This is a genomic window from Streptomyces albiflavescens (assembly GCF_014645835.1).
Lineage (GTDB): Bacteria > Actinomycetota > Actinomycetes > Streptomycetales > Streptomycetaceae > Streptomyces > Streptomyces albiflavescens.
Window position 1 is genome coordinate 167620 of record NZ_BMMM01000014.1, and the last position, 57206, is coordinate 224825.

The window sequence follows — 57206 nt, forward strand, 5'->3', positions numbered from 1 at the left end:
CCACCCCACCCGCCCCTGGACGCCGTGTCCTCCTGCACATCCCACCCACCCCTGGACGCCGTGCCCGCCCTGCACACCCCACCCGCCCCTGGACGCCGGGACCGAGATGCTCAGACGCCGACCAGCCCTGCTGATCCGCCCCGAACTCGACGACCACGCACTGCACGCCACCCTGACCGCGCTCCGCCCGGCCCAGCACCTGCACGGTCTCGGCGCGGGCCGTATGCGCCCCGTCTGGGAGCCGGTTGCCGAACTGCTGCACTCCACCGGGCGGGACTGGGACCGCCGTGTGCACCGGATCTCCGTACTGGCGGGGAACCTTCCGGCCGTGGTCTCGGAGCGGTGGGTCGCCGACCGGCCCGGCGACGGGGACGCCCTGGTCCTGCGCGCGTGCGTTCAGTCGGGCCGCGCCCGGCCGGAAGAGCAGGCCGCTGCCCGGCGGGCCGAGCAGGCGTGTCTGCGCGCCGCCGCGGCCTGCCCGGAGGATCCGACTCCGTGGCTGACGCTGTTGGATCTGATGGACGCGTCCGCCGTCCCGGTCCGGGACGCCGTGCCCGTGTGGACCGAGGCCGTCGGCCGTGCCCCGGGCAACAGGGCCGCCTACCACCGGCTGCTGCGGTACCTGTCCCCGAACGGACACGGAACGGTGGCCGACATGCTCGACTTCGCCCAGCAGAGCGCCGCCCGCGCACCGCACGGGTCACCGCTCGCTCTGCTGCCCGTTGCGGCCCGCGTGGAACTCGTCGCGCATCGTCTGACGCAGACATCCTTGGCCGCGCTCGGCGCACACAGCCACTGGATCGAACCGGGGGCGGCCGAGGAGATCGACGCGGCCCTGACCCGCTGGTTCCACACCGCGGCCGCGCCGCACGCCGAAGCGGTCACCGACCTCAACATCCTCGCCTTCGCCCTGACCCGGGCCCGCCGCCCGGCGCAGGCCGTCCCGGTCTTCCGACGCCTCGGCCGGTATATGACCCCGCATCCCTGGAGCCTGCTGCCCGAGCCCGAGCGGACCTTCCTCTACTGGCGGGACCGCGGCGCCGACGACCGGTGACAGCGCCGGGGTGCTGCCGCCGTGTCGCGCCACCCGTGCCGATGCCCCCGCCGTCCCGGAGAAACGCGACCATGCCGCACGCCGCGTTCCGCCGAGCGGATCAGCTGTCCGGCAGGACACCCCGAAGCGCCTTGTCCAGCTCCTTGGCCAGTTCACTGTCGCTCGGCGGGTCGTCGGTGAAGAGCTTGCCGAGCTCGGTGGTGAAGGTCTGGGTGAAGGCGCCGTAGAGCGGGGTGCGCGGGCGTGACACGGCCCCCGTGAGGGCAGGAAGGAGGATGCCGCGGGCGTACTCGGGCCGTCCGTAGTCGTCGCGCGGCATCCGGTCGGTGCTCTCGCCGGGCGACGAGGGCGAGGGGGTGACGGTCGCGGCTCCGGAGGGCTTCGCGGACCGGCACGTCACGTCGTTGTCCTGGTACGCGGACTTCCGCGTGGCCGCGAACCCCGCGTCGAGCAGACAGCGTTCGCTCTCCGCGCCGGTCAGGAACTTGATCAAGTCGAGTGCCCCCGCCTGCTGTCCGGACGGCCGGGTGACCGCGAGGTTCTGCCCGCCGAGCACAGCGGTGCCGGGCAGCGGCGCCACGCCGAGCTGCGTGGTGCTCAGAGACTGGTGGAGGGTGCCGTACGCGTACGGCCAGTGGCGCAGGAACGCCGTCCGGCCGTTCGCGAAGTCGGTGAGCGACTCCGCCTCGTCGGAGTGGAGGGCGTCCTTGAGGAGGTACGGGCCCTGGGTACGGCTGCGCAGTTCCGCGAGGCCGTTCTCCAGATCCTGTACGGAGGCGGTGTAGCGGCCGTCGCCGTCGGTGAGGGTGACGCCGCCCTGGGCGGACGCGAACGCCTCGACACCGTTGACCGTGCGGCCCTCGTAGGCGCCGAACTGCGCGGTCCAGCCCTTCTCGTAGCCGCTCGGCCTGTCCTTGCCCGTGTTCTCGTCGAGCGTGCCGATCAGCTCCTTCAGCTCCGCCCAGTCGAGGCCCTTGCTCAGGTCGGTGTTCTGGACGCCCGCCTTGTCCAGGTAGTCGCGGCGGTAGTAGAGCAGCCCGACATCGCTGTTGAACGGTATGGCGTAGACCTTGCCGTCCCAGCGAGCCGTGCCTGCCACGGACTTGATGACGTCGCCGTCGACCATGGTCTCGGGCAGCGAGCGGATCAACCCCGCTTCGGCGAACTCCGGCACCCACGTGACGTCGAGGTTGACCACGTCGTACTGCGCGCTGTCGGACTGGAGCGCGCCGAGGAGCTGGCTGCGCTGTTCGTCCGCGGAGCCCGGGAGTTCCACCAGGCGGGCGTGGCGGTTCGTGTGCAGCCGGTCCTGCCGTGCGTTCCACGCGTCGATGAGCTGCTGGCGGATGCCGCCCTTGCCGGTCACGTCCCGCCCGCTGGCGACGACGATGTCCCCGGAGCTGCCGGGAGCGGTCGTGGCTTCGGACTGCGGGGAGGTGCCGCCGCCGGTGCAGGCGGCGCAGGCCGTGAGCAGGGCGGCGAGCACCCACCGCAACCCCGGTGTCCGCGATCGCATCACTCGTCTCCCGTTCCGGTGCGCGCCACCTCGTCGCGCAGGCCCGCGACAAGGTCGCTCTTGGTGTCCAGGCAGCGGCCGCCGCTCGCCTCGGAGACGCGCGCGTCCGGCTTGCCCCGGTCGCAGCCGCCGCTGTCGAGGGCAGCCATGACCACCGGAACACCCTTGTCCTCGGCCTTCGTGAGGAGATCACCCAGTTTTCCGCCGGTGAGGTGGTTGTTGTCCTCGTCGTCGGTGACATACACGATCAGCTGGGGACGCTCGTCGTCCTTGCCCCGCCCGGCCAGGTAGTCCAGGGCCGCCTTCAGCGCGCCGTACGGATCGGCTTCGGCGTCGTGGACCGCCGTCTTCCGGTCGATGGTCGCCTCGGCGTCCGCCCGCCGGTGGCGGCCGAAGGGCAACAGCACGCTGGACGGGCTGCCGCCGCGTGAGGCCACGGCCCAGATGCCGTACTCGTCCCGATCGCCGAGGCCGCCCAGCGACTGCTTCAGGATGCCGGGGGCGCCGCCCGCACCCTCCCACAGGTCGCCCATCGAGCCGGAGCTGTCGAGGAGGAAGAGGACCCGGCCCGGGCCGTTGGCATTCCGGTAGCGCTGCAGAGCCGTCGTCATCGCGTCGGCATCGGCGGGGGAGGGCAGTCGGCCGGGGTGGGCGAGGGTCCCGGCCTCCGTGTCAGGGGTGGTGAGGAAGTCGTGGACGCCGGAAACGGTGCGGAAGCCGTCGTCGCCGAAGACGTCCAGTCCGCCGCCGGGCTTCTCGGCGTTCCCGTCTCCGTGGGTGAGCCAGACACGGAAGCGCCCGACGGCCTCGTCCCGAGCCGACTTGTCGCGTTCGGCGTCCTCCCAGCGGACACGGACGAAGGTGGGGTCCAGGGCCGGTACGTCCGTGGGGTACTCGGCCATGCGCCGGCTGCGCGTCGTCCGGTCGCAGCCGACGCCGCTGACCATCAGGAACTCGGGTACGAGCGCGGCGGTGCGGTCGTCGACCGCCCGGTCGTCCGGCAGTGTGCACAGCAGGTCTGAGCCCGTCGGCGAGGGCGGTCCCGACTGCGCCACGCTTCCCTCCGCCGTGCTCACGTCCCCCGCGCCGGGGCCGTACAGGCCGACGGTCGCCAGCAACGCCGAATCCGTGTACTCGGGGTCGGTGCGCCGCACGTCGGCGTTCTTCTGCTGCTGGGTGAGTTTTTTCCTGAGCTCGGCGAGCGAACTCCCGGTCCGGCCGCCCACCGAGGCCTCGGCGATGTTCTGCGGCACGGACAGCACCATCGGGGAGTACGCGAACGGGCCGTCCGGCTCCAGCGTCAGGTACGTGCGCGGCGGCTCGACCGGCCGCGCCCGGTCCACGCTCGCGGATGTCGCCGGGATCCAGATGTCCGGCTGCGGGCCGATGTCGCGCTGCGGGTCGAGGTCGTCGCTGACGGGTCGCTGCCAGGGGTCGGACTGGCCGCGGAAACCCGTCACGGCGTCCGCCGCGCCCGTGCTGTACACCGTGATTCCGCTGCGTCGGCAGCCGTTGGACGTGGTGTTCGCTGCGGACGTCAGATAGACGTCTGCGGCTTTACGGACGGTGGACTCGATGTCCGGGTCGGTGAGCAGGCGCAGTTCGAGGGGCGGGCCGCAGGAGGACTGGTCGGGACCGGTGCCGGCGAAGGCCAGGTAGCTGCCGATGCCCGCGGCCACCAGGACGGATGCGGCCACCGCCGTGTGGCGGGGCCTGTGCCGCAGCCACAGCAGCCCCCGGCCGGCCGCGGGCAGCACGGCGCGGGCCCAAGAGCGCAACCGGGTGAACAGGCGCCGCCACCACGGCAGTTCACCGGCACGTTCGGCAGCCTTCGCCGGCTGCCCCGGGGTACGCCGTGACGGCGACGACGGTTGCTCCGGCCCCGCTGAGCCGGACAGCTGTTCCGAGTCACCGCGGGACTCCGCTGTCCCCTTCGAGTTCGAGGCCTCCTGCGGCGATTTCACGGACGGCAGCTGATGCACGGGAGGCTGCGGAACGCAGGGGGCTGCTGCCGGCGGCTCAGGCTGTGTCGCGGCGGACGGGCGCGAGAGGAGGATGTCCGTATCGCCCCAACGCTGCGGCTCCCACGGTTCGTTGCGGAGGGTCTTGTGGTGGGCGGACATGTGCGCGCCGAGCGCCTCCGACAGGTCCTGGAACCCCACGTCGGCGCCCCGCTTGTCGATGCCGCCTTCCAGGAGCCGCACCAGCCGCGCCGTGAACGGGGTGGCGCTCTCCTCGTCCCCCGCATCGATCCGGTTGTTGGCCTGCACGCTCATCAGCACCGAGAAGCGCCGCCGATCGGCGAGCGCCTCGCACACCTGGGCGGCGTTGCCCGCGTTGCAGCAGTCGAGGACGACGACCACATGCCGGGCCCGGCTCGTGGCGAGCACGGTCAGCACGCTGGAGAAGGGGTCGGCTCCCGGGAACACGGCGCGGCTGCCCGGCACGACGCGCGCGTTGCGCATCTGCAGCCAGAGCTCGTCGCCCGCGCTGGGCACGGCCCCGTGACCGGCGAAGTAGAAGAGGAGCAGCCCCTCGGCCTCGTCGGCGGCTGTGCGCAGCGACTCGCTGAACGCGTCCAGGTACGGCGACCCGGAGACGACCACCTCTCCCTTCCGGAAGACACCGCCGCGCAACAACGCCTCTTCCAACAGGGAGATGTTGTGCGCCACGGCGGCGAGGTCGCCGGGGACGCCGTGCGGGTCGTTCGGCCGCGTGGAGTCGTACGTGGACACGCCGATCAGCAGTGCCCGGTTCACCTCTCCACGCGGGTCGAAGCGGAGCACCGGCCTACCTCTCGTCGAGGTTCACCGGGTCAACGTCGTAATCGGGCGGATCGCCGCTCTCCACGGAACGGCGGTTTTCGTACCAGGCCTTGACGCCCCTCCCGACTTGCTTGAACACGGTGTCGAACGCGGTCTGGGCAGCCGCCCCGGAGAGCAGCATGAGGATTTCGATCGCGGCGCCCATGGGCGTGCCGTGCTCGTCCGTCCCCTGCTTGTCGGTCCCGGCGCTCTCCTGGATCCGCAGATCGCCGTTTCTGACCAGCTCTTCCAGCGGTTTCTCCCGCTCCAGCCATTTCTTCAGAGCGCCGATGTCGCTCTGGCTCGCGGTCCCGTCCAGCCGGACTCGGATCGCTCGGGTCGCCACATCCTCCCCCTCAGTCATAACTCATCATCATGGCACGGCTGTTGGCGACGGGGGAGAGTCGCGGGATCTGTCACGATGAGCCGGCTCGGGCATCGGTCGGCCGGGGACTGTTGCGCGTCGGCAGAGCCTGCGTGCTGCGCGCCGTGCGGGACGGTCGTTCTGGCGCTGCACCCGGGCTTCTCTGCACCGACTGCAGCCATCTGTCAAGTCCCGAGTTCTCGTGTTACGCGATGCAGGGGCATGACGCGATTCGATCTGCCGGGCTCAATGGAACGTGGGTCATGCAGAGCAGACGGCCCGCCCGCACCGTCCAGAAGAAGCCCTGGCAGTGCCCCATGGCGAACATGACCCCAATGCCACAACGTCGCGCTCGACAGGGCCGACGACATCGAATTCACACTTTTCTCAAGGGAAGTGATTTCAGTGACTCACCGTTCTCTGGCGCAGCGCCTTCTGATGCTTGCCGCCCCGACCGCACTGGCTGCAGGGGGTGTGCTGCTGCCCACCAGCGCGCTCGCCGCCCCGATGACGCCGCACTTCGGCACCGTAACCACGCAGGTGGGCGGAGTCAGCGGCCACCATCACCATGGCACCGCCACCCCCGGGGTGAAGTGGGTCGAGACCACCGATGCCCCGAGCGGCATCACATTCAAACTGCCCGGAAAGCCCAAGATGCAGGAGATCCCCCAAAAAGAAGCCGGCGATTACCCTGCGCGCGTTTACGCCGTGCCGACCTCTGACGGTTTTATGTACTTCCTTGTCATCGATGTACGGGGAGCCGGGCCGGCTGAGCTCAAGGACGCTGTTGAGGGCACCCGTCAGGGGATGGCCGACGATTGGGGCGGTGCCGCCGTCACCAGTCAGAAGCACAATACGGTCGATGGCCGCCCCGCCCTCGACGCGCGTTTCTCCTCCACGAAGGGGGACCACATGGTCGCCACCAGTCTCGCCGTCGCCGATGACGACCACATCGTTCAGGCCGTGACCGTCGGTCCTGAGGCGAAAGAGAAGTCCGTGACCGAGGCACAGGAGCAGGCCGCCGCAGGCCTCCGCATCCCCTGACTCCGTCCCGAAACAGTCCTCCGGCGCCGTGGGTTCACATTCCACACCCACAGCGTGTGGTGCGAAGGGCCGGACGAAAGGCGGTGCCTCCCCGGCTGGGGGGCACCGCCTTGACACCGGTCGGCGGTCCGTCGCGGACGGTCGGCATCCGTTCCCCCGGCGTCCACCCCCCTCGCAGCGCGTAGCGGTGTTCTGTGCCCGGCGCACTTCGATCCGTCAGGGCGGGCCCGGTGGAGTTGTCATCACGAAGGTGGGCAGATGCGTTGCTCCCCGCGTAGTTGGTCGTTGATTGCGGCATGAAAGCGTGGGACGGCGACGAAGCCCCCGTGGTGTTCGCCCGGTTGACGGGCGCGTACTGGCTGGGAGTCGAGGACAGCGACAGCCGATGGTGTCGTGAGCTCGTTGAGTGCGACTGTGTTCATGCGGAGGCCGGCTCCGAGCGGCGGAGCGATCGCCGTGTGCTGTGGGGCGGGAGTCGGCTGGTGTGGGCGGAACGGCTCCGGGCGGTCATAGTTCCGCTGGCGGCGATCACGGTGATGGCGGCCCTGGCGATGACTGTGATCTGACCGAACACGGCGGGGCCGCCGCCCCGAGGTCCCGCTGACACAGCCGGCTGAAGGCGTACCAGCGGATGGGGCCGGTCCTGAAGCCGGACGATTACCTGGACATGCTGGTCGGCTTCGTCCCTGCGGTGGAACTGCCAGAGGGCGCCAAGCCGTTGTGGGCGACGGGCTGGACCGCGAGTGGCAGCGACCGGAGGCACGCCGCCCGGTCGAGGACGGCTACGACCACGACCTTGCCCTGACCGCCGTTGGCCTCGGCCAAGCGGCCCGAAAGCGAGCTTGCGCTGTTCCTGGTCCGGAGCTTCTTCGTACCGCTCTCGGTCCTCCTTTGCGCCGGTGGCTCAGGGCAGGGGCAGGCGCATGATCGTCAGATCGAGCCATCGGCCGAACTTGGTGCCGACCTCCGGCACCGTGCCGACGTGGTCGAACCCGAACCGTTCGTGCAGCCGGATCGACGCGGTGTTCTCGGCTTCGATGCCGGCGATCACCACATGGTGGCCCGCCTCGCGCGCCGAGGTGATGAGGGCGGTCAACAGCCCGGAGCCGATGCCGAGTCCATGCAGGCCTTCGCGGACGTATACCGAGTCCTCCACCGTGTGGCGGTACCCGTCCTTCTCCCGCCACGGGCCGTAGACCGCGAATCCGGCCACCTCGCCGTCCACCTCAGCCACGAACGCCGAGTCGCGCTCCAGGTGGGCGGCAAGCCAGGCAGCCCCTTCGGTGGGGGACTGCAGGGTCTGCGTCCACAGAGCTGTCGAGTGCTCGATCGCGTGGTTGCGGATCGCGCGGATGGCCTCCATGTCGGCGGGACGTGCCCGGCGCACCGTCGCAGCCCGGTTCTTCTCGTATATTGGATTCATGTCCAACATAGTAGATCCTCTGGTGGGGCAGATCGCAGCCCGTGTCCGCACCGAACGGGAGCGCCGCCGGTGGACCCTCGCTCAGCTCGCGGAGGCCTCCGGTGTCTCCCAAGCCATGATCAGCCGGATCGAGCGCGGTGAGAGCAGCCCCACCGCCGTTGTCCTCGGCAAGCTGTCCGCCGCCTTCCAGCTCAGCGTCGCCTCGTTGCTCGCCCTCGCCGAAGGAACGCAGGACGACACGGGCGGAACCGCAGGAGTGCGTCGCCGGGCCGACGCGACCGAGTGGCGCGACCCCGACACCGGCTACCGGCGCCGCCAGATCACCGGCCCGCAATTCCCCACCGAGATCGCCGAGATCCGCTTGCCCGCCGGGGCCGGCGTGCCGTATCCGGCCGCAGCCTTCGCCTTCGTACGACAGGTCGTCTGGGTCCTCGACGGCCACCTGACCTTCCATGAAGGCGACACGGTCCACGAACTCGACGCGGGCGACACCATCGAACTCGGAGAGCCCACCCCGCGCATATTCGCCAACACCACCGACGCCGAGTGCCGCTACGCCGTCATCCTCACCCGCGGCGCACAGCCGTGACCCGCCCCGCTCCCCGAGGGGGCACGTTCCTGCTCGCCTCCATAGCCGGAACGGCGATCGCGAACAACTACGCCATCCAGCCCGCGCTCGCCGCGGTCGCCGCCGACCTGAGCGTCCCTCTCTCCGTGACCAGCCTCGTGCCGACCGCCGCGCTCGTCGGCTGCATGACCGGCTTCGCCCTCCTGCTTCCCCTCACCGACCACCTCGCCCCCCATCGCCTGGTCACCACACAGCTCACCGCGCTCGCCGCCGGCCTCACCCTCGCCGCGGCCGCACACGGCGCGGTCGTGCTCCTGGCCGCCTACCTGCTCATCGGCGCAGCCGCCAGTGTCGCGGCCCAGGCCGGCACCATCGCGGCCCGCCACGCCCCGCCCGGGCGCCGCGGAACCGGCGTCGCCATCGTGGCCGCCGGTATGTCGGCCGGCATCCTGCTCAGCCGCCTGGCCGGAGGAACACTGACCGACCTCCTCGGGTGGCGGCGGATGCTCCTCGTCTTCGCCGCCCTGGCCCTGCTCGGCGCGATCGCCGCCGCCACGCTTCTGCCCCGGCAACGGCCACACGCCCGCCGCAGTTACCGCGCCACCCTCGCGTCCCTTCCTCCGCTGCTGCGCCACCACGCGCAATTGCGCCGCGCGGTGGCCACCGGTGGGCTGTGGTACTTCGCCTTCAACCTCATCTGGGTCGCCCTCGCCCTCGCGCTGGCCCAGCCGCCCCACTCCCTCGGCCCTACCGCCATCGGCCTGTACAGCCTGGCCGGACTCCTCGGCTTCGCCGCACTCCCGTTCACCGGACGCCTCACCGACCGGTTCACCCCCCACACCGTGATCACCGCCGGCATGCTGGCCGCGGCGGCCGGAACCGTCCTGCTGACCACCGGCCTGCACACCCCGTCGGCGACAGCACTCGGGCTTGCCCTCTTCGACGCCGGCTGCTTCGCCGCCCAGGCTGCCAACCAGAGCCGCATCATCGCCCTCAACCCCCAACGCTCCGGCAGCCTCAGCAGCGTCTACCTCGTGCTGTACTTCGCGATCGGCGCCATCGGCACCGCCCTCGCCGGGCCCCTGCTCAACACACTCGGCTGGCAGGGCACCGCCCTCACCGCCCTCACCGCGCTGCTCCTCGCTGCCGCGCTCGGATGCACAGGCCCCCGGCAGGCCCGCCGCGAGCCGACCCACGGCACAGACCGTCTCGTCCGGCTTTCGCAGCATTGAATAGCCGGCTTCCTTGGCGTTGGGTGAGACCTGGTCGCGAGGTACGGACCTGGCCGGTCTGGGCTGCCGGCTCGGGGCGACCGTCCAGGATGGCCTTGAGCCGGCGGCGCTGGAGTTCGTCGAGAGTGTCGGGGTGGCTGAGGATCCAGCCGGATGGCCCCGATGGCCCCGATGGCCTCTGCCTCGGCGTTCTGTGTGTTCACCTGGCACTGACACAGGGCTTCATGCTCACCCATTGCGAGAGCGTGAGTCGCTTGGCCTGTGCATCACGGGTCGGCCTGCGCCGACCGAGCGGCTGTCGGTAGGTGTCGCTGGTCAGCTCGTCTCGGAGGAGAGACAGGTGTGCAGCTACGGCCGCCAGGCAGCCGTGCTCGTCCCGGCAGGCGGAGCAGGTTGCCAGGTGGGCGCCGACCGCACTCGACTCGTCGGGGGTGAGGGCGTTGAGCGCGTGTCCGGCCAGCAGTTCACGGAACGTGCCGCATTCCTGGGATGGGGCGAACATGGGGATGTCCTCTCTGTTCTGGGTGCCGGCCAAGCGGTCGGCGTGGCCGTGGAGTTCACGATGACTGCGGGGAACGGCAGCAGGATGGTTCCAGGCAGTGGGGGCTGGGGATGCGGTGAGCGCGATCCGACCGCGGGTTGTCGATCGTCCGCCGCGTTCGGACTTCGCGGGCAGCGGCAGAGCATGTCCTCGGTCGGGGCCGTCGCTTGCTTCCGGCTCTGCGGCGGACGGCGTAGCGGAAGGCGCGCAGGCCGTGTCGCGGTGGCCGGCGCCGGGGCAATGCCCCGTGCCTCGCGCTCCACCGAAGCGTTTGGCTGTGCCGCACGGGGGTGCGGTCATTGAATCCGGCTGGTACAGCCCTTTTGCGAGGCCTGCTACTGCGCTGTTCCGGCGTCGCGTCGCTTGAGGACCCAGGCGGCGATGCCCAGGAGGGCGGCTGTGTATCCGGCGAAGAGTGACAGGCCTGTCCAGGGGGCCATGGCTTGTCCGGCGTTGCTGGGCGGGTACAGGTTGATGTGCTGCGCCCAGTTCGTCGGGAGCAGTGCTCCCAGCCCGGGCAGGACGAGGTGGATGCCCGTCAGCGCGGCGGTGGCTCCGGCAGATCTGCGGATGATGGCGCTCAGGGCGCCGCCGGGTAGTCCGCCCACGGTTAAGGTATGCGGCCCGCAGGTGGTGCTGGTGACCTCAGGGCCGGCCGACACGCGTTTCAGGCGGCCGATCTTCGAGCACCGCACGCAAACGACGTTGCGGGTCGCGTCCTGGACGAATGCCTCGACCGACGGGCCGGCGATGAGCCGCCCCCGGCCGTACCTCTGGGTCAGGCGGTGGGCTTCGATCATGGCGAAACCTCCGTTCATGACCTCACCTTCGCCCAGGAACGGCCCCTCGCGCGTCGTCCCCATGCAGTGATTCCCGGGTACCACGGCCGTGGTATGCGGTGCGTCTGCCTACGGCTGGGGCAGAACGCACCGCATACCGGTGCCTGCCGTCACATCGATGCTGCTTGGCTCGGTTCCGTCGCCGGGCTGACCAGGCCGCACTGGTAGGCGATGACGACCAGCTGGGCCCGGTCACGGGCGGCCAGCTTGGTCATCGCCCGGTTGACGTGGGTCTTGGCGGTCAGCGGACTGACGAACAGGCGCTCGGCGATCTCATCGTTGGACAAGCCCAGTGCAACGAGCCCCATGACATCGCGTTCCCGTGGTGTCAGGCACTCCAGCCGCTCGTGCACCCCTACGGGGCACGGTTCCGGCAGCGCCAGAAATCGTGTGATCAGCGCTCGGGTGGCCGAGGGGGAGAGCAGCGCCTCCCCGGCGGCGACCGTGCGGATGGCATCGAGAAGCCCCTCGGGCCGCGCGCCCTTGCCGAGAAAGCCGCTCGCACCCGCGCGCAGTGCCTCGGCGACGTACTCGTCGTCCTCGAAGGTGGTCAGGATGAGGACCCTCACCCCCGCGAGGTCCTCGGACTCGCCGATCAGCCGTGTCGCAGTGAGGCCGTCCATCTCAGGCATGCGGATGTCCATCAGGAGCACGTCCGGATGCTGGGCGTGCGCCAGTTCCACTGCCTCGCGGCCGTTGGACGCCTCACCGACGGTCTCCATGTCGTCAGCAGAGTCGCACAGCATTTTGAAGGTGCCCCGTAGCAGGGCCTGGTCATCGGCGAGCAGTACGCGGATCGTCATCTGATTCCTCCGTGGATACTCCGCCTCTCAGGGCGGAGAGGAAACGGACTCCTGCGGAGCAGAACTGCGCATGCCGATCCACCGCCAGGGCGGACAGGCGTCCACGCGCCAACTGCGCGCAGGAAGGCGCGGCGGGAGCGGGTCAACGACAACGCGTCGGCGATGCCGACGGCGTGGAAGAAGACCGAGGAGTCGGCCTCCCTCGGCGGGATCTCCCCCGCGCCGCTGCAGCAGTGCCTGCGGGCCGCCCGCCGCCATCGGCAAGGGGCGTTCGTCAACTTCTGGGAGAAGCCGGGCACGTACCCGCGCTTTGCGTCCAGGAGGACGTCCCGCCGCGCTGCCGAGTACACCTCTTCGGCGTTCCGGCGCGGAACGTTGTTCTGTCGCCGACGAAGATGAAGGACTCGCCGGCCAAGCTGTGCTCCGCCTGCGGCACCCTCACCGAGAAGATGCCGATCAACGTCCGAGAGTGGACGTGCGACGGCCGGACGACCCACGACCGGGACGTGAATGCAGCCCGCAACATCAAGGCCGCCGGGCCGGCGGGTTCTGTCTGTGGAGCCGGTGTAAGACCTCAACGCAGCACTCCGGGCGGGCAGTCGGCGGCGAAGCAGAAAACCTCACAGGGCGAGCCGTGAGAATCCCCGTCGTTCATGAGGGAGAAAAGTCACGCCGATCTCTCCTCGGCGGTGGCGGTGGCGGTGGCGGGCGGCGCGGTCGGTCCGTCCGGCACCCGGCCACCGGATGGCGCGGTCGGTCCGTCCGGCACCCGGCCACTGGTTGGCGCGGTCGGTCCGTCCGGCACCCGGCCACCGGTCGTCGCGCCAGGCCGCAGCGGCAGTTCGGCGGTCACGGTGAAGCCACCCTCGGGGCGCGCCTGCGCGTCCAGTTTTCCCCCAACGCTGGCAGCTCGCTCGCGCATCCCGATCAGTCCGTGACCGGTGCCCGATTGGGGCTCGTGCGGTGTGCCCCGCCCGTCGTCCTCGACAGTGATCTTCAGCCATTGAGGGCGATAGTGCAGGTACAAGCGGGCGTGGTCCGCCCCGGCATGCTTGCGCACATTGGTCAAGGCCTCCTGCACGATGCGGTACGCGGCCAGGTCCACCGCCGGCGCCAGCTGTTCCGCGATGCCGTGCCGCGTGTGCCTGACGGCCAGGCCGGCACGTTCGAACGACGCCAGTAGGGCCGGTACCTGCGCCATGCCCGGCATGGGATCGCGCGGCGCTTCCTGATCGCCGGACTGGCGTAACAGGCCCACGGTCACGCGCAGTTCCTCCAGCGCCGACTGGCTGGTGTCCCGGATGTCCTCAAGAGCGGCAAGCATCTGCTCCGGCCGCCGCTCCACCAAATGGACAGCGACGCCGGCCTGAGCATTGATCAAGGCGATGTGGTGCGCGACGACGTCGTGCAATTCGCGCGCGATCCGGACCCGCTCGGCCGCGACCCGTTGCTGTGCCTCCTGCTCACGGGTCCGCTCCGCGTGGTCCGCCCGTTCCTCCACGGCCGCCACATACGCGCGGCGTGAGCGCACCCCGTCCCCGATGGCGGCCGGCAGAGCCGTCCACGCCAGCATCGCCGCGTTGTCCGGGGACAGCCACGATCCCGGGCTGAACACCACGGCCGCCCCGATCAACACCGCAGCCGACGCGGACGCCGAGGTCCAGGCCGTGCGCCGGTCGGTCCGCGCGGCCAAGGTGTAGACGGACACTATGACCGGACTCGTCACCAGCGGGCTCTCCCGGAACCCGAGGACCTCGAAGACCACCCCGCAGCCGACCGTGACAACCAGTACGCCGAACGGGTGGCGACGACGCCACAGCAATGCGGAGCAGCCGATCGCGGCCAGCACCACGGCGGACCACCGCAACGAAACGCGGTGCTCGTGCGGGTCCACGGAGGCGGCCACGACCGCCAGCACGAACAGGACGGCGAGCCCCAGGGCGTCCAGCGCACCGATCCGGGCCCGCGCTCCGTGCCTGGGATCGTTGATCACTGCCATGCCACCACCGTAGGGTCGATGCCCGGGCTCCGCTGGTTTCGGCGTCCGCCGTGGCGTCGCCGCCCACGCCCTCGATCCCGACAAGGCTGCCCGCCTGTGGCAGCTGTCCACGGAGCTGCCGGCCCGCTGAGTCAGCCTCCGTCATCGCCGGTCCAGGCATCGCAGGGGGGTGGGCTTGGTGGCACCCGGAAGACAAGTCGGCCCTGCCGCTCGCTTCTGAGTGCGCTCCAACTCTGCGGCCCCGCCGGGCAGTCGGGGGCGCGAACGCTTCGGAGCGAGCTACTGGGCGGCGTCCGGACAGGCGGCGCCGTGCCGGCGGCGTTCGGTGCTCGGTGTCAGCGAAGTGTGGTGACGGCAGTGCGGTAGAGGACTTCCTCGGCGCGGTCCCATGACCAGCCGTTCTCGACCACGAGCGTGCGCCAGCCGGTGGGACCGAACCAGTACCAGAGGAGGTCGGCTGTCTCCTTCACCGAGTGGGAGGGCGGCGGAGCCAGGGTGTGCAGGTGGTCGGCGGTGGTGTGGAGTGCGTCTCGGTAGGCCGAGGTTGCGCGCTCCCACAGGGCCTCCCCGTTCTCGTGGACGGGCAATGCCTTGCGGATCGCCTCGTGCACCGCGAACTGCCCCTCGTTGCCCATCCGTGTGCCGTGGGCCAGGGCCTTCAGGACCGACTCGGGTGTCCGCAGGGCGAGCAGGTCCTTCATGGCCGGCTCGTAACCGGAGGCGATCACGCCTTGGTCGACGATCCGGTTCAGGATGTCGCTCTTGCTCCCGACGCTCGCGAAGACCGTCTTCGAGGCGACGCCGGCCGCTGAAGCGATGTCGGCGACGGTCACCCGACCGTAGCCACGCTCGGCGAACAGCTCCGTGGCATGACCGAGGATCAGCGAGCGCGTCCGTGCGGCGGCTTGCTCGCGCAGCAGGGAGACGTAGCGGCGCTTGGACGGCATGACGCCATCGTAAGGCCATGAATTCATTAGGCGTGCTATAACCTCAATAGCTGCCGGTCGGCCTCACGCTCGGCGTCGGCCACACGCTCGCCGCCTGTCCATCGGACCGGTCGGCGCCACCCCGCAGATCGCACAGCCGTCGAAAGGGATCAACGCAATGGGCATGGACGCCACAGACCTGGCCCACGGGCTCTTCCAGATCCTCGCGACAGGCGATCCGGCACTGGCCGCCGAGGTGGTCCACGAGGACTTCCGCAACCGCGAAGCAGCCGTGTCACCCACGGCCTGCGCGCTCCCCGGGCCGGCAGGAGTTCTCGCGTCCGGCGCATGGATGCGCTCCGCCTTCAGCGACCTGAGCTTCCCCGTCCTCGGCATCGCCCGCAACGACGAGCAGGTCTGGGTGAGGCTTCGCATGCAGGGACGCCACACGGGGCCCTTCGTCCGCTTCCGTGACGGCGCACTCGACCAGGCCATACCCCCTACCGGCCGTGACATCGACTTCGAACAGATCCACGTGCTCGACCTCCGCGACGGCAAAGTGGTCGGACACGAAGCAGTGCGCGACGACATCGCCATGCTCGGCCAGCTCGGCGTCTTCCCGCCCGCCCCTGACACCGCGCTGCGGATGCTCGCCTGGCGGGTGACCGGAAGAGCCAAGCGCGCCGCCACCCGCGTGTCGGCACTAGCCGTCGAGGCGGCCGGCGGGCCCCAGGACAACCCGGGACAGACCCGCTGAGCCCTAAGCTTCCTTGACGGCCAAGCAGGCTGCCAGGGCGTCGGTCCCAGACGCACCGACGCGTAGCGGCGCTGCACGCGGGCCAGGGACGGCGACCACGGTGTTCCACAGGTGCGACGACAGCGCGGGGACATGTTCACCGCACTGGCCCGCCTCGTCGCCCGCATCGCCGACTGGACCAACAGACCACCGACAACCCGCCGTTGATCGAGCCACTTCCGCGCTCTATGCACCGCCGCCGCAAGATCTCGTGTCGTTCACGACCGTGGCGCCGGCTGACGCACACCAGCGTGCAGCGCTCGGACGATGAGCAGCGCGAGGTCGTCGTGGCCGCCCGGATCGCGGGCGTGCAGAAGGACCTCGCAGGTTTCGTCCAGGGAGCGGTAGGGGTCGTCCAGGAGGCTCAGAAGGTTGTCCAGGCATACGTCGATCGGCAGGTCGCGCCTCTCGACCAGCCCATCCGTGTACAGGATGAGCTGATCGCCCCGGTCCAGGGCGAGCACGCTGGTGTGGAAAGCACCCTTGCCGACGCCCAGCGGGGTTCCGGTGGGCAGGTCGAGCAATGTGTGCTTCCCGTCCAGGCGGAGGAGGGCGGGTGGCAGGTGGCCGGCCAGGGAGATGAGGCACCGCGCACTGTGCGGGTCGTAGACGGCGTAGACGCACGTAGCGATGATCTCCTGCTCCAGGCCCTCGGTGATGCGGTCGAGGTGCTGGAGGATCTGGGCCGGGTCGAGGTCGAGGCCGGCCAGGGTGCGGGTGGCGGTGCGGAGCTGACCCATGGTGGCGGCGGCGCTGACGCCGCTGCCCATGACGTCTCCGACGACGAGGGCGGTCTTGTCGCCCCCGAGCGCGATGACGTCGAACCAATCACCGCCGATCCCGCTGGCTGCCCGGGCGGGCTGGTACCGGGAGGCAACGGCCAGCCCCGGCCGTTGCGGTGGCGGGTGAGGTAGCAGGCTGCGCTGAAGGGCGAGAACGGTGCGTCGTTGTTCCTCGAAAGCGCGATATCGCTCGGTGACGTCCACGCTGGAGGTCACCACGCCCAGGACCCTCCCGTCGGGTGCTTCGAGCCGGTGGAAGGAGATCGACCAGGCGTGCTCGTTGTCCGGGTCGGCCGGGGTGCGGCCAGTGGTGTACTGATCCAGGACCGGGGTACCGGTGGCCAGCACCTCACGCATCGTCGCTTCGAAGGACTCGTCCAAAAGTGGCAGCACCTCATGCACGTGCCGGCCCCTGTGCTCGACGGCCGGCACGCCGTTCATCCGCTCCTCCGCCGGGTTGACCGAGACGTATCGAAGGTCGGTGTCCAGTACACCCAGCCCGATCGGTGACTGGGACACCAGCCGAGCGGCCAGCGCCAGGTCGCGTTCGACCTGCCGCAGTGTTGCCTGATCTGTGGCAAGGCCCAGGGCGTAGAAGTCTCCCTGGCCGTCCTGCAGCCGCATGTTGCGGAACTCCACACGTCGCGTACTGCCGTCCTTGTGCCGGATGGGGAAGACTCCGGCCCAACTGCCACCGCCTGCCATGACCTGAGCGAACAGTTCAAGGACGACGTCCAGGTTCTCCTCATTCACGAGCAGGCGCCCGGCGAACTCGCCGAGCGCTTCCTCTGCGCTGTAGCCGAAGAGGTCTTCGGCCTGAGGGCTCCACAGACCGATCTTGCCCTGGTCATCGAGGAGAATCGCCGCCACGTTCAGCACATCGAGGAGGCCGCCGGACGCGGTCGGAGCGACGGTCGCCGCGTCGGAATCGCGCCGCAACGACTCGGCTGCACACATCCCCGACCCTCCTTACTGCACGCGGCCACTCGGTCGTTTCGGGACGCCGAGGCAACCCACCGCTCGGCACGCGTGGTTCAGCCTTCCCATCGTGTCCCTCCAGGCCCGATCCCGCAGCACTGCCGTCACAAGCCCCGTAGCAGAAGGATCCTGCCCGCCTCGGACTGCTACCGCCCAAGCTACGCGCGCCTGCGTCGCCGTGGCGGCTCGGCAGGACCGGGCGGGGGCCCTGGACGAGTGGGGGCCGCCGCCGGACGGCGGCCGCGGTTGTACACACCCGGCGGCGGACAGATGCTGTAGACATCGCCACGGGCTGGGGTGATGCGATGAGTGTGTGGAACGCGACGGACAGTGTCGACTTCCGTGGTCCGCTCGACGTCACGCGGGCGGCCACGGCAGTGCTGGATGCCCGGGGCTGGATCGTGGGATGGAGCCCGGCAGCCGAGGAAATGCTCGGCTACCGGTCGGACGAGGTCATAGGGCGCGCCGTGGACACGCTGATCCTGGGCGGGGGTGCCTGGGAACCCGGTCTGGCCGAGTGGCGCGATTCTCCCGGCGTTCGCAGCAATGCGGTCGACCTGCAGCACCGGGACGGCCACATCGTACGGACAGCAACGATGATGTCTCGCTTGCTCGATGGCGGCACGGGACCGGCCTGGGTCGTGGTTGCGGCACATCTGGAAGAGGTTCACGAATGGGAGGCCGCCCAGGCCATGCTGCGTGGCCTGGCGACCCAGTCACCCATCAGCCTGACCATCTACGACACCGACCTACGGCTGACGTGGGCCAATACGGCGTCGGGACGGGAATTCACCGCGCCGGTCGGGGAGGTCATCGGCACACTGTCGCAGGAGCTCTATCCGGACGGCGAGGTACTGTCCGAGGGGGCGCCGGCGACGCTGGAGCAGGTCATGCGGCAGGTGCTCGCCACCGGCGAACCGGTTGTCGACCTGCGTTTTCGCGGTCGGCCGCCCGCTGACCAGGACCACGACCACGTCTGGTCCTGCTCCTATTACCGCTTGCAGGACGCCCGTGGGCAGACGCTGGGCGTCTGCGAGGACGCCTTCGACGTGACCGACCGCTACTTGGCCCAGCGAAGACTGGCGCTGCTGGTGCGGGCCGGAGCGCGCATCGGCCGCACTCTCGACGTCACCCGCACGATCACGGAGTGCACCGAAGTCAGCGTCCCGGACTTCGCCGACGCCGTCGTAGTGGATCTCGTGGAGGGTGTTGCGGAGGGGGAGGAGCCCACCCCCAGGGAGCTGCGCGCAGGGCCGCTGGTGCGCATGGCCCGGCGCTCGGCGGACGGGCTTTCCGCAGAGGACTCCGCGGAACCACCGCCGACGCCCCTGGAACGGATCAACTACGCCGCGGACTCACCCCAGACCCGCAGCCTGTCCTCAGGCCGGCGGGTCCTGGAAGAGGCCGCGTCGGGCGGCGCCACGCCCCGACCTGCGGGCGAACCATGGGTCCACTCCCTGCTTGTCGTGCCGCTGCGTGCCCGCGGCACCACGTTGGGGCTTGTCACATTCATGCGGGGCAGGACCTCTGCCCGTTTTGACAGCGATGATCAGGCCCTCGCCGAGGAACTGGCCATCCGCACAGCCGTCTGCATCGACAACGCCTGCCGCTATACCCGGGAGCGCACCGCCGCCCTCGCGTTGCAGCGCGACCTGCTGCCGCGGAATCTGGCGCCGCAGACGGCTGTCGAGGTGGCCCACCGCTATCTGCCCGCTCACACGGCCGGTGTCGGCGGCGACTGGTTCGACGTCATGCCGCTCTCCGGCGCACGGGTCGGGCTGGCCGTCGGCGATGTGGTGGGCCATGGCCTGCGCGCCGCCGCCACGATGGGGCGCCTGCGCACGACCGTTCGCGCCCTGGCGAGGCTGGACTACACCCCCGACGAACTGCTCACTCGCCTGGACGACCTGGCCGAGCAGACCACCGAGGAACAGATGGCCGCGCGTCGCGGGAGTGGGGAATCCGCCGATCCCGGGGCGGATGATGACGCAGCCCTGGGGGTGACCTGCCTCTACGCCGTGTACGACCCGGTCTCCGGGCGGTGCACGCTGGCCCGCGCAGGACACCTACCACCGGCGGTCGTCACCCCCGATGGCGCCTTCACCCTCCCTGACCTCCCACCCGGTCCGCCGCTGGGCCTTGGCGGTCTGCCGTTTGAGAGCGCAGAACTCGAGCTGCCCGAGGGCAGCCTCATGGCCCTCTTCACCGACGGCCTGGTCAGGGGCCGTGATCACGACATCGAGCTCGGACTCGAACGGCTCGGCCACGTGCTGTCCGAACACGGAAAGCCCCTCGAGGAGTTGTGCGATCAAGCCATCGCCGAACTCCTCCCCGAGGGCCCGGCTTCCGACGACGCCGCCCTGCTCCTCGTACGCACCCGTGTGCTGGACTCGCAACAGGTGGCCCTGTGGGAGCTGCCCGCTGACCCCGCGGCGGTAGGGCGCGCCCGCAACCTGGTCGGCCGGCAACTCAACGACTGGAACCTGCAGGAGCTGTCCTTCACCACCGAACTGGTCGTCAGCGAACTGGTCACCAACGCGATCCGCTACGCCTTCGGTCCGATCCAGCTCAGGCTCATCCGGGACCGCAGCCTGCTGTGCGAGGTCTCCGACACGGGGCACACCACGCCCCACCTCCGGCACGCGGCCACTGATGACGAAGGCGGGCGCGGCCTGTTCATCGTCGCCCACATGGTCCACCGGTGGGGAACGCGCTATACGGCCGCCGGCAAGACGATCTGGACGGAACAGGCGCTCCCGCCGGTAGAGGCGCCGTAGCAGCATCCGGTTGTACAGACCCGATGAAGACCCGCCCGGCCCGCCCGAGTTCAGGGGATCCGCGCCGAGGACCGTACGGACCCCGAGCAGGCCGAGACGGTTGTACTCGGCCACCCGCTGCGGCAGCACCACGCAGGTCTCGTGCTGTGGCTGCCCGAGCGGCACCAGGGAGGCATAGTGGTTCGCCGCTCGGGTGCGCCGGCTCGACTGAGACGGGTGATGACCGGGGCCGGTGAGGGATCAGCTTCCCTCGACCAGGCGGGCGAGGTTGTCCAGCGCCATCCGCGTACCCAACTCGTTGTCCCTGCGGGGCACGTCATCGGGAATACCCTCGTGCACGATCACGACGTCCGTTGCGTCGCCCACCTGGGTGAGTGACGTGGTCATCGTCATCGTGCCGCGCAGTTGATCGTCGGATGTCTCGAACTCGATCACCTCAACCACCAGTTCGTTGGGAACGAGTCGTGCGAAGTGGCCGCGGTAGGTGTCGGTGTGGGCGTCCGACTTTCCTGAGCCTGCTGCGTCGTCGTAGGTCAGCGAGACGCGGAACGTGCCGCCCTCACGAGGGTCGAATGCGTGGACATGGCTGGTCATGCCGGCGGGCACTCGCCATGCCGCCACCGCGTCCGGGTCGATGAGCGCCTGATACACGGCTGCGGGGGCCGCCTTGACGCGTCGCGAAACGTGCGTGGCATACATGACAGGCAACCTACTGCCGTTGCCGCCCAGTCGCGGCCGTTCGCGCAGACGCGTTCAGCCGGTCCGTCCCGGCATGGCGCGCATTGCGGGGCGTATCCGTGGAACGCCAGTGGACATGGGCCTTCGAAGCGTAAAGTCGCGGTCGTCGCATCGTGTAACTCCAGGGGGTATGGACATGCACAATCGCCGCATCGGCAGCGTCACGATCAGTGCCATCGGGCTCGGTGGGATGCCGCTGTCCATCGAGGGGCGGCCGGATGAGGAGCGTGCTGTCGCGACCATCCATGCAGCCATCGACGCGGGGATCTCGTTCATCGACACGGCCATGTCGTACTGCCTGAACTCCTCCGAGACCGGCCACAACGAGTCCCTGATCGCCCGCGCGCTTGCCTCGTACGGCGGCGACACCTCCGACGTGCTGGTCGGCACGAAGGGCGGGGCGGCTCGCGGAGCCGACGGGGCGTGGTCCTTCAACGGGGATCCCGCGACCTTGCGGGAGGCCTGCGAGGGCTCGCTCAAGCGGTTGGGCGTGGACTCCATCGGCCTCTACCAGCTGCACGTGCCGGACCCGAACGTGCCGTACGCCGACTCGGTGGGCGCGCTGCGCGACCTGTACGAAACGGGGAAGATCCGTGCGGTCGGCATCTCGAATGTGAACTCCGACCAGCTGCGCGAAGCCCATGGGATTCTCGGTGAGCGGCTGGTATCCGTACAGAACAACTTCTCGCCGGCCGTCCGCGACAGTGAGCCGCAGCTGCGGCTGTGCACCGAGCTCGGGATCGCCTTCCTGCCGTACAGTCCGCTGGGTGGTATCTCCCGGGCGGGCGGCCTGGGTTCGTCGCACGCCGCGTTCGCAGGGATCGCCGAGGAGCGTGGGGTCAGCCCGCAACAGGTGTGTCTGGCCTGGGAGTTGGCCAAGTCGCCGGTCGTCGTGCCGATCCCGGGGTCGTCCCGGCCGACGACCATCCGTGACTCGGCTGCAGCGGCCGATCTGAAGCTGACCGCAGCGGAGTTCGCCGAACTCGACGCCGCCCAGTAAAGGCTCCGTCCCAGGAATGGGGGCGGAGCCTCTACAGCCATGTCACAGGCCAGGACGTCTACGGACAGCCCACCGACCGAATGCCGTTGCTTCAGTCCGTGTGCCCAGCCGGGGGCAGCTCCGTGCCACCCCGACAACCGGTGAAGGTCGCGTTCGGGCAGAAGGCGTCGAAGCCCATTCCGTACCTTGCGAAGGCCTCCCAGGCAGCATGCTGGACCGTCCCGTACTCGGCGCTGGTCAGCCGTCCGCCCTCCATCGCCTTGAAGGCTCGCAGGATCCCGTCGCGCGCGAGCAGGAACGAAGGGTTCTTCGGCGTGAGTTTCAGGCCGTCAACGACTGCCTGCCAGGTCAGCCGGTAGCCCCGTTGCTTGTCGCCGAGCGCGGCGGAGACCTTGCGGGTCAGTTCCATGAGCGCCGCGCACCAGATCTCACCGACGTCATGAACCTCGCGGTACGAGAGGTCGGCGTTGCCTTCGCCTTCGACCTGCCCCCGGCGCGCGCCGATGTCTCCGAAGGTGCCGGGGTAGTCCTCGTCGTAGGGCCGCTGCCGAATGCCCCGCGGATCACCGATCACCCAATCTCCCACAACGACCCGCTCCTGCGCACGTGCGAAGTTGGTGATCGTGAGCGCGAAGTAGTCGCTCCAGCCCTCGCCCATCGAAACCGACTGGTCCTCCAGGAGGCCCATCGCATCGAGCATCCCGCCGACGAGGCGGTTCGTCACTCCGTGGACGTACTCGTGGTCCACGACGTCCCGCGCGTTGGCCGTGTGGCGGCCGGTTGCGGTGACCAGCCCCATGTTCATCACGGCGGACACACCGTCGGCCCTCGTGGTCATATTGGCCGTTCCGTCTACCGGCCCCGGGTGTGCCAGTGCAAGGACCGCGTCTGCTCCCTTCCCCTGCCCAGACAGGTTCACGGCCTGGAAGTTCCCGTTCTTCTCGGTGAACCCGAGCATCATGAACAGATCGTGCATTCTGTTGCAGAAGTAAAAGATGTTGGTGACGAACTGCTCAGGCGTGTCCACACCGGCGTTGAACACTCCGTTGCCCGCCGCGTCGACGAGGACCTGGAACGGCTGCCGGCTCGTCCCGTTGACGGCGCGCACATTGTTGCCCTTTGTCGACAGCGTTCCGTTGCCGGGGTCCGTCCAGGCCAACGGGAATCCCTGGGGAAGCTCGGGCAGCAACTCGGCCGTCACCTGGGTCGGATAGGCGTCCAGTGGCAGCGGGAAGGGGACCTGGCCCATGGGGCTGTCGACCGGGTTCTCCCGGAAGACCAGTCCGCCGACGACGTGGTTGCTCGCGTCGTAGAAGTAGAGGATCTCGGGCGCGTCCGTGTCCGCCGTCCGTGCGTCGGCCTCGACGAAGGCGTGGTACTGAGCGGCGAAGTTCGGGCGTGAGATTGTGAAGAACCAGGTGAGACGGACATCGCCGCCCATGTAGAGGTACACGAGCCGGGCAGGGATGGCTTCCTCGAAGCCCCCCTTGGCGAAGGTCATCGGCTGGTCGGTTCGCGGCTGGGCAGACAGGCGCTCGAAGCCATCGGAGATGTCCAGACTCGGGAGTTCGTACTCCCCGAAGGGCCCCCGGACGGTCATGGGCTCGGCGGCCTGCGCAGCCGCCACCCTAAGGGCTACCTCGGCCGGGACCGCGGGCTTCGCCGAGAGGCCCGCGGGCATACTCACCGTGTCGCCGACGACCCGGTCGACCGTACCGTCCGCGTGCAGCCAGACTTTCGGCTGCATGGCCCACACCTCGATGCCGTTGAACATCTGCTGCAGGCTGACGATGCGCATGCCCTCGCTCGTCCTGGTCACGGTCGGGTCGGCCTCGAATTCGACCGGTTCGAGGGCCGTGAATCCGATCGCTTCCGAGACCGAGGCGAGGTACTCCTTGGCCCTGGCGATATAGCCCGCGTCGAGGGCATCCTCCGTGCCGCCTTCCCCACCCGCGATGTTCGCGATGTCCGCGTCGGTGAAGCCCGGAGCGCCGTCCACCCGCAGCTCGGTCAGGTGCCCGGTGAAGCGGTTCACCTTGCTCTGCTCAGCGGTGAGGGTGTGGTCGACCTCGGCTGCCACCCGGTCGGTCTCGTCGAGGAAGGCGGCCGCCCCGGCGGCACTGGCGAGATGGTCGTAGCCCGTGTCCCGCCTGTCGATCAGCGTGGTCATCGCGTGCTCCTTGTCCTGAAGGTGGGGGGTCTGGTTCAGAGGCCCACGAGCGTCAGGGCGGCGGTGGTCACCCCGCGCGCGATCTGGGCCGCGTACTCCGTGTTGTGGTCCCGGTCATCGAGGGTGTCGCCCGGTTTGTGGTACTGGCGGGTGCCGGTGGCAGGTGCCGTGTCGTCGAAGAAGTTCTCGGACACGGCGACGGCGGCCCAGCCGCGTTCGTGGAAACTCGCATGGTCGCTCCGGCCCGCCGCCGGGTCGGTGGCACCTGTGAGCCGTTGCGTCGTGAGGTCGGGTGCGACCGCCCCGATGGCTCCCGCGACGAGGTCCCCGAGGGTGTTGGAAGCGTCCACCGCTGGGCCGGGAACCGCCGAACCCGCGTGGATCTCCACCGACCGTGCGCCGCCCGCTGCGCCGCGCCCACCGCGGGCATCGCTCTGGAGGCCCGCGATCATGTCCATCTGGAGAACGCCGGCGATACTGTCACCCGCGGCAGCCGCGGCGCGCGCGTAGACCTTGCTGCCGACGAGACCCTGCTCCTCGGCATTGAAAAGGACGAAGCGCACTGTCCGAGCGGGTTCTCTGCCTGTGGCGACGATCGCGCTCAGACACTCGGCCGCCGCCATGACCGCCGCCATGCCGCTCCCGTCGTCGTCGGCGCCCGGCGCCGGGTCGATCGCGGGGTCGTACGGGCGCGGTCGGCCGATCTCGTCGGCATACTCGCCCTGATCGGCGGTCGAATCGAGGTGAGCCGTGACGAGTACGGCACCGTCCGACCCCTCGACGGGGAACTCGGCCTCGAGATTGGAGAGGTGGCGGCCCCGCCAGGTGAACCGGTGAAGTCTTACGGTGAAGCCAAGGTCGTGGAGCCGGTGGGCGAGCGCGTCAACCACGAGCGGGTTGTCGTCACTCGCCGCGTCACGGCTGCGGACCTTCCACGACTCGCCGTCGACCAGCGGATCTACGCCCGAGATCCGGGCGACATGGTCGCGTATGACAGGAGAGGTGATGGCCGTACTCACCGCGCCGATCGTCGCGGCGGAGGGTGCGTCTCCGACGGCTCCGAAGGCCGATGCGGCGGCGAGTCCCTGGACGAATCCTTGGGCATCCGGCTCGCCCGGGCGGGAAAGGAGCGTCACGTCGGGGAGCAGACGCTCGGTGTGTCCGGGCTTCGCGCCTTCGAGGTGCACCTTCTCGACGGGGACGCCGGAAGCGGCGGCGAGGTAGACGCCGCCCGGGGCCGGACCGAGTGATACGACGGCCTGCCCACCCCTCCCCGATCTGGCGAGTTCGTTCGCGACAAAGGTGAACGCCGCAAAGGCCCGCATGTCCGCTTCCACCAGCGCTCGCTGTTCGGCCGAGGCGTCCGCGAGGGCCGCTGGGACCTCGACAGGGCGGTCGTCACGTATGAGGAACGCCGCCGTATCCTCCACCTGGCCCTGAAGCTGGACCGTGAACCCGCCCTGTTCGAGCGCCTCCACGCCCCGCGCGGTCGTCATGGCGAGGATGAGCCCTCCGGCGGCGACATGCACCGGAACGACCTCGTTGATGACCGCGACCGCCTCCAGCTCGGCCAGGCTCCGACCCTGCGGCAGGTGGATCCTCGACCAGGACACGGGACGGCCCTCGATGGCGGCGAGCGTGAAGACAGGGTGGGCCGCCGTACGCAGTCCGGCCTCGCGGGCGACCGCACGCTCATCGGGGTCTTCACCCACAAAAACACAGTCGTCGGCCACGACGCCCGCGCTCGCCACCGCAGTGTCGAAGATCCCGCGAGCGGCCTTCGGGCCCCAGTGGATGAGGCTGTCGTCGGTGAAGCGGCCACCGAAGGCCGCATCGAGCGCGGCCTTGGCGCGGGCTCGTGCGGCCGCTCCGTCACCTGGGTTCGAAACGATGCCTTTACGCGCCCCCGCGAGCGCATCGAGCGCATCGAGCACCTCGAAGACGCGGGGCCGTGGTCGTAGAGTCAATGAACCGTCAACTTCGATGCTCACGTCGGCGAGGGTCGCGCCGATGTCGAAAAACACTACGGGGGTCTCTGCGGACATCTCTGCGCCTCCGTGGGATGAACGGCCGCGCTGTCCAGGCGCTGCGAGCGCCCGAGGAACGGACCCTGAAGCCGTCGGCCGTGCACGGCGGGCGTGGGAGGTACAGACGCCACTCTGAGGGTCCGGATGCCTCCATTGTCCGCGTCCCGACACGTTCGCGCATCCGGAACGGAAAGCCCTCAAAGGGTGTCCTGCACGCCGAGTTGGGCATGGCCACGCAGGTGCTGAAACGGCGTCAGCACCGGGGCCCGACAACGACGCGCAAAGACCGGAGAGGCGGAGGAGAATGGGAGATGACTCGCACAGGGCTGCGTCCTGCCCCCGGAGCCAGGGCTCGGTCGTTCCCCGTCAGTTTTCTCTCTCCGTCCGTGTGACTCATGTCCTCTGCCACTCGAATCGTTGGCCGACGCTGACAGACGTGCTCGTGAGCACCGCGGTCGCGTTGGGCCCGCCCGCGCTGTCGGCACCGGGCACGGCGGGAGAACCGTCACCGGCCATCACTCTCAGCCCCGCGTAGGGGGCAGCCGAGAATGCCCATGAGCGGCCAGGGCTCCGGTTTTGAGAAGGGCGCGGCTCTTCTGGAGTGAGATCGCTGATCAGGCGTGGAGTTCGTGATTGTGCTGGTCAGCGATTCAGCGCACCTTCGGTGCACGCCGGGGGCGTGGTAAATCCGTGGCGCGCGCCGGTGGTGCTTCTTGTGTGCCCTGACGTGGGCTGAGGCGGGTCCAGGACGCTGGAGGGGTTCGTTCCGGCCGAGACCGATATGCCTGTGATGCCGGTGAGTTCGCTGGTCAGCGTGGTACTGAGGGCCGTCCACGGGAACCGTGGAGTGTTGCTGTGAGCACGTGCGTCAGGAATCCTGCTTCACCCTGGCCCTCCCGGAACGGCGTACTACTTGGCCGTTCGGTGAGGGAGGGAGCAGGGCCGTGGACGTGCTGCACGAACGCTGCGTTGGGGTGGACATCAGCAAGAAGGATGCCAAGGTGTGCGTCCGTACTCCGAGCGCGAAGCGGCGGGGATCGTTCACGAACCAGACCACGACGTGGGGTTCGACGACGAACGCGGTCCTCGCGCTGCGGGATCATCTGCTGGCTGCCGAGGTCACTCTGGTGGTGATCGAGGCGACGTCGGACTACTGGAAGCCGTTCTACTACCTGCTGGCCGAGGACTTGAACGTGATCCTGGTCAACGCCAGGCAGGTCAAGAACCTGCCCGGCCGCAAGACCGATGTGTCGGACGCGGCCTGGCTGGCCCAGCTCGGCGCCCACGGCCTGGTGAGGGCCTCGTTCGTCCCTGAGCAGCCGGTGCGTGAGCTGCGCGATCTCACGCGGACGCGCACCCAGATGACCCGGGAACGTGGGCAGATCGCCCAGCGGTTGGAGAAGCTGCTGGAAGACACCGGGATCAAGCTCGCTGCGGTAGCCGCCGACATCATGGGCGTCTCCGGCCGGGCCATGCTCGAAGCCCTCATCAACGGGGAACGCGACCCGCAGGTCCTCGCGGAGCTGGCCAAGCGCCGCCTGCGCAATAAGATCCCCGAGCTCACCGAGGCCCTGACCGGCCGCTTCCGCGAGCATCACGCTTTCCTCGCCCGCCTGTATCTGGACCAGTACGACCAGCTCAGCGGCATGATCGGACAGCTGGACGGGCGGATCGAGGCGGCGATGGCGCCCTTTCGGCCCGTCCTGAACCTGCTCGACACCATCCCCGGTATCAACCAGGCTGTCGCCGAGGTGATCGTCGCGGAGACCGGTGGTGACATGAGCCGGTTCGCCTCGGCCAAGCACCTCGCGTCCTGGGCCGGGGTCTGCCCCGGCCACCACGAGTCCGCCGGCCGCAGCAAGAACACCCGGGTCCGCCCCGGCAACCCGTATCTCAAAGGCGCCCTCGGGCTGGCAGCGTTCGGCGCGGTGAGAACCAAGGAGACCTACCTGCAGGCCCGCTACAAGCGGCTGACCGCCCGGCGCGGCCCGCTCAGGGCCCTCGTCGCCGTCGAGCACTCGATCATCACCGCGATCTGGCACATGCTCACCGACGGCAGGCCATATCACGAGCTCGGCGGCGCATACTTCGCCCAACGCGACCCCGAACGCGCCACCCGACGGGCCATCACCCAGCTCAACCAACTCGGCTACACCGTCACCCTCAACCCGAGGGAGACCGCAGCCTGACCGGCAGACCCATATACCCGGAGGCCCTCCGTAGCCACCGGGCCCCAGTCCTGCCCGCACTCACCCTGACCTGTTGCTATTTACGCGTCAGGCATGGTTTCGCTCGGGGTGAGGGAGGCATGCCGGCGTCTTGTGTCCGCTTGATTGTCGAGGGGTGCGCGGTGGCGTCGGTGCTGGGAATGCTGGAGGAGCGGGAGGCGGCTGCCCGTGTGCGGGTGGAGGGTCTCCGGGAGGAAGTCGCGCGGCTGGCCGAGGTGTTGGAGGCCGCGCCCTTCATCGCCGAAGGCATCGTGACTACGCATCGGATGCCGCGGCCCGTCTCTGTGACTCATCGCAGTGTCCGCACGAGGGGCGAGAGCGAAGGCTATGAGAGACCCTCGAAGTATGGTCACTGGTATCTAGGCTAAAAAGGAAATTATCAGCGGGGGGAGGGAGACAGCAAGAGCACTGATGGAACAGTTCGAGGTGCAGCAATCCGGAGCAGCTGATAACCGATTCCCGCGAGTCCCGTCATCAGACCGGGCAAATCAATGTCTGGCAGCATGCCACATGCCCATCCAAGGTGAATGTCACCGAGGATCGAGGTAGTAATCCGCTGCAGATCCGCCGAGACCCATTCCCACATCTTTGTGTCAGCCGCCTGTATCAACAGCTCCAGATTTCCTAGGTCGCCGTGGCAGAGGCAATGGTTACCGCCAAACCCTTTGGATAGGGTGGTCCGCAGGGCAGCTTCGACTTCCTCTTTCATAGCAGGATCGTCAAGTAGCTGCAATGAACACAGGCGTGCTAGACCGATACCGGTGGCGCCGTGACACCAGGCCGTCATCGCACGCTCACCCTGCTTGAGCTGGGTCTCCACGCGCAGGTCAGTCCAATTTGCCTCTACGGGACGGTAGTGGCTGCGCTCGTATTCCATGGCGGCAAGTGCAGCACCGCGGAAACGACTTTGACCAGTTATAGCCGCAAGTCGTAGTAGTGCCCATGCGATGCCAGCCGCCCCATGCGAGAAACCCGTTAGCGGAACCGGGGCGAGCGATGGCCTGATCCAGCCGATTCCTCTGTTCATCGATTCAGCTCTGGACAGCAGGTGCTCACCGCATTGGGTAGCGACAGCAAGAGCATTATTCGATGATATACATTGATGCGCGCTCAGCAGAGCTGCAATGCATCCCGCAGCACCGCCGATAATATCAAAGTCCGTATCTTGCTCAATCAACTGCGGGAGGATGTCTATGATTTGCGTGGCTTCATGGAGCAGATCTGGTTCGCTCCAGAGCGCTCCTAGATGCATGAGTGTGAAGAGCAGCCCACCCCAGCCGTCGTAACCCCCAATTCCTCTGAGAGTTGAGCTAGCCTGTTCAACATCCTTTCGAAAAGTCCTATATGTTGTACGTGCCAGCGCAATGTAGCGTTCTTCCCGAGTTATTTCTCCAAGATAGGCAAGAAAGAGAGCTACTCCGGGAAGACCGTCGTACAGATCGAGCCCCAGAGGAACAACGGACCATCGATTTTTGGCGGTCAGCGTCATCCCCATCCATCGGACTCCCTCCCCATCCGCAAACGCTAGTGTTTCCAGCCTGTTGCCAATGGCGCGAGCCGCAGCCAAGAGGAGCTCGCCGTCTGCCGTTGCGTTGTGACTGGACGGATAGTCATTGCGATGTCTCCGTGGACGTTCCTGGGGAGGCACAAGAGTTGCCAAAGAAGCTCGCACCAGCCATAGCTGCCGCTGCAGGTCATCTGTGTCAAGATTTTCTATGCGTGCATGAACGAGGTCAATTCCGCATTTCGGAAAGAATCCTTGCACCCGCTCGCCGCGACTTGTGTATAGGTCACGCACACTTGGGCGGGTAACAAACAACGGGATATCGGCCCGCTGTAGATCTGCCTGCTCTGCCGGGATGATCTTAGCCAGATGAGGTGCATGCAATGCACGCATCCACAGTCGGTCCAACAATCGATCACGAACGAGAGCATCACGCAGTAGATGGGGATGAAAACTCTCGCTGAGCAACCCGCACCTCATCATCCCGAAACCACCCTAGCGGCCCAGCTTCGGAGAGTAGTTCACCCCGATACTCAAGAAGCAGGTGGTACATCTGAACAAACCCGTCAACCACTCTTTCGACATGCCTTGCCGTTGCAATTGGTTCTCCCTGGAGGACGGGTTGACTCCGCGGCTTGGGCATTACCATAGATTTACGGATTAGGTGCAGGTCGTCTGTACCCACTCCTTCCCAAGACTGGACGAGGAATGGCGTAGTCTGTCCGCTGGTGGCTCCCAGACCGCTGAGGTCGATACCGTCAGAGTTGGCGCTCTCCCATAGCCGATAGGGCAAGAGGCCGACGCGCAAGACTGAGTCGGTCATCCCCCCTGGCGCGTACTGATCGGTTACTCCTGAGTCAGATTCCAGCTGTGGATGAAAGAGGGTCTCCAAATCCAGCAGCATTGGGTGCTCTCCGGAGGCGACGAGGTTCTCATAGTGAAAGTCCGTTGCCCCCAATACACGAAGCAATGCCAGGTACGCACCCTGACGACGATAGAAACGTTCTACTTCGTCAGTCGTGCTGCATCCGTAAGCCGGGACATATTCGCTCCATCCATAGCTGCCACGGTCTACTATTTCCATGAGCCGGAAGGGTGGATGGTCACCTCGCTTATTGAGCCATGCGAGCAGCATTTGAAAGTGTTGATCCAAAGCCATCGGGCGCGGTTTGTACACGACTCGCGCACCTGAGCGGAATGTCGCTACAATCACTCTGCGTCCACGACGGTGCGGGTCCCCCGCATAATCATCCACATCAATCAACAAGTCATTTTTCGATAGCCCATCAATGGCAGCGCACAGGAAAGGCCAGTCTTTGCACAGCCGGTTTAGAAATTCGAGGCTGGTCACTGTCCATTGGTGAGCACCTGTCACAAGCTGCCGAGCCAAGACCGGGTATTTTTCTAGAAATTGAAACGCTCTCCCGGGTTCGCTGATTTGTGCGATAAAATTCGTAAAGCGCTCTTCGGGAGTGCTGCCGGCCAGGCGTCCCTCTAGGCGAGCAATGTGCAATTCCAGTGCCATCGCCTGGCTAAGCATCCGCAGAAGTTGCGGAACCAATCGAGTACCGAGTACATCGATGACGCTTTCATCAATAGGCGGCTCACAGTGCGTACGGATCAATCTTTGCCCGCCCGTATGGACCCTTTTATGTGCCCTTGAGAGGATCGGTTCGATCACGCCAAGGAGTTCGGTCAGTGCGCCTGAGCCAACTGGATGTATAGGAACAGTTGAGGCAGCCGGAGAGTCGGTGGCCTGCCTGAACGCCGCATGGACCTCCGCCAGCCACCAAGGCTGCTGCGTAACCCTCGCCCGCAACCGATCGGCTTGCTCGCTGAGCACCGTATAAAAGTCTCCTTCTGAGATCCCCTCAACGGCCAAGCGCTGTGCAAGCGTATCCTTGGAAGGGAATCCGGCTTCGGAGCGCCAGCGCTCCAGGTGCCTGTCATCGATACCTGCCGCGCCATTCGTGCTAGGCCGGGTTATATGTGGAGACAGCAAAGCGATCCGCTCCGCAAGCGTCAACGCGCGGTACCAGTCGGCTGCTTCAGAAAGTTCTCGATTCATGCGACCCTAGCAATTGAAAGTGCAGAACCCTGTGAGCGAACATGGGCTGCAGGTATCTGTTGGAGGAAATGGCGGTTCAGGGGGACAGATGGGATCCATTGTTGCGCACAGCTCTAGGCTGTCACAGCAGCAAATCTCGCCGCTTACCGTGTATGTATCTTCTTGCCTCATCCTGCCTAGGGTATTCGCGCGGAGAGTGTCTAGTTCTGTACCGCTAAGGTCCACTGCGCCGGCAGGATTCTCAGGCAACAGTGCCAGCTCGGTCGCCGTCAGACTACGCAAGTAATCCGGATCTTTCCACGCACGGACGATGCCAGGAACCAATTCCTGCAGTGCCCTTGCCCAACTGTATGCGTTGTTCAGCAGGTGGGCTGTTCCATCGCCTTCCTCCACGGTCCCGCCTGCTGCCGCAGCGATCGTAAGCGCTCCATAGTGAGCAATTCGCTGCAAAAGGAGAAACCGCGCCTGCGAGATACGATGCACTGCGGTAATCTGCGCACTTTGGAGCTTCGAAGTAACCACTTCTATGAGATGCGAGCCGGTGGCATTTAGGTCGCCACCGAGTGGCCACTCATCACCGGGCGCCACTCGCGTGCCGAAGGCCTGAGCTACTTCGGGACTCTTCAACACGCTGACTGACGTCTCAAAAATAGCGATGACCGGTTGGCCTGCACGGGCTATGTTCAGTGCTTCGTGTACCGAAATACTGGCAGCAAGCGACCTTGCGGCATCTTGGCACACTTGGCCCAGCAACTCCTGGCCGTGATCGGATACCTGCTCAGCGGCGGCAATGGCTGCCCGTCGAATTCCAGCACTCGCTGTGCGGATCGAGCTCCCAAGGATCCCGCTGTAGTAGGCGGCTCGCTGGCGAGCATCCGGCCAATCAGGATCAGATCCCGTGCGGAAGTTTAGGGCGGTAAGGTCATCTATGGTTTCATCTGGGACTTGAGCGTACTGCTGCGGATGGCGTGCAAAATTCCGAGCAATGGCGTGCGCTACCTCAACGACCGTGTCCAGCGACCAGCGCTCGTATAGGTCAGCTATCAAGCGGGGGGTCTAGATATCGTTCGTCATCATCCTCAGCCTCCTTACTGGAAGAGGCAGTACCCACGTAACCTGAATAGCCGATAGATCGCATGTCGAATGGGCCAAATGGGTGAATTTGCGTCCTCGACTTGCAAAGTGAGGTGGGTGATGTTAGCTACTTGCCCCTGAAGAAGTCCGGGGCTGCCTCTGGGTTGTCCTCTGGGGAGAGCTGGTGAGGGCCGGGCCATGGCCGCGACAGTGGAGGCGGGTCGTTGCGGCCGGGGGTGGGGCAGTGTTGCGTGTCGCGGGAGTGCAGGATGCCTGGTGGGAGGTGCTACCGGAGCACGCGCGGCAGTTACCTGCCGAGCTGGCCCAGGTCGATGCATTCTTGGACGACGAGCGATTCATCGCTCCGTGGCGGGCGGTGTTCGCCGGGCGGTTGGGGCGGCCGTCGGTGCCGGTGGAGACGCTGCTGCGCCTGCTGTATCTCAAGCACCGCTACCAGCTGGGTTACGAGACCCTGTGCTGTGAGGTCTCGGACTCGTTGAGCTGGCGCCGGTTCTGCCGCATCCCGCTGGCCTACCCGGTGCCGCACCCGACCACGTTGATCAAGCTGGTGCGCCGCAGCGGCGCGCAGACGGTGGAAGAGCTGAACGCCGTCCTGCTGGGCAAGCTGGTCGAGGACAAGCTGCTGCGGTGCCGCAAGCTGCGCATCGACACGACCGTGGTGGAAGCCGACATCGACTACCCCACGGACGCCGACCTGCTCGAACAGGACCGTCAGGTAGTCCTGGGCCGTGGGGCCGGAGCCGATGCCATCCGAACCGAACGTCGGGCCCTCGTGGCCGCGCTGGTCGAAGACGACGACACGGTGACAACCCCTGGGTCCGCCGATCTTACGAATGACCGGCTCAGACCCACGCTTGGAAGGTAGGGCAAGCTCAGATGCAGTCCGCGGGCATGTCGAGGGTGGTGCGGTCGAGGCTTTCCAGCAGCGCGAACTGCGCCTCCGTCCTGGGCAGTTCGTACCGGAGGAAGTACTGACCCGCCCGGCGCTTGCCCTCGTAGAAGGCGCCGCTGCGTCCGGCGGCGGCCAGCATCTGTTCCAGCCACATCCAGCCACATCCAGGCAACCACGACGTGTCCCACGGCCTCCAGATAGACCGAGGCGTTGGCGAGGGCGCTCTCGGCGTCCCCGGCCTCCCACAGGCGCCGTGTCACGGCGGCGACGTGGGCGAGGGAGGCGTCCAGCTGCCGTCCGAAGCCGGCGGCCTGGTTGTCGGCGGCCGCCGCGCGGGCGGTCGTCATGGAGACGGTCTCGATGGGCAGGCGCAGTCCCGTGCCGCCGTCCATGACGACCTTTCGGCCCAGCAGGTCGAGGCCGTGGACGCCGTGCGTCCCCTCGTGGATGGGGTTGACGCGGTTGTCCCGGTAGAACGGCTCGACGTTGTACTCGCGGGTGTAGCCGTAGCCGCCGTGGACCTGGATGGCAAGGTTGTTGGCCTCCAGGCACCACTGGGAGGGCCAGCTCTTGGCGATCGGGGTGAGCATGTCCAGCAGAAGTCCGGCCCTGGCCCGCTCGTCGGTCGTCGGGGCGGTGCGCTCGTCGTCCAGCAGCCGTCCGCAGTACAGGATGAGAGCCAGCGCGCCTTCGGCGTACGACTTCTGGGCGAGGAGCATGCGCCGGACATCGGGATGCCCGACGATCGGGATCTGGGGGGTGGTGGCGTCCCTGACCATGAGCGGGCGTCAATGGGGCCGGGTGCGCGCGTAGTCCAGGGCGTGCCGGTAGCCGGTGTAACCGAGCGCCGTGGCACCGAGTCCGACACCGATGCGGGCCTCGTTCATCATGTGGAACATGTAGGACAGTCCGCGGTGGGGCTCCCCGACCAGGAAGCCGACGGCACCGGGGGCCCCGCCGGGCCGGAAGGCGCCCTCACCGAAGTTCAGCAGCGTGTTCGTCGTCCCTCGATACCCCATCTTGTGATTGAGGCCGGCCAGGGCGACGTCGTTGCGCTCGCCGAGCGTCCCGTCGGCCCCCACCAGGACCTTGGGGACGATGAAGAGCGAGAGTCCCTTCACCCCGGGCGGGCCGCCGGGGATCCTGGCCAGGACCAGGTGGACGATGTTCTCCGTCAGTTCGTGGTCGCCACCCGAGATCCACATCTTGTTACCGAACAGGCGGTAGGTGCCGTCGTCGGCCTGTTCCGCGCGGGTGCGCACATCAGCCAGCGAGGAGCCCGCCTGTGGCTCCGACAGGCACATGGTCCCGGAGAAGCGGCCCTCGACCATGGGGAGGACATAGGTGTCGATCTGCCCGGGGGTGCCGTGGGCCAGCAGCAGGTTGGCGTTGCCGATGGTGAGGAAGGGGTAGGCGGCCGTTCCCACGTTGGCTGCCTGGAACCAGGCGAAACAGGCGTTGGCCACCACGCTGGGCAACTGCATGCCGCCCACCTCGTGGTCCATGCCCCCGCCGATCAGCCCGGCCCCGGCGAAGACCTTCAGGGCCTCTTCGACTTCGGGGATGATGTGCACCCGCTCGCCGTCGAAGCGCGGCTCCTGGGTGTCGTTCTTCTTGTTGTGCGGGGCGAAGTGCCGGGCGGCGATCGTCTCGCTGAGGTCCAGTACCGCGTCGAAGGTTTCGCGCGAGTGGTCGGCGAAACGGGGGCGCGCGGTCAGGGATTCGACGTCGAGCCACTCGTGCAGCAGGAAGTCGAGGTCTCGGCGGGAGAGCAGGAGGGAGGCCATGGTCCTCTTCTTCTCGGGTTCGGGTTGCTTGTGCGAGGGGGAGGGGAGCTGTCGCCGGCCGGTCAGACCGTGGTGCCGAGGCCGCCGTCGACGGGGATGACGGCGCCGGTGACGTAGGCGCCCGCACGGCTGGCCAGATAGACGGCGACGCCCGCCATGTCGTCCGGCCGCCCGATCCGGCGCAGCGGAGCCGCCTTTGCGATCGCCTCGCCAATGGCGTCCAGGGTCGCGGCCATCATCTTCGACTCGAAGGGGCCGGGCGCGATGGCGTTCACCGTGATGCCCTGTGGCCCGAGCTCCTTGGCCAGCACGCGGGTCAGGTGGTGCAGGCCCGCCTTGCTGGCCGCGTAGGAGTAGGCCGAGGCCGGGCTGACGTGCAGGCCGTCGATGGATCCGACGTTGATGATCCGCGCAGGGTCCTCCGTCGACCCGCCGGCGCGCAGCTTCGGCAGGAGGGCTTGGGTGAGCAGGAAGGGGCTGCGCAGGTTGAGGTCCATCACCTTGTCCCAGCCGCTGACCGGGAACTCGTCCAGGGGCGCGCCCCAGGTGGCGCCGGCGTTGTTCACCAGGATGTGCAGCCGCTCCTCCCGCTCGCCGATGTCTGCGGCGAGTCGGTGGCACTCCTCCTCGCGCGACAGGTCGGCGGGCAGCGCGACCGCCTGGCCGGGACCGGAAAGCCCGCGCACGGCCTCCTCGCAGGCTTCCGCCTTTCGGGAGCTGACGTAGACCTTGGCTCCCGCTTCGATCAGGCCCCGGGCGATCATCAGGCCGATGCCGCGGGAACCGCCGGTCACGAGGGCGGTTTTGCCGGAGAGGGAGAACAGTGAGATCACGGTGGACTCTTGAGGGGGAGGGGCGGCACGGGCAGGCTGTCCCCGCCCCAGGCTAGATACTAAGCAGTCGCTTAGCTGCTGTCCAAGCCTTGCACCCACGGAACCCCGTCCGTGCCTCCGCGCCTCGACGGTGGCGCTGCCGCGCCGCGGACATCAGTCGGCGACCGCCGACTGCAGGCGCTCCCGATGTGCCCGCGCCATGGTCATCAGCCCGGCGAGGGCGTCCCGGGTGCGTACGAGGTCGGCGATGCGCTCGGACAGCCGGTCGAGCTCCTGCGCCATGCGCTCCAGCGCGGCGTCGGAGTTCTCCTCGCTGGGAGAATCGACGCATGGCAGCAGTTCGGCGATGGTGCGGCTGGACAGTCCTGCGGCGAACAGCCGCTGGATGAACACGACCCGCTCGACCTCGTGGTCCGTGTAGTGCCGCTGTCCGCTGGCACTGCGGGTGCTGGTGAGCAGCCCCTGCTCCTCGTAGTAGCGCAGGGACCGGACGCTGACTTCGGCCCGTGATGCCAGTTCCCCGATGCGCACGCCGTCTCCCTCTGTGCTGTGAGCTGAGGCACAACCCTTGCCTCTGACGTCAGTGTCAGGTCCTAACGTAGCCGCCGCGCCCGGTTGTCCGGCGCCGATCACGAAGGAGCCATGACATGACGACCTTGTTCACCCCGTACCGGCTGGGGGACCTGTCGCTGCCCAACCGGGTGGTGATGGCCCCGATGACACGGGTCCGTGCCGCCGCCGGCGGTCTGGCGACGCCGTCGATGGCGACCTACTACGCCCAGCGGGCCACGGCCGGACTGATCGTGAGCGAGGGGGTGCAGCCGAACGTGGTCGGGCAGTCCAACCCCGGCACGCCGGGACTGCACACCGACGAGCAGGTCTCCTCGTGGCGCCCGGTCACTGATGCGGTGCACGCCAACGGAGGACGGATCTTCGCCCAGATCATGCACGGCGGACGGGTTTCGCACCCCGACACCACCGGTATGCAGCCGGTCGGTCCCTCGGCAGTCGCGGCCGAAGGATGGAAGGTGTTCACCCCGACCGGGCTCCAGTCGGCGCCGATCCCGCGCACCCTGGACACCGCCGAGGTGTCCGAGCACGCCGAGTCGTACGCCCAGGCCGCCTGCCGCGCCATCGACGCCGGCTTCGACGGCGTGGAGCTGCACGGCGCCAACGGCTATCTCATCTCGCAGTTCCTCTCGTCCAACGCCAACCTGCGCACCGACCGCTATGGAGGCTCGGTGAGCAACCGGATCCGCTTCGCCGTCGAGGCGGTGTCCGCAACCGCCGAGGCCGTTGGCGCGGCCAGGACGGGAATCCGCCTGTCCCCGGGCGTAACCTTCTGGGGAGTCGAGGAGACCGACGTCCCCGAGCTCTACACCGCGCTACTGACCGAACTGTCCCGCCTCGGACTGGCCTACATCCACCTCGAAGCCACCGCCGAGGAGGAGGTGCTGGCCGGCCTGCGCCGCGCATGGCAGGGCACCCTGATCATGAACCCTGTGCTCCCGATGGGACCGAAGCACACCGGCCGGGACGAGGCCGACCACTGGCTCGGCCTGGGGGCCGAGCTCATCAGCTTCGGCCGCGCCTTCATCTCCAACCCCGACCTGATCGAGCGGCTGCGCACCAGAGTGCCGCTCGCTCCCGTCGACGAGGCCACGTACTACCAGGGCGGCGACGCGGGGTACCTGACCTACCCGGCATACCAGTACACGGCCTGACACCGCCCCCTCGGCGTCCGGCCCCCGACGCATCCGGCGCCCCGGCGAACACCCCGCTTCACCGCTTCGGAGGGCATCCAGGTCCACGGCGGAGGGGCAGGACGGTATCGACGACGGCCTTGACGCTGCGCGCGCGGGCCGCGCGGCTCGGCTTCTTGCGGGCCTCGATGAGCCGACGTGCGGTCACGCGGCGTGCTGATCCCATGCGGGGGTCGCCCATCTCGGGGGAGCCGATGTCGTTCGCGCTCGTGTGGACGATCACCGTGCGTACGCCGGGGCGGTCGAGTACGTCGCGCCGGAAGCGGTCGGCGGCCTTGTCGACGTCAGGTGGTCCCTACCCTGCCGGCCCGGTGAGCGCGTCGTGCGGGGCCTCGTATCGCAGGCGGAGGTTGAGCAGCCGTCACTCTTGGGCCCCGCGCGCCGCCAGGCCAGGCAGACGAGGACTGTATGGGGCCTCGACCTCTGGCGCTGGCCCGTTCCGGGCCGAACGGCCGGGCACAGGAGGGCTGTTGGGGATGTCAGAGGACGTTCTGAGCCGGTGTGCCCGCTTCGGATGCGGGCTTGAGTTGGCCACGGCTCGGAAGATCACGCGGTCCCTTCGGCAGCTTCTACAGTGTCCCGAGACGAAGGGGCCGGGGGGCACGGCGATCAGAAGGGTTGACGCACCGACGTGGCACAGAACGAGCGGTTGGCTGACCTGAAGCCCGTTCGCCAGCGTCAGGCCGCCGCTCTGGCGCTGTGGCGGTGGCGTGCGCCGGTACTCGCGTTCGAAATGGATGCGGACTGGGGCGTCGACCCGCATGCGCTGGAGTCGCTGTTCCGACTGGCAACGGAACCTCCTGGGGAACAGTCGAACCACGCCTACGGCCAGGCATTCGCCGAGCTGTGCACGGCCCCGATCTTCGAGTCCGAAGTCGACCCGGACACGGTCCAGCTCTTCCAATTGGAAATCTTCGGGGGCTTGTGGGCCTTCGGCGAGCTGCTCGACAAGCCAGGCCTGGACGAGGCCAAACGAGTAGTCGAGTTGTCGTCCGGCCTGGCGGGCTACCTGGACAGTCTCGTCGAGGGCTCGTTCTACTCCCATCCCTCGGAGGAAGCGCACCACCAATACCTCGCCAACCTGGCAGACCGGACGAGCGGCGAGGGCTACTTCGCCTCACGCAACTTCGTTGTCGAGTCCGCCTGCCACGGCGCCCTCCGGACCTTTCCCGATTCCGATGGGCTGCTCGACTCGTCCGCGGGACGCGAGTTGCTCGCGCTTTGCGAGGACTTCGGCGAAGAGCTCGTTGCAACGCTGCGGTGGCTCCGCAAGACGGGCCATTAGCGATCACGCCCCGAGCCCGGTGGCGGGCAGTGCGCGCTAACTTGGTAACTCCGGTTGAGACTGGAGCAGTCGGATGGGCTGCTCTACGTCCGCTTTGATGGGCTGGCCCAGCTGGGCCGTCTCAGCGTACGGCTCACCATCCGTGACGATTTCGACCGTTTTGGGGTGCCCAGCCTTGCCGGCGGTCCGACGCGGGACGAGGTCGCAGGGATCATCTGGGGCCCGTCTTATCTGCGGCCACGCTGCGTGAGGGTTGCGGCATGGGCCTGGTTCGAAGCCGTCGAAGGTGTTCTCCTCGACGGCGGCGCCACCGTTTTCGGTGCGCCGGCGGCCTCAGCAAGGTGGGCGTCCTGTCCGTCAAGGGAGGCCGTTCGGTGGTGTCCGCCGACGCGTTCTTCTTCGGGTCGATCACCGTGACGGCAAGGGCGTCGCGATCCGACTGGCCGACGAAAGCGGCACCGGCCAGCGCCGGCCACGGTCAGCCGGCTCCTCAACACAACCCCAGCCAGGCCCGTTGACCTTGTCCGACGTGTCGCGCGGACGCGCGTCGCGCCGTCAAGAGCGCTTTCGAGTGAGCCGTCATGGCGTGAGGCGCCCAGACCTTATGCTGCGCCCTCACTGTCCTCCGCGAGTGAGCCGTGGCCCCCAGGCCCCGAGCTGACATTCGGCTCGGTCGAGTCCGAAGCTGAGGATCCGCATGGATCGGACTGACGCCTCATCGTTTCCGAAATGAGTGGGTGCTGGGCAGGTCTACTTGACCTGTCCAGCACTCATTTGTTCACCAGAATTGGGGGATGGTGGGTGCGTCGAGGAAAGGAGGTGCCGTGTGCTGTGACTGCGGAGCACTATCTCAGGTTCTGGCATCCGACCACAAACCGAGAGACCGGGCTGGAAGTATCTCAGGTCGGGCAGGTGGTAACGGCTGCGGAGAAGGCTCTCGAACTCTATCGGGAAGCGGGAGTGGAAGACTTTCCAGGGCTCTCCCTCTCGAGAGGAAAGGACATTCCCGAGGACACGCTGAACATCGGTGTGTCGCTGGACGGTTGGGTTCTCATCCACACCAACGAGGACTTCTGGCAGACCGTTACCAGGTCGACCGAACACCCCGGTGGTCCGTTGCGTCGAGTGATCTTCGACGACTCGCTGGAGATCTCAGCCAGGTGCTTCATCGATTGGGATCTCGCCATCGAGGCGATCGCTCACTGGCTCAATGGAAATGGGCTCCTCGATGCGGCCAACTTCTCGGAGGACCTGGACAGCAAGTAGGAAGTCCAGCGTTTCTGAACTCGGCGTGAGGCGGGATCTCCTGAACTCTTCGACGCGACTGTCGATTACGTTCTCAGCTGCTCCCGCTGATGCAGCCGGGATAGCCCGCCGGATTTCCCGGCGGGCTATCCCGGCTGGCGGTCCAAAGCCGACCAGGACCCCAGCACCTGGCTGCCCCCGTCCGAGGGCTACCGCTGCCAGTACGTCACCGACTGGGTCGCCGACAAGACGTGGTAGAAGGCCGCGGAGGGCAGTGCCGATCCACCTCATGGTGCTGGTCGCTGCCAGGGGAAGGGCTCATGCGCCGCCCGGGTCGGCGCCGTCCTCGGCGGTGGCCACGTCCAGGCTGAGGATCTCGCGGTGGCCGTCGGCGTCAATGCCGATGGCCACCGCGAGGGTGCCCGACCTGCCCGCGGCCGCGCAGGCGGCCGCGGGCAGGCTGCTGGACTCGGCCCGGGAGCAGCGAAGTCCCCGGCCGCGCCGCGTAGGAGTGGCGGCGGGAGATCGCGGCTGCTTAGGGTTGTACGACCCTGACCGCGTCGCAGCCGAAGAAACGATAGGTCCGGCCGGTGGCGCCGTCGATGAACGAACCCTTTGCGCAGGCCTCGGTGTCTCCCCGCTGGAGACCGGAGGGCGCCGAGGCGAAGTGGAGCATCATGTCGAGGTCGCCGTCCCTGACACGCTCGACTGGAGTCATGGTGCGCTCGACCACGTCCTGGATGTGGCCCCTGTTGTGCACTTCCGTGCTCCCGCCCGTACCGCCGTAGACGACGTTGCGCGGTCCGAAGCGGACGGTGAGTGGCTGGATGGTGGTGGCGTTGAAGGCCAGCGGGAGTGCGTATTCGCCGGCCCTGGTCGTCAGGACGCCGACGGGGACGGTGTCGGCGGGGATGTTGACGGAGTTGGGATTGCTGCCCGGCTGAATGTTGATCGCGACGGGCACGACGCAGTCGAGGGTGAACTCGGCCGGCCGGTGGTTGTTGGCCGCGACGGGGTCGGTGTCGTCCGGCCGGCCCGGCGTGACGGACGCGGTGAACCGGTAGGTGTGCGACCCCGGCTGCGCACAGCCGACGGTGAAGGTGCTGTCGAGCGACTGCGGAGTCCCGACCGCGAGTGCGGGGATGTTCCGGGTTGACGAGGAAGGCGTCACCGTGGCCCCCGGGTCGGCCGTGGCGGCGGTGACGACCACGGCGTCCATCGGGCTGGACGGCCCGTTGTTCGCCACCGTGCCGTGCAGTGTGACATCCAGGGTCTGCCCGATGAGCACCTGCGTGGGCGGTGCGGTGACGCCGAAGGACGTGACGGCGAGGTCGGCGACGGCGACCACCGTGGTGCTGGTGGTGGCGGTGTCGTTGTCCGCCACCGGGTCGGGGCCCGCGAGGTTGTCCACCGTCGCCCGGTTGGTGAGGGTGACCGGGCCGCTGGCGTTGTACACGAGGTCTGCCGGCACATGGGCGGTGATGGTGACGGTGCGCGAGGCCCCGGGGAGGAGGTCGCCGACGCCGCAGGTCACCGTCGCACCGGACGGGTGGCATGCCGCGTCGTCGCTGATGTAGGAGACCTGCGACGGCAGGGTGTCGACCAGGGTCACCGCGGCGGCCGGCTTGAAGCCGTGGTTGGTGACGACGGTGGTGTAGACGACGTCCGTTCCGGCCGCGACCGGGTCGGGGTTGTCGGTGACGGTGACCCCGACGTCGGTGGTGTTCTGCTCCTCGTCCATCGCGAGGAGCTCGCTGGTGGTGGGGACGTCGTCGTTCTCCGGGTTGATCGCGGCGTTCGCGGAGTCGCCGAACTGGCGGAACGGCAGCGACACGAAGGTCCAGTCGTCGGAGCCCTTCAGGGTCTCGTCGGTCGAGGTGTTGATGCAGGCGGAGGGCCTGCGCACCGGGCCGGGGCCGGCGTCGTCGATGTTCGTGGGGGGCACCGTCGGCTCGAACGGCGGATCGACGTCGCGGTTCCAGTTCGGGCTGGTGTTGAGGTTGTTCGGGACCTTCTGGCCCGTACTGTCGACGAACACGATCCGGTTGTTCGGGTCGGCCGCGTCGAGAATGGTCGGTTCGGTGAGGGCGTTCTCCTTGAGATCGGGCAGAGGATTCTGCCCGCGCGATGTGCCGTCGACCGTCCTCCTGGGCGGCGAGTAGTCGAGGATGGTGCCGCCGCCGACGCGGGGGATGCCGCGCTGCAGGTCGTAGTTCATGATGCTCACGTAGTTCGGCTTGCAGTTGGGATCGTCCTGAAAGCCGCCGTGACGCAGGTTCAGGTTGTGCCCGAGCTCATGCATGATCGTGCCGGCGTCGCGGTTGAAGACGGTGAAGTCGTTGCCCCCGATCTCGCCTTCACCACCGATCCGATCCGGGCATGTGGCCACACCAGGCAGCACGGAGATCTGCCCGTAGTGGAAGATCAGCCGCCGGTTCTTCTGGAACCTCAGGTCCCTGGAGGCGTAGAAGGCACTGTCGAGGCCGCACGCACCGGGCGCGGGGATGGCTCCGCCGCCGCCGAGGTTGTCGCCGACGAGGCAGTCGGGGTCCTGGTCGTCGGTGAAGGCGTCGCCGTCGTTGTTCACGCCGTCCCCGCAGTTGGTCGGCTGTGGGTTCTCGACGCTCGCGTCGAGGTAGTCGGTCAGCCTCCTGTTGCACGTGGGGTCGTTGCCGTCGATCAGCCCGTCCGCACCGTTGTCGATGCCGTCGGAGCAGGTGCCGACCGGCCCGCCCTCACGGCCCGCGGGGTCGAGCAGGCCGCCGGTGTCGACATGGAGATTGATGCCGGATGTGCCGTCGGGGTTAGGCGGTGCGTTCACACCGGAGCCGCCGTTGTCCGCCTGCCTGCTCGCCGCGCTCGCACCGGCGTTGGGCGGGGCCGCGGCGAACGCCTTCTTCATGGCCTGGATGGCCGCGCGGGAGGGCGCGCGCCCCGCCTCCCAGTCCAGCTCGAGAAAGACGTCCTTGTGGTCGGCCTTGGCTCCCATCGCCGGCAGGTCCACATCGATGGTGCCGTCACCGTCTTCGTTGTACCCGTTGCGCTCCCAGCCATCGAGCAGGCCGTCGCCGTCGGCGTCTCCGCTCGTCGATGTCGTGCTGACGTCCCAGCACACCTTGACGGCGGGTTCGTCCTCGTCGGATCCGGCGTCGCTGTCGCCCGACGAACAGGACTGCGGCCAGTTCACATTGTCGGTTTTGTTGATGGCGGTGTCGCGCCACTTGCCGTCGGTGTAGGAGACGGTGAAGTCGAGGTTGTTGTCGTCGTCGTGAGGGGTGTCGTCGCCCAGGTCGTCGCCCGAGGTGTCGTCCGCGTCCCAGATCTGGATGGTGACGGGAACGTTCTGGATGGTGTCGGGCAGTTCGGTGGACACGACCCAGTACGGGTCGATGCCGGAGACGTTGTCGATGGTGGGCGTCCGGTGCTCGACGCCGTTGATGAACACCTTCGCGTAGAAGTCGGGGTGCCCTTCCAACGCGGCCTCGAGCCCCTCGGCGGAACACGGATCGACGCACCCGACATGGGTGATGGTGACCGAGAACGGGCGGGTGCCCGCGGCCTGTGCCTGGGCCGGCACGAATGCCGGTACGAGCGCAAATCCCGCCAGTGCGGCGATTGCTCGCAGCCACTTCGCGGTTCGTTGCATAGAAGTCCCTCTCGTGGGGGCGCAAGCGCCTCAGGAACGCAAATACAGCGATCCGCCGCACTGGAACGAGACCGGCACGCTGACCGCGCGCGATAGTTTGCCGGTTAATGTTCTGCAAACTCCGAATCTTCAGCGGCGAGTCCCGCGCGGCCGCCGGCATGGCGTCCAACGCGGGTGCATTCGAAGGCCCGCTGCTGGAGCAAGCCGCAGTGCCGACAGAGGCGAAGGCTGGACGGGGGCTGCATCTCCCGTCTTTTGAGCGGGGCCAGAGTGCCTCCCTGGGCTTTGTCCACGAACTGCTGGTGCAGTCCACGCTCCGGCGTGACGGGGTCGCGCCCACGAAGGCGGTGGTGGCGTACTTGACGGTGGTGCATCGAAGGCCTTTGGAGTCCGGCAACGCGACCTATCACACCGTGTTGTTGCTACAGGACCAGCTTGCCGAGGCCGATGAAGACGTCCTGCGCGCGGTGATACGCGAGCGGGATCTCGAGCAGGCATTACAGGCCGCCAGCCGCCGGATTGCCGAGATGGCCGTTCGCGAACGGGAGTTGGAAGCCGCACGGCGCCGGCATGCCGAGGCCGAGCGACGCTGCGAAGAACTCGAGCGCCGGCTGGATGGTGCGGCGAGGGCTGAGGGCCTGGGCAGCGACCTGCACAAGGTCGTGCAGGCCGTCGCAGCCATGGCGCCATCTGAGGTGGCGGTGCTGCTGCCTGATACGGATCCGGACTACCTTTCCCCAGAGAGGGACCGTACACACGCACGACCCTACGCAGAAAGGCTGGGCTGCTGTTCGTGAGGGTGCATCACGATGCGGGACAAGGAGCTTGCGAGTGAGTCGGGCCATGCATGCGTTCGTCGCCGTGGGGCTGGTGATAGGCGTGGGCGGGTACGTCGCGACGGAAGTCCTCAACGCCGACATGCGGCCCGTTCACGCACCGGAGCCGACAACGCCCGATGATCCAGGTGAGGTTCATCCCACGCTGCCATGCGACTGGACACCTACTGCCGTTCCCACCGACCCCGTGCCGCGCACGTTCGTCGCGGTTGCATGTGATCCGTCCCTGAACCAGAAAGACGGATGAACTCTGTAGGCGCGCCAGCGCCTTTACGGTGTTCCAGGCTCGACACCACTTCCAAGGAGAAGGACGGCATCGATGACCGAACAGGCTCGGGTTGAGGCGGCATGGGGGCGTATAGAGGAGTGGCTGAGCACGTACGCGCCGCTTTCTCACAGCTTGCTGCGGGAGCCGGCGACACCTGAGCAGATCGAGCAAACCGAGCATGCCATAGGCGTCGCCATAACGCCGGCGCTGAGGGCGCTCTACCTGATCCACGACGGGGTGCGCGGCGCGGACCTGGACGAGCTTGGCGAGCAGCCCTTCGCACCACGCGGCGAGGACGATCCGTGGCACCGGCAGGCTAACGCGGTCGACTTCATGCCGAACGGCCAGGCGTGGCTCCCACTTGAGCACGTGATCACTGCTCACGGTGGGCCCCTGTCGGCCCTGTCCGACCAGGAAACCATGCCCTACGTGCCCGTCACCGCCAGCGCCAAATACACCATGATGGAAGGCACATACCTCGACCCGGCAACGGGATTGCTGGGCACATGGGCGGACGCACAGGAGCCGATGTACCTAGGCGTTGACCTGGCCGAATGGCTGGAAGACGGCGCCACCGCCCTGACCGAGGCGCGCCCCACCCGCATCCTAGGAATGCGCCCTTACCTGACGCCGACCGGCGACGGGCTGACCTGGTTCGACCCCGACCCCACGTATGAGCAGGACGGCTGGCGGCCCGTCACGACGTGAACGCAACCACACGCCGACGCACCGGCCCCCGAACCCAAGTCGAGTTCGGGGGCCGAACCGCTACGAGGGGTCAGGACGCTACGGGCGCTGTGCGCACGTGATCACGTCGGCTGTGGAATCGCAGTCCTGGAAACCGTCGATATCCACCCAGTACGTGTCCTTGTCAAGCATCCGGAACGTGGACGCGAACGACGACCCGAACCGTGCCATCGACTGAGAGTTGACGTTCACCGACATCGTCGACCGGCCGCAGGTCTCGTCCCAGGTCGGCGCCGCATAGCGCTCATCGTCGTACAGCCGGTAGGTGCCGTCCGCCATGGTTGGCTCGGCGAAGTCCAAGGACTCCAGGTCAGCCTCACCAAGGCCAAGGAGAAGCTTGTTGCCCTCGACCGCAGCCTGGAACGGATACGCAACAGCGGCAAGGGGGGTCCCATCGATCTCGGCATGCCGGTGATCACAAGGCCACAGTGACGTCGCTGTCGGGTCCCAGCACAGAGATCATTTATGGCGGCATGCCGCATAGCGGTTGACTTCCGCGTTTCCGGAATGCCCCTCGGCCTGTTCCGCAGCCTCGTTGTGCTGCGACGCTTACTCCCCGCGTCACGTCGTCAGCTGAGGTAGTGTGAGATGCATCCTGATCTTGGATCGTTATGGACCGCGGCCGGAGTGGTCTCCGGCTTCCAGGTCACCGGATTCGCTCTACGGATCAATAGAGAGATCGACGTTAGCGGCAAGGGCGACATCACGTGGCTGCCTCCCGCAGACATCCTCAACTTGCTGTCGATCGCCGTAACGATGCTCGGGGTGTTCATTGCACCCGTTCTCGACATCGGCAGCGCAACTGTCCCAATTAAGGCGTTTGGTCTGTCTGTCCTCTTGCTCGCGGGATATCCATTCGCACTCGCAGGCCACTACGACATGTTCAACCCGCGAACGCGTCGCTCATGGACGTACTGTCCGAGGCAGGAGCGGATCGCCCTAGCCGTCGTTGGTGTCTCGGCAGTCGCCTATACCGCTCTTGCGGCACTCCGCTAGGGAAACCGGACAGCGGATGAGAAGCTGCCGCTTCACCCGATATCCATATGAACCTGACAACTCACCTGAGGCGACGCAACTGCCCTCCAGAACTCACACCGCCAAGCCGTAGTCCGGATAACGACCCGCAGGCCCGGGAGAACGTGAACGAGGCCCAGTTCGAGCAGGCCGAACTGTTGGAAGACGACGAGTTCGAGCAGGACTACGACAACACCTTCGCCGGCGAGGAAGGCGAGCGGTTCGACGACCCGGCCCGCATCGTCCACGGCTGGCGGTAGTTTATGGAGTACAGCGACCTGATCGCGCTGTGCCAGGGCTTCCTCACCGGCGCCGCCCGGTTGGTGCCCAAGCTGCGCACCCACGACCTGACGCAGCCGCAGGCGGAGAAGATCACACGGCAGGCTGAGAAGATCCGCGCGACGGCGTTCATGAGCACGGCCCGCCGAAGGACGAGGAGCTGGCGGCCTTCGTCGCGAGCTTCCAGCAGCGTGAGTTCGGTGAGGTTGAACCTCCCCCATCACCGTCACCTCCACCGGCGGACACATGACCTGGCAGCCCACCACCGCCGTCGTCTTCCTCGGTCAACGCGCCTGCACCGGCCCTGCTGCCGACATCGCCTGCGGCGCACTGAACTTCTTCACCAGCCGCCACAACGCCCGCAGTTGGGCAAGGCAGTATCCCCACTACACCGGCAAGGCCGTCGACCACGCGCACGCCGAGGCCCTGGGACGGTCCGTCTTCGGCTCCCTCCTGACACCTGCGGACGCCGAGAAAGACTGAAGGCATGGCAGATCAAGTTGAAATCGTGGACTACGAGCCCGCTTGGCCAGCCATGTTCACCGACCTGGGCGCCGGGCTGCGCACCGCGCTCGGCGACGTCGCGGCGCGCATCGATCACATCGGTTCGACGTCGGTGCCGGGACTGGCCGCCAAGCCGGTGATCGACATACAGATCTCGGTGCAATCGTTCGATCCGCTGGACGCCTTCCGGATGCCGCTGGAGGCCCTCGGGTTCGTGTACCGGGCGGACAATCCCGAACGGACGAAGCGCTACTTTCGGGAGACTCCCGGGCGGCGCCGGACACACGTCCACGTGCGTCAGCTGGGCAGCTTCTCCCAGCAGTTCCCGCTGCTGTTTCGGGACTTTCTTCGCTCTCATCCGGCTGCCGCGGCAGAGTACGCCGCGGTCAAGCGGCGCTGCGCAGCCCAGTTTCGCGGCGACCGGCACGGCTACGTCGAAGCGAAGGATCCGTTCGTGTGGGAGATCATCCGGCGGGCCGATGCCTGGGCACAGCACACCGGCTGGACGACGGGCCCGAGCGATGCCTGAAACCGGGGCCGACCGAGGTTCCCCCACGTCCGCGGCATCTGCTGAGCAGGTCAGCGTAGTCGCCTCTCCCTCCCAGCCAATTATCCATGGTTTCCTGAATCCAGGATTGCGTGTACTTTTTTTGGTGTGCTGACTGTTGCTTCCGACATCGAGGTGCTGGCCCGCTTCGGGCGCGCGCTCGCTGACCCGATCCGCTGCCGCCTCCTGCTCATGCTGCGCGAGGCTCCCGCTTACCCGTCCGACCTCGCCGAGGCCCTGGGCATCTCCCGCACCCGGCTGTCGAACCACCTGACGTGCCTGCGGGATTGCGGCCTGGTCGTCGCCGTTCCCGAGGGCCGCCGCACCCGTTACGAACTCGCCGACGAACGTCTCGGTCACGCGCTCGATGACCTGCGTACCGCGGTCGTCGCGGTGGAGACCGACCGCACCTGCCCGGACGCCGAGGAGAAGGGCTGCTGCTGAGATGACCGCGATATCCCTCGGCCCGTCCCCGGCCCGCCGCGACGTGCTGGCGAAGCGAATACGGCTGCTGGTCGCTGCGACGATCACCTACAACGTGATCGAGGCGGTCGTCGCCATCACCGCCGGCACCCTGGCCTCCTCCACCGCCCTGATCGGCTTCGGCCTCGACTCAGTCATCGAGGTCTCCTCTGCGGCCGCCGTCGCCTGGCAGTTCTCCGCCACCGACCACACGATCCGCGAAGCCCGCGAGAAGACCACCCTGCGGATCATCGCCGTCTCCTTCTTCGCCCTCGCCGCCTACGTCACCATCGACGCCATCCGCGCACTGACCGGCACCGGCGAAGCCGAACACTCCACCCCCGGCATCGTGATCGCCGCCCTGTCCCTGCTGGTCATGCCGTTCCTGTCCGCCGCCCAGCGCAAGGCCGGACGTGAACTCGGCTCCGCCTCGGCCGTCGCGGACTCCAAACAGACCCTCCTGTGCACCTACCTCTCTGCCGTCCTCCTGGTCGGCCTGCTCGCCAACAGCCTGTTCGGCTGGTCCTGGGCCGACCCGATCGCCGCCCTCGTCATCGCCGCCATCGCCGTCAAGGAAGGTCGTGACGCCTGGCAGGGCAAGGGCTGCTGCGCCGTCCCCGCCGCCACGGCGCTGCCCTCCACCAAGGCGGAAACGGACGAGTGTGGCTGTAGCCCCGGCTGCGACTGCTGCTGAACTTTGCGCGCCTGCGGCGGAACGCATGACGACTGGCCAGCTATCAGCCAAGACGGTCGGCTATCGGCCAGCGTCACCGTGGCGAAGGAGGCGCGTAGTGTCGTCGGCTTTGCCCGTCACAGCCAGCCGTTGCGTTTGAAGCCGCGGTGGATGACGAAGCAGGCGGTGGCGATGACGGCGAGGACGAGCGGGTAGCCGAAGCGCCAGCGCAGCTCGGGCATGTGGTCGAAGTTCATGCCGTAGACGCCGCACACCATGGTGGGTACCGCGATGATCGCCGCCCAGGCGGTGATCTTCCGCATGTCCTCGTTCTGGGCGACCGTCACCTGCGCCAGGTGGGCCTGCAGGAAGGAGTCGAGCAGCGAGTCGAAGGCGGTGATCTGTTCGGTGACGCGGGTGAGGTGGTCGGCGACGTCGCGGAAGTACGGCTGTATCTCCGGCTCGATGGAGCGGGCGGGTTCGCTGGCGAGGCGGGACAGGGGGCGGGCGAGAGGGACCACGGCCCGCTTCAGCTCCAGGAGTTCGCGTTTGAGCTGGTAAATACGGCCGGCATCGGCGTTGCCGGGGCTGCGCGGGGAGAAGACGTCGGTCTCGACCTGGTCGATGTCGTTCTGGACGGCGTCGGCGACGGTGACGTAGTCGTCGACGACGTGGTCAGCGATGGCGTGCAGCACGGCGGAGGGGCCCTTGGCCAGCTGCTGCGGGTCGGCTTCCAGGTCCTCGCGCAGGGGGCCGAGGGAGCCGTGGCGGCCGTGCCGGACGGTGACGACGAAGTCGGGGCCGGTGAAGACCATGATCTCGCCGGTGTCGACGACCTCGCTGGTGGCGGTCAGTTCGGCGTGTTCGACGTACGTGACGGTCTTGAAGACGGCGAACAGGACGTCGCCGTACTGCTCGACCTTGGGGCGCTGGTGGGCGTGGACGGCGTCCTCGACGGCGAGCGGGTGCAGGCCGAACAGTTCCGCGACCCCCGCGAACTCCTCCTCGCCGGGTTCGTGCAGGCCCAGCCACACGAATCCGCCGCGGTGCTTGCGGGCGTGCCGGACGGCTTCCTCCACGGAGTCGGTTCCCGGCTGGCGGACGCCGTCGCGGTAGACGACGCAGTTGACCACCGTCGAGCCGAGCGGGGAGCGGGCCGGGTGGCTGAGGTCCACGCGACGGAGGCTGCGTCGCGTCAGGTCCGCGACTTTGCGCAGGTTGCCGACCATCGACATGCGGGATCCTCCTTCACCGGACCGTCGGATCTGGACAGTGTGGCAGGCCGTCGTAAAGGGGGCGTCAGAGCCAGCGTCTCTTGCAGAAGACCAGGTGAACAAGGGTGACGAGGGCTGTGGTGGCGATGAGCATCGTCGGGTAGACGAAGCGCCAGCGCAGTTCGGGCACGTGGTTGAAGTTCATGCCGTAGACGCCGGCGACGGCGACGGGAATGGCGATCAGGGCGGCGACGGCGCTGATGCGGTGCGTGGCGTGGTTTTGCTGGACGCTGGTCTGGGCGGAGTGCCATGGACAGGGCGCTGTCGACGAGTTCGGTCAGGACGGCGACGCGTTCGGCGACCTGGGCGAGGTGGTCGGCGATGTCGCGGAGTAGGCGGCCAGTGTCGGTGGTCTTCTAAAAGTGGACGCGCACCGGCAAGTACCACCCGTGTGAGGTCTCGCTGTTGTTGCGGTGACTGCATGCCGTTGACCTGCGGTCCCGCAGGTGGATTGCGACGGGTTCTGGACCCTGCACGGGCCGTTTGACCTGCGATCTTGCAGGTTGGGTGAGTCTGCCGCAGACGCGGTGAGAACGCCTACTGTGGCGGCGCTGGGGGAGGGTGCCGGAAGCTGATCATGGTCGCAGTAGCGGTCATGAAAGAGGCCGGTCTGGAGCCGCTCGAGCCCTTCTGCGGGTCTGTGATCCCCCGGACGGCTCGGTGCCGGGAGTGCGGGCAGATCAGCCGGATTCAGTACGCCAAGGCCAAGTTCGGGACCGGTTGTCGCGTATGTGCTTCCCGTCGTCCTGCAACCTAGGGGCGCGGCTGGACCTGGCGCTCCTCTGACCCGCTTTGGTCACGAGGCGCACCGGCAGGGTGGGGGTTGTGGTCGGCCCGACCGCAACCCCCACCACGGTTGGTCAGGGCTGCGCTGGCTGGCGCCGGGCCGCTGTGCGCACTGCGCGTTCCGTCGTCCGACCAAGCCACGGACTCATGACCAGCCACTTCTACGGCCGGGCCGGCGGTCAGCCGGACCAGGGAGCTAAGGACCGGAGTGACGGCCCGGCGCCCGCCCATGTGTCAATTCCGCCTGCCGAGACCGGATCCGCTCGTGCCGCAGCCGGTACATGCGCTCGCGGTGCCGGAGCAACTCCCGCACCACGTCGCGCCGGTGCTCGGACTCCTGGGGCAGCACCGCGCAACGTTGGCCATGGCCATGCACAGCACGGAGCACAGGAACACCCACCAGGGGGCGCCGGCGTACGCCGAGACGCCGACGGCAGCCCCGCCGCCGGCCACCCCGGTCGCCCGGACGGGCACACGGGCGGCGCGCCGCCGGGTGATCGGGCGCCCGTGTGCCGGGGGTGCGGTGCGGTGGTCCGGGGCGGGGGACACTAAGGCCTCCAAGGCTGGTCGGGGGCCCGCCGGCTGGCGAGCCGCAGCGACCCTGGAGGAGCGGGGGGTTAGCCTCGCAACCCCGCCCAGCCGTCTCCGGCATGAGCTGCGTCACGGTCCCGCCGGGCGGCCGCGGCCCGGCGCATGGCCACGGTGGGGTTGTCGGTCCAGGGCACCTTGTCGTCGAGGTAGCGGGCCAGCGCGGTGCCGGCAGGCCGCCGCTGCCTACTGCCTCTACCTCCACCACCTGGCCCTGGGCGAGGACGACACCGCCGACTGGTGGCACCGTCAGACCGACGACGTCCAGCCAGTGCCTGAACCTCAAGAGCTCCACTTGGGCCGTCACCCCACCCAGGGGAGCAGTGCTCAGGGCGAACTGCTGACAAGACCGCGAATCGAGCCGTTGTGAGCGTCTTTGCCGCCATCCGCAGGTGATCCGTCCTCGTCTGCGACCTGGGCCCGCTACATCTGGATGGGCCTGTTCGGGAGGGGAGGGGGGCTGTTCGTGCTGACGATCAATGTGGCGGTGCTCCTGGCGGTCATCATCGTCTTCCGGCTTGGCCGCCGGACCGAGGCGCGCAGCCGGAACGATGAGAAGCTGACCGTGCTCATCGTCTTGGTATTCGGCGTGCTCGTCGCTCCGACAGCGTTTGGGCAGGGAATTCTGGACGCGGTGGGGCAGCTGGCGTCTGGGATTTCCGAGTCGGGCCGCTGAGTTCTCGCGGTTCCGGCGCACCCTCCCGCTTACAGGTGTCCCTAGCACCGCCTTCCGCGCCAGGCGACGCGGCCTGCCGTGACCGACTGGAACTGAGAGGCTGTGGCAGCCAGGGCGCGCTGTATTCCACTGCGCTGGTTACGGTGTTGGTTCCGCGTCAGGAGGGCTCGACGCGGCGGGGACACAGGTCGTCCACATCCGTACCGTGCTGGCGTTGGCGTCCTTGCTGGCGGTGGCGAGGATGGTGCTGTCGGGGGAGAACCCGATCGCGGAGACCCGGCCCTGGTGGTTGAGGGGTTCGCCGATGGGCTGGTGGGTGGTTGGGTTCCACAGTTGCACCGTGTCGTGGCTGCTGGCGGTGGCCAGGACGTGGCCGTCGGGAGAGAACGCCACCAGGCCATGGCGACCGGTGAGGGGTTCGCCGATGGGCTGGTGGGTGGTCGGGTCCCACAGTCGCACCGTGCCGTCGCCGATGGCGGTGGCGAGGACGCGGCCGTCGGGAGAGAACACCACCGCGTAGACCGATTTCGTCATTCGTAGCGGGGGCAGGGCCATCTGGCGGCCCTGACGAAGAGCATGGACCACGCTTGTACGGCAAAGGAATCTGACAGCGGCGGCAGGGGTAATGAACCCCGCTCGTACAGCGCGATCGTGCCGTCGTCGCTGCCGGTGGCGAGGAGGGCGTCGTCGGGGGAGAACGCCACTGCGAGAACCGGGACCTGGTGGCCGGTGAGGGGTTCGCCGATGGGTTGGCGGGTGGTCGGGTTCCACAGCCGCACGGTGCCGGTCCTGCTGCCGGTGGCGAGGAGGTGGCTGTCGGGGGAGAACGCCACCGCGAAGACCGAGTCCAGGTGGGCCGTGAGGTGGCGGGCCAACTTGAAGGGCTTCGCATCATGAGCAGGCAGTAGCGGAGCCCGCTGGGCGGTTGCCGCTTCCGGTACGCGAGGTGCGGGTACGGCTTCGTTCTCGCCATTCTCGGCGGTCTGCCCCGTGTTTGGCGCGGTGGGCACCGGCGTTGCAGGGGCCCTTCCGCGGGAGGGCCGGGCGGCGGCGATGGCTTCCCATCGTTCAGCCCATCCGTCCAGTTCAGCCGCTCCATAGGCCGGCGGGTCACAGTACCTGCCGTACTTGTCCCAGGACATGAGCGTGCGCACGAGCCACATCAGTTTGTCCCGGCCGGTGTAGCTGCCGTGGCTAGGGCGGCGTTCAGCGGCCCCACCAAGGCGACTCCAACTGGCCCCAGTTCGCGGGTGGTTTGTGAAGATCAGGCGTTGTGAGTGAAGTGGTCCGGGTGGCGGCTTGTCTTGGGACCACCGGTCTCCAGATCGGTTGCCGGGACTGGCGCAGTTGTCACCGCGCGAGTCGCAGAAGCGGACCTGGCCACCACAACGTGGGGCATGGAGTGGTCGAGCGAACTCGCGGGACCAGTATTGAAGATGCCATTGACGGGAGTGGTGTATCGACGGCCACTCGGTGATCTCGTTTTGAGGCTATGCGGTCAGTTCGGTGGGCAGGGCGGTCTCGTCGGTTTGTGACTCGATCGGGTGGAGGCGGGCCTTGGCCAGCAGGTCGCGTCCCATGTAGCGGCGGGCCTCGGTCCACTCGTCGTTCTGCTCGGCCAGGACCGCGCCGACCGGGCGGATCAAAGCGCAGAGGGCGTCGGCCTCTGCGGACATGAGCGCGTCGGCGAACGTTTTGACCATCGCGCGCAGCAGATCGGGACTCGCCGCGGCGAGGTTGTCTTCCGCGAGGGCGTGCAGGGGCGCACTGTCAGGTGCGGTCATCGTGCTGATCTCCTTCGAGGCTTCGACACTTCGAAGATCAGCCGGTGGCCGTTCAGCTATGCGGGCACCATCCCTATGCCGGAGCAAACCCCCGGATCAGGTCGAACCCGTACACCATCTCCATGGACGCAACCCCAGTGACCCCGGGCTGTCCGCGGCCGATGCCGGGTCGGCCGCGCAGCTCCTGCCACCTATCGAGCCACCGCCTTCGCCGCCACCAGCGTGGTACGGGGGCTGCTCATCCCTCGGCATCCGCTTCACCTCAAGTTGAGACGGTGATTACTTGGTTCGTGCTCCAGCGGTGGCCTTCCGTCCGTTTCTGCGGGGCGCTGTGGTCACACCGGTCGGATGTTCTCCGCCTGCGGTCCCTTCTGGCCCTGCGTGACGTCGAACTCGACTTTCTGCCCCTCCTGCAGCTCGCGGAAGCCCTGAGCGGCAATGTTGGAGTAGTGGGCGAAGACATCGGGTCCGCCGCCCTCCTGCTCAATGAAGCCGAAACCCTTTTCGCTGTTGAACCACTTCACGGTGCCCTTGGCCATGGCCTGCTCCTTCGAGGAAACCCGGGCTCGCACCCTGCAGGCCCGGGAGGTGATCGCCCTGGTCCGGAGAGGCGCTGAACAGCAAGAACGCCCATGATCGTGATCACGGGCGAACGGGACTTCGGAACCACGACTGCTGTATAACGACGCTACACCGCTCGGCCGACAGCCGCTGACAACGCGGCCGGACTGCCGCCCTCGCGCCACGAGAGAGCCGTATCTGACCACACCATCGGCGAGAGTCTTGTAAAGCCTTGGGAGCGGGCCCGGCGAAGGTGGCGCGCCCGGGCGTCGTACACCGGTCCGCAGCCGGCCATGAGTGCGCAGATCTACGCCGTGCTGGAGCCGGTACACCTGCTGCTGAAGCGGGTAAGCAGCGACTGCGTCGTGCGGAAGATCGCCCGTGAGGTGGGCCGTCAGCTGCGCGAGGGCATGACTCCCGAGCGGCTGCACCACCGGCTGACCGCGCGGTCCGCCAGCGTGATGCTCAGAGCTGCCGGCCGACCAGGTACGCGTGCTGGGCCCGGACCACCCCGACACCCTCACCACCCGGCATTGGCTCACCCACTTCCGCAGCAGGGCAGGGAGCGTCGCTGTTGATCTATCGACCGATTGATGAGACTTCCAGGACTGCTACCACCCTGCTACCTTTCGTGTATGGCCTCCGTGAAGAAGCAGACGCAGGTCCGGCTGGAACCCGATGTACTCGCGGCCGGCAAGGACGCCGCGGCCGCCCGCGGGCTCGACTTCAACCGGTACGTCGAGCGCCTCATCATCGAGGACACCACCGGCGCCCGCGCCGCCGGCATGGCCGCCGCGCAGCGTCTCATCGACCAGCACGGCGCCTTCCTCGACGACCTGGAAGAGCAGCTGGACACGCCCGATGCGCGGGCACAGCCCGGCGCCGCCGCGTGATCCTGCACATCGACGAGGCCTGGATCCTCGAAGTCGCCGAGCGGGCCGGCCGCAGCGATCCCGGCGTCGACGACTACGGGGTGCCCGTCGCCGCCGTCGCCCGCCACCGCGGCGAGCTCCTCGACCACCCCCTCTACGACGGCCCCTACGCCCGGGCCGCCGCCCTGGTACACATCCTGGGCCGCTGCCGCTGGCTGGAGCGCTCCAACCTCACCGTCGCCTGCGCCGTCGCCGTCATGTACCTGGAAGCCAGCAACATCCCCGTCAACCCCACCCGCGAGCAACTCACCGCGCTCGCCCACGAACTGAACAACCCGCGCTCCACGGCCGCTCGCATCGCCGTGTTCCTGCGGACCTGGAAACTCTGATCGGCCGGGCGGGCTGGCTGCCCTGCAGGCTGCGAGGAGCGTGTACTCGTTGTTCGGCTTCGTTGCGGCTGCTTCGTTACGTCGAAGGTCTCCAGCTCGGAGAGCACGACAGAGACGACGTCTCCTCCTCATGCCCGAGACGGTGCGGGCCGTTGTCAGTACCGACGGACACGTCCGCATCATGACGTCGACTCCTCACCCCAACTCCGTGCGGTGGCT

The 57206-nt window shown here is 67.8% G+C and carries 49 protein-coding genes and 9 pseudogenes; 28 read left to right on the forward strand and 30 right to left on the reverse strand.

The features are described from left to right. Positions 1–1054, forward strand: a 1054-nt coding sequence (locus tag IEY95_RS33120; protein WP_308429367.1) for a hypothetical protein, incomplete at its 5' end; no start/stop codon positions are given. 100 nt (positions 1055–1154) lie between these two features. On the opposite strand, the gene IEY95_RS33125 is transcribed toward IEY95_RS33120, so the two are convergent. From IEY95_RS33125 to IEY95_RS33135, 3 genes are read right to left on the reverse strand one after another with little or no spacing between them, the layout of a single operon-like run. Beyond that, positions 1155–2570 (reverse strand): extracellular solute-binding protein, encoded by a 1416-nt coding sequence (locus tag IEY95_RS33125; protein ID WP_189189868.1) that lies wholly within the window; start codon positions 2568–2570, stop codon positions 1155–1157. Then, complete coding sequence (locus IEY95_RS33130; RefSeq protein WP_189189869.1) at positions 2570–5356, reverse strand: vWA domain-containing protein; 2787 nt, start codon at positions 5354–5356, stop codon at positions 2570–2572. The genes IEY95_RS33125 and IEY95_RS33130 overlap by 1 nt, the downstream gene beginning before the upstream one ends. Positions 5357–5360: 4 nt before the next feature. Next, on the reverse strand, positions 5361–5738 hold the full coding sequence (locus IEY95_RS33135; protein ID WP_189189870.1) for a hypothetical protein: 378 nt from the start codon (positions 5736–5738) through the stop codon (positions 5361–5363). Positions 5739–6143: 405 nt separating this feature from the next. Here IEY95_RS33135 and IEY95_RS33140 point away from each other — a divergent pair, with 405 nt between their 5' ends. Beyond that, positions 6144–6782: a hypothetical protein gene (locus tag IEY95_RS33140; RefSeq protein ID WP_189189871.1), complete on the forward strand. Its 639-nt coding sequence runs from the start codon at positions 6144–6146 to the stop codon at positions 6780–6782. A 296-nt stretch (positions 6783–7078) separates the two neighbouring features. Then, positions 7079–7348 (forward strand): hypothetical protein, encoded by a 270-nt coding sequence (locus IEY95_RS33145; RefSeq protein ID WP_189189872.1) that lies wholly within the window; start codon positions 7079–7081, stop codon positions 7346–7348. Positions 7349–7686: 338 nt separating this feature from the next. Here the strand turns inward: IEY95_RS33145 and IEY95_RS33150 are convergent, their stop codons facing one another. After that, entirely contained in the window at positions 7687–8205 is a 519-nt protein-coding gene (locus tag IEY95_RS33150) for a GNAT family N-acetyltransferase (protein ID WP_189189873.1), read from the reverse strand. Between IEY95_RS33150 and IEY95_RS33155 the strand changes: the two genes are divergently transcribed. Then, the gene (locus IEY95_RS33155) at positions 8204–8794 is read left to right on the forward strand and encodes a helix-turn-helix domain-containing protein (protein WP_189189874.1); all 591 of its coding nucleotides are present in this window, start codon (positions 8204–8206) and stop codon (positions 8792–8794) included. The two genes, IEY95_RS33150 and IEY95_RS33155, sit on opposite strands and share 2 nt — an antisense overlap. Next, complete coding sequence (locus tag IEY95_RS33160; protein ID WP_189189875.1) at positions 8791–10005, forward strand: MFS transporter; 1215 nt, start codon at positions 8791–8793, stop codon at positions 10003–10005. Before IEY95_RS33155 ends, IEY95_RS33160 begins: the two co-directional genes overlap by 4 nt. Before the next feature lie 199 nt (positions 10006–10204). Here IEY95_RS33160 and IEY95_RS33165 read toward each other — a convergent pair whose 3' ends face one another. From IEY95_RS33165 to IEY95_RS33175, 3 genes are all read right to left on the reverse strand, one after another. After that, positions 10205–10507, reverse strand: coding sequence for a zf-HC2 domain-containing protein (locus IEY95_RS33165; protein ID WP_189189876.1), 303 nt, complete (start codon positions 10505–10507; stop codon positions 10205–10207). Positions 10508–10881: 374 nt separating this feature from the next. Next, positions 10882–11364 carry a hypothetical protein gene (locus IEY95_RS33170; protein ID WP_189189877.1) on the reverse strand — a complete coding sequence of 161 codons (483 nt, stop codon included), beginning with the start codon at positions 11362–11364 and terminating at the stop codon, positions 10882–10884. A 131-nt stretch (positions 11365–11495) separates the two neighbouring features. After that, the gene (locus tag IEY95_RS33175) at positions 11496–12188 is read right to left on the reverse strand and encodes a response regulator (RefSeq protein ID WP_189189878.1); all 693 of its coding nucleotides are present in this window, start codon (positions 12186–12188) and stop codon (positions 11496–11498) included. A 410-nt stretch (positions 12189–12598) separates the two neighbouring features. Here IEY95_RS33175 and IEY95_RS50435 point away from each other — a divergent pair. After that, positions 12599–12826: pseudogene (locus tag IEY95_RS50435) on the forward strand (zinc ribbon domain-containing protein); the annotation flags it as partial. A 29-nt stretch (positions 12827–12855) separates the two neighbouring features. Here IEY95_RS50435 and IEY95_RS33185 read toward each other — a convergent pair. Next, entirely contained in the window at positions 12856–14187 is a 1332-nt protein-coding gene (locus tag IEY95_RS33185; protein WP_189189879.1) for a sensor histidine kinase, read from the reverse strand. Positions 14188–14522: 335 nt separating this feature from the next. Next, complete coding sequence (locus tag IEY95_RS33190; RefSeq protein WP_189189880.1) at positions 14523–15134, reverse strand: TetR/AcrR family transcriptional regulator; 612 nt, start codon at positions 15132–15134, stop codon at positions 14523–14525. A 163-nt stretch (positions 15135–15297) separates the two neighbouring features. On the opposite strand from IEY95_RS33190, the gene IEY95_RS33195 reads away from it, so the two are divergent. Beyond that, positions 15298–15870, forward strand: coding sequence for an ester cyclase (locus IEY95_RS33195; RefSeq protein ID WP_229703527.1), 573 nt, complete (start codon positions 15298–15300; stop codon positions 15868–15870). 257 nt (positions 15871–16127) lie between these two features. On the opposite strand, the gene IEY95_RS33200 is transcribed toward IEY95_RS33195, so the two are convergent. Beyond that, on the reverse strand, positions 16128–17648 hold the full coding sequence (locus IEY95_RS33200) for a SpoIIE family protein phosphatase (protein WP_189189882.1): 1521 nt from the start codon (positions 17646–17648) through the stop codon (positions 16128–16130). Positions 17649–17974: 326 nt separating this feature from the next. Between IEY95_RS33200 and IEY95_RS33205 the strand changes: the two genes are divergently transcribed. Beyond that, a complete protein-coding gene (locus IEY95_RS33205) occupies positions 17975–20446 on the forward strand; it encodes a SpoIIE family protein phosphatase (protein WP_189189883.1) in 2472 nt (823 codons plus the stop codon). Positions 20447–20686: 240 nt separating this feature from the next. Here IEY95_RS33205 and IEY95_RS33210 read toward each other — a convergent pair whose 3' ends face one another. Beyond that, positions 20687–21145 carry an SRPBCC family protein gene (locus IEY95_RS33210; protein WP_189189884.1) on the reverse strand — a complete coding sequence of 153 codons (459 nt, stop codon included), beginning with the start codon at positions 21143–21145 and terminating at the stop codon, positions 20687–20689. Between the two features lie 175 nt (positions 21146–21320). Between IEY95_RS33210 and IEY95_RS33215 the strand changes: the two genes are divergently transcribed. Continuing rightward, positions 21321–22184, forward strand: a complete 864-nt coding sequence (locus tag IEY95_RS33215) for an aldo/keto reductase (RefSeq protein ID WP_189189885.1) — start codon at positions 21321–21323, stop codon at positions 22182–22184. Between the two features lie 91 nt (positions 22185–22275). Here the strand turns inward: IEY95_RS33215 and IEY95_RS33220 are convergent, their stop codons facing one another. After that, positions 22276–24354 (reverse strand): M36 family metallopeptidase, encoded by a 2079-nt coding sequence (locus IEY95_RS33220; protein WP_189189886.1) that lies wholly within the window; start codon positions 24352–24354, stop codon positions 22276–22278. A gap of 35 nt (positions 24355–24389) precedes the next feature. Next, entirely contained in the window at positions 24390–26345 is a 1956-nt protein-coding gene (locus tag IEY95_RS33225) for a M20/M25/M40 family metallo-hydrolase (protein WP_229703528.1), read from the reverse strand. A gap of 980 nt (positions 26346–27325) precedes the next feature. On the opposite strand from IEY95_RS33225, the gene IEY95_RS33230 reads away from it, so the two are divergent. After that, entirely contained in the window at positions 27326–28570 is a 1245-nt protein-coding gene (locus tag IEY95_RS33230; RefSeq protein WP_189189888.1) for an IS110 family RNA-guided transposase, read from the forward strand. A gap of 418 nt (positions 28571–28988) precedes the next feature. On the opposite strand, the pseudogene IEY95_RS49450 reads toward IEY95_RS33230, so the two are convergent. Together IEY95_RS49450 and IEY95_RS50835 are read right to left on the reverse strand one after the other, a co-directional pair. Next, positions 28989–32181: pseudogene (locus IEY95_RS49450) on the reverse strand (type 2 lanthipeptide synthetase LanM family protein). Between the two features lie 6 nt (positions 32182–32187). Next, positions 32188–32922 (reverse strand): mersacidin/lichenicidin family type 2 lantibiotic, encoded by a 735-nt coding sequence (locus tag IEY95_RS50835; RefSeq protein WP_373294594.1) that lies wholly within the window; start codon positions 32920–32922, stop codon positions 32188–32190. Positions 32923–33499: 577 nt separating this feature from the next. On the opposite strand from IEY95_RS50835, the pseudogene IEY95_RS33250 reads away from it, so the two are divergent. Then, positions 33500–33976, forward strand: a pseudogene (locus IEY95_RS33250) (transposase); the annotation flags it as partial. Positions 33977–34148: 172 nt separating this feature from the next. Here the strand turns inward: IEY95_RS33250 and IEY95_RS49455 are convergent. The 5 genes and pseudogenes from IEY95_RS49455 to IEY95_RS33265 form a co-directional block, all read right to left on the reverse strand. Beyond that, a complete protein-coding gene (locus tag IEY95_RS49455) occupies positions 34149–34322 on the reverse strand; it encodes an acyl-CoA dehydrogenase C-terminal domain-containing protein (protein WP_229703529.1) in 174 nt (57 codons plus the stop codon). Positions 34323–34368: 46 nt separating this feature from the next. Beyond that, positions 34369–34947, reverse strand: a pseudogene (locus IEY95_RS49460) (acyl-CoA dehydrogenase family protein); the annotation flags it as partial. 9 nt (positions 34948–34956) lie between these two features. Further along, positions 34957–35955 carry an acyl-CoA dehydrogenase family protein gene (locus IEY95_RS49465; RefSeq protein WP_229703530.1) on the reverse strand — a complete coding sequence of 333 codons (999 nt, stop codon included), beginning with the start codon at positions 35953–35955 and terminating at the stop codon, positions 34957–34959. 62 nt (positions 35956–36017) lie between these two features. Continuing rightward, a complete protein-coding gene (locus tag IEY95_RS33260; RefSeq protein WP_195826254.1) occupies positions 36018–36788 on the reverse strand; it encodes an SDR family oxidoreductase in 771 nt (256 codons plus the stop codon). 153 nt (positions 36789–36941) lie between these two features. Continuing rightward, positions 36942–37319, reverse strand: a complete 378-nt coding sequence (locus IEY95_RS33265) for a MerR family transcriptional regulator (protein ID WP_189189891.1) — start codon at positions 37317–37319, stop codon at positions 36942–36944. Positions 37320–37435: 116 nt separating this feature from the next. On the opposite strand from IEY95_RS33265, the gene IEY95_RS33270 reads away from it, so the two are divergent. From IEY95_RS33270 to IEY95_RS49470, 4 genes and pseudogenes are all read left to right on the forward strand, one after another. Next, positions 37436–38512, forward strand: a complete 1077-nt coding sequence (locus IEY95_RS33270) for an alkene reductase (RefSeq protein WP_189189892.1) — start codon at positions 37436–37438, stop codon at positions 38510–38512. 670 nt (positions 38513–39182) lie between these two features. After that, on the forward strand, positions 39183–39836 hold the full coding sequence (locus IEY95_RS33275; protein WP_189189893.1) for a hypothetical protein: 654 nt from the start codon (positions 39183–39185) through the stop codon (positions 39834–39836). Between the two features lie 831 nt (positions 39837–40667). Next, entirely contained in the window at positions 40668–41102 is a 435-nt protein-coding gene (locus IEY95_RS33280; protein WP_189189894.1) for an Imm1 family immunity protein, read from the forward strand. Between the two features lie 138 nt (positions 41103–41240). Beyond that, positions 41241–41333, forward strand: a pseudogene (locus IEY95_RS49470) (HNH endonuclease); the annotation flags it as partial. Between the two features lie 84 nt (positions 41334–41417). Here IEY95_RS49470 and IEY95_RS51100 read toward each other — a convergent pair. Together IEY95_RS51100 and IEY95_RS33290 are read right to left on the reverse strand one after the other, a co-directional pair. Next, positions 41418–41540: pseudogene (locus IEY95_RS51100) on the reverse strand (transposase); the annotation flags it as partial. A gap of 76 nt (positions 41541–41616) precedes the next feature. Next, positions 41617–44727 carry a DUF11 domain-containing protein gene (locus IEY95_RS33290; protein WP_189189896.1) on the reverse strand — a complete coding sequence of 1037 codons (3111 nt, stop codon included), beginning with the start codon at positions 44725–44727 and terminating at the stop codon, positions 41617–41619. 107 nt (positions 44728–44834) lie between these two features. On the opposite strand from IEY95_RS33290, the gene IEY95_RS33295 reads away from it, so the two are divergent. Together IEY95_RS33295 and IEY95_RS33300 are read left to right on the forward strand one after the other, a co-directional pair. Further along, positions 44835–45524, forward strand: a complete 690-nt coding sequence (locus IEY95_RS33295; RefSeq protein WP_189189897.1) for a hypothetical protein — start codon at positions 44835–44837, stop codon at positions 45522–45524. A gap of 358 nt (positions 45525–45882) precedes the next feature. Next, a complete protein-coding gene (locus tag IEY95_RS33300) occupies positions 45883–46539 on the forward strand; it encodes an SMI1/KNR4 family protein (protein ID WP_189189898.1) in 657 nt (218 codons plus the stop codon). Between the two features lie 78 nt (positions 46540–46617). Here the strand turns inward: IEY95_RS33300 and IEY95_RS33305 are convergent, their stop codons facing one another. Next, positions 46618–46878, reverse strand: coding sequence for a hypothetical protein (locus tag IEY95_RS33305; protein WP_229703531.1), 261 nt, complete (start codon positions 46876–46878; stop codon positions 46618–46620). Positions 46879–47166: 288 nt separating this feature from the next. On the opposite strand from IEY95_RS33305, the gene IEY95_RS33310 reads away from it, so the two are divergent. From IEY95_RS33310 to IEY95_RS33330, 7 genes and pseudogenes are all read left to right on the forward strand, one after another. After that, positions 47167–47574, forward strand: a complete 408-nt coding sequence (locus IEY95_RS33310) for a hypothetical protein (protein ID WP_189189899.1) — start codon at positions 47167–47169, stop codon at positions 47572–47574. 143 nt (positions 47575–47717) lie between these two features. After that, complete coding sequence (locus IEY95_RS50240; protein ID WP_268240530.1) at positions 47718–47852, forward strand: hypothetical protein; 135 nt, start codon at positions 47718–47720, stop codon at positions 47850–47852. 3 nt (positions 47853–47855) lie between these two features. Beyond that, positions 47856–47987: pseudogene (locus IEY95_RS50845) on the forward strand (DUF6192 family protein); the annotation flags it as partial. A gap of 103 nt (positions 47988–48090) precedes the next feature. Then, a complete protein-coding gene (gene merB, locus IEY95_RS33315; RefSeq protein WP_268240533.1) occupies positions 48091–48354 on the forward strand; it encodes an organomercurial lyase in 264 nt (87 codons plus the stop codon). A gap of 4 nt (positions 48355–48358) precedes the next feature. Next, positions 48359–48904, forward strand: a complete 546-nt coding sequence (locus IEY95_RS33320; protein WP_189189901.1) for a GrpB family protein — start codon at positions 48359–48361, stop codon at positions 48902–48904. Between the two features lie 126 nt (positions 48905–49030). Next, complete coding sequence (locus IEY95_RS33325) at positions 49031–49366, forward strand: ArsR/SmtB family transcription factor (protein ID WP_189189902.1); 336 nt, start codon at positions 49031–49033, stop codon at positions 49364–49366. Between the two features lies 1 nt (position 49367). Beyond that, the gene (locus tag IEY95_RS33330) at positions 49368–50078 is read left to right on the forward strand and encodes a cation efflux transmembrane domain-containing protein (RefSeq protein ID WP_189189903.1); all 711 of its coding nucleotides are present in this window, start codon (positions 49368–49370) and stop codon (positions 50076–50078) included. 116 nt (positions 50079–50194) lie between these two features. On the opposite strand, the gene IEY95_RS33335 is transcribed toward IEY95_RS33330, so the two are convergent. Further along, positions 50195–51292 (reverse strand): magnesium and cobalt transport protein CorA, encoded by a 1098-nt coding sequence (locus IEY95_RS33335; protein WP_189189904.1) that lies wholly within the window; start codon positions 51290–51292, stop codon positions 50195–50197. A gap of 64 nt (positions 51293–51356) precedes the next feature. Next, positions 51357–51533 (reverse strand): CorA family divalent cation transporter, encoded by a 177-nt coding sequence (locus IEY95_RS33340; protein ID WP_189189958.1) that lies wholly within the window; start codon positions 51531–51533, stop codon positions 51357–51359. Between IEY95_RS33340 and IEY95_RS33345 the strand changes: the two genes are divergently transcribed. Together IEY95_RS33345 and IEY95_RS33350 are read left to right on the forward strand one after the other, a co-directional pair. Further along, positions 51505–51666: a hypothetical protein gene (locus IEY95_RS33345; RefSeq protein ID WP_189189905.1), complete on the forward strand. Its 162-nt coding sequence runs from the start codon at positions 51505–51507 to the stop codon at positions 51664–51666. The genes IEY95_RS33340 and IEY95_RS33345 overlap by 29 nt on opposite strands. 1505 nt (positions 51667–53171) lie before the next feature. Then, the gene (locus IEY95_RS33350; protein ID WP_229703532.1) at positions 53172–53381 is read left to right on the forward strand and encodes a hypothetical protein; all 210 of its coding nucleotides are present in this window, start codon (positions 53172–53174) and stop codon (positions 53379–53381) included. A 138-nt stretch (positions 53382–53519) separates the two neighbouring features. Here the strand turns inward: IEY95_RS33350 and IEY95_RS33355 are convergent, their stop codons facing one another. The 5 genes and pseudogenes from IEY95_RS33355 to IEY95_RS33370 form a co-directional block, all read right to left on the reverse strand. Continuing rightward, the gene (locus IEY95_RS33355) at positions 53520–53915 is read right to left on the reverse strand and encodes a WD40 repeat domain-containing protein (RefSeq protein WP_189189907.1); all 396 of its coding nucleotides are present in this window, start codon (positions 53913–53915) and stop codon (positions 53520–53522) included. Further along, entirely contained in the window at positions 53912–54256 is a 345-nt protein-coding gene (locus IEY95_RS49480) for a WD40 repeat domain-containing protein (RefSeq protein ID WP_229703533.1), read from the reverse strand. Before IEY95_RS49480 ends, IEY95_RS33355 begins: the two co-directional genes overlap by 4 nt. Positions 54257–54871: 615 nt before the next feature. Next, positions 54872–55030, reverse strand: a pseudogene (locus IEY95_RS49485) (IS256 family transposase); the annotation flags it as partial. Further along, positions 55031–55165 (reverse strand): annotated as a pseudogene (locus tag IEY95_RS51105) (IS256 family transposase); the annotation flags it as partial. A gap of 335 nt (positions 55166–55500) precedes the next feature. Next, a complete protein-coding gene (locus tag IEY95_RS33370; protein WP_020120296.1) occupies positions 55501–55704 on the reverse strand; it encodes a cold-shock protein in 204 nt (67 codons plus the stop codon). A 657-nt stretch (positions 55705–56361) separates the two neighbouring features. Between IEY95_RS33370 and IEY95_RS33375 the strand changes: the two genes are divergently transcribed. Both IEY95_RS33375 and IEY95_RS33380 read left to right on the forward strand, forming a co-directional pair. Continuing rightward, a complete protein-coding gene (locus IEY95_RS33375) occupies positions 56362–56619 on the forward strand; it encodes a hypothetical protein (protein ID WP_229703534.1) in 258 nt (85 codons plus the stop codon). Beyond that, on the forward strand, positions 56616–56987 hold the full coding sequence (locus tag IEY95_RS33380; RefSeq protein ID WP_189189908.1) for a fic family toxin-antitoxin system, toxin component: 372 nt from the start codon (positions 56616–56618) through the stop codon (positions 56985–56987). Before IEY95_RS33375 ends, IEY95_RS33380 begins: the two co-directional genes overlap by 4 nt. The last annotated feature ends 219 nt before the right edge of the window (positions 56988–57206 follow it).

Coding starts and splice junctions, on each gene's coding strand:
- IEY95_RS33125 (WP_189189868.1), bottom strand. CDS start 2,570: ATGCGATCGCGGACACCGGGGTTGCGGTGGGTGCTCGCCGCCCTGCTC.
- IEY95_RS33135 (WP_189189870.1), bottom strand. CDS start 5,738: ATGACTGAGGGGGAGGATGTGGCGACCCGAGCGATCCGAGTCCGGCTG.
- IEY95_RS33145 (WP_189189872.1), top strand. CDS start 7,079: ATGAAAGCGTGGGACGGCGACGAAGCCCCCGTGGTGTTCGCCCGGTTG.
- IEY95_RS33155 (WP_189189874.1), top strand. CDS start 8,204: ATGTCCAACATAGTAGATCCTCTGGTGGGGCAGATCGCAGCCCGTGTC.
- IEY95_RS33150 (WP_189189873.1), bottom strand. CDS start 8,205: ATGAATCCAATATACGAGAAGAACCGGGCTGCGACGGTGCGCCGGGCA.
- IEY95_RS33165 (WP_189189876.1), bottom strand. CDS start 10,507: ATGTTCGCCCCATCCCAGGAATGCGGCACGTTCCGTGAACTGCTGGCC.
- IEY95_RS33170 (WP_189189877.1), bottom strand. CDS start 11,364: ATGAACGGAGGTTTCGCCATGATCGAAGCCCACCGCCTGACCCAGAGG.
- IEY95_RS33175 (WP_189189878.1), bottom strand. CDS start 12,188: ATGACGATCCGCGTACTGCTCGCCGATGACCAGGCCCTGCTACGGGGC.
- IEY95_RS33185 (WP_189189879.1), bottom strand. CDS start 14,187: ATGGCAGTGATCAACGATCCCAGGCACGGAGCGCGGGCCCGGATCGGT.
- IEY95_RS33190 (WP_189189880.1), bottom strand. CDS start 15,134: ATGCCGTCCAAGCGCCGCTACGTCTCCCTGCTGCGCGAGCAAGCCGCC.
- IEY95_RS33195 (WP_229703527.1), top strand. CDS start 15,298: ATGGACGCCACAGACCTGGCCCACGGGCTCTTCCAGATCCTCGCGACA.
- IEY95_RS33200 (WP_189189882.1), bottom strand. CDS start 17,648: ATGTGTGCAGCCGAGTCGTTGCGGCGCGATTCCGACGCGGCGACCGTC.
- IEY95_RS33205 (WP_189189883.1), top strand. CDS start 17,975: ATGAGTGTGTGGAACGCGACGGACAGTGTCGACTTCCGTGGTCCGCTC.
- IEY95_RS33210 (WP_189189884.1), bottom strand. CDS start 21,145: ATGTATGCCACGCACGTTTCGCGACGCGTCAAGGCGGCCCCCGCAGCC.
- IEY95_RS33215 (WP_189189885.1), top strand. CDS start 21,321: ATGCACAATCGCCGCATCGGCAGCGTCACGATCAGTGCCATCGGGCTC.
- IEY95_RS33220 (WP_189189886.1), bottom strand. CDS start 24,354: ATGACCACGCTGATCGACAGGCGGGACACGGGCTACGACCATCTCGCC.
- IEY95_RS49455 (WP_229703529.1), bottom strand. CDS start 34,322: ATGTGGCTGGAACAGATGCTGGCCGCCGCCGGACGCAGCGGCGCCTTC.
- IEY95_RS49465 (WP_229703530.1), bottom strand. CDS start 35,955: ATGGCCTCCCTCCTGCTCTCCCGCCGAGACCTCGACTTCCTGCTGCAC.
- IEY95_RS33270 (WP_189189892.1), top strand. CDS start 37,436: ATGACGACCTTGTTCACCCCGTACCGGCTGGGGGACCTGTCGCTGCCC.
- IEY95_RS33290 (WP_189189896.1), bottom strand. CDS start 44,727: ATGCAACGAACCGCGAAGTGGCTGCGAGCAATCGCCGCACTGGCGGGA.
- IEY95_RS33295 (WP_189189897.1), top strand. CDS start 44,835: ATGTTCTGCAAACTCCGAATCTTCAGCGGCGAGTCCCGCGCGGCCGCC.
- IEY95_RS33300 (WP_189189898.1), top strand. CDS start 45,883: ATGACCGAACAGGCTCGGGTTGAGGCGGCATGGGGGCGTATAGAGGAG.
- IEY95_RS33310 (WP_189189899.1), top strand. CDS start 47,167: ATGCATCCTGATCTTGGATCGTTATGGACCGCGGCCGGAGTGGTCTCC.
- IEY95_RS33320 (WP_189189901.1), top strand. CDS start 48,359: ATGGCAGATCAAGTTGAAATCGTGGACTACGAGCCCGCTTGGCCAGCC.
- IEY95_RS33330 (WP_189189903.1), top strand. CDS start 49,368: ATGACCGCGATATCCCTCGGCCCGTCCCCGGCCCGCCGCGACGTGCTG.
- IEY95_RS33335 (WP_189189904.1), bottom strand. CDS start 51,292: ATGTCGATGGTCGGCAACCTGCGCAAAGTCGCGGACCTGACGCGACGC.
- IEY95_RS33345 (WP_189189905.1), top strand. CDS start 51,505: ATGGCGATCAGGGCGGCGACGGCGCTGATGCGGTGCGTGGCGTGGTTT.
- IEY95_RS33355 (WP_189189907.1), bottom strand. CDS start 53,915: ATGACGAAATCGGTCTACGCGGTGGTGTTCTCTCCCGACGGCCGCGTC.
- IEY95_RS33370 (WP_020120296.1), bottom strand. CDS start 55,704: ATGGCCAAGGGCACCGTGAAGTGGTTCAACAGCGAAAAGGGTTTCGGC.
- IEY95_RS33375 (WP_229703534.1), top strand. CDS start 56,362: ATGGCCTCCGTGAAGAAGCAGACGCAGGTCCGGCTGGAACCCGATGTA.